Here is a 57,671-nt window from a genome sequence, read left to right as displayed (position 1 = left end):
GGCTGGGTGGAAAGATACCGCACATTTCGGACAACAGGACTGTTTGTGCAGGAAAACCGGGGTTCCGGTCTGTGAAATCGGACCAATCACACTCCCTGGGTCGAGACGAGTGGGTTTCGTTTGGCACACTTGCCAGTTGTGAACGATCCGACGCTCCACGCGCCCGAAGAAACATGGTGGAAGGACGCGATCTTCTACCAGATCTACCCACGATCGTTCGCCGACTCCAACGGTGATGGAGTGGGTGACCTCGGTGGCATCAGGGAAAAACTCGGGTACCTGGAACTATTGGGTGTCGACGCGTTGTGGCTCAGCCCGGTCATGCGTTCCCCGATGGCCGACCACGGATACGACGTCTCCGATCCACGAGATATCGATCCCCTGTTCGGCAACTTGGCCGTCATGGACGCGCTTATCGAAGAAGCACACATTCGTGACATCAAGATCACGATGGATTTGGTGCCGAACCACACCAGCGATCAGCATGCCTGGTTTCTCGAGGCCCTCGAGTCCACGCCGGGAAGCCCCGAGCGTGCTCGCTACATCTTTCGCGACGGTAAAGGGGATGGTTCCGAGCCACCGAACAACTGGCCCAGCATCTTCGGCGGGCCGGCATGGACTCGCGTCACCGATTCTGACGGGCATCCAGAGCAGTGGTACCTCCATATCTTCGCGCCGGAGCAACCGGACCTGGACTGGACGAATCCTGAGGTGGCCGAGGATCTGGCGAAGACGCTGCGCTTCTGGCTCGATAGAGGTGTCGACGGCTTCCGCATCGATGTCGCGCACGGTATGGCCAAGCCCGCCGAGTTGCACGACATGAACCTCGAGTTGAACACCCTGATGAAGAACGACGACGACGATCCGCGATTCAACAACGAGGGCGTCCACGAGATTCACCGCGGCATCCGCAAGGTGATGGACGAATACCCGAACAAGGTCACCATCGGGGAGATCTGGGTCCAGGACAACGAACGGTTCGGCGACTACCTCCGACCGGACGAACTGCATCTAGGGTTCAATTTCCGCTTGGCCGAGGCCGATTTCGATGCCGCCACGATTCGGGATGCCGTCACCAACTCGCTCGCTGCGGTCGCGCGGGTCGACGGAACACCTACGTGGACGCTCTCCAACCACGACATCGAGCGCGAAGTGACCCGATACGGCGGCGGAATCCGAGGAACCAGGCGGGCACGGGCGATGCTGCTCCTGGAGTTGGCACTTCCCGGAACGGTGTTCGTCTACAACGGATCCGAACTCGGATTACCGAACGCCGTCCTACCGGACGAGGTCCTTCAAGATCCTGTCTGGGAACGCTCCGGGCACGCCGAACGAGGCCGCGACGGTTGCCGCGTGCCGCTGCCCTGGGAGTCCCCGGCGCCCCCGTTCGGCTTCAGCACCTCACCGAAGACATGGCTACCCATTCCACCCGAATGGGCACCGCTGACCGTCGAGGAACAGTTGGAAGACGTCGATTCGATGCTCAACTTCTATCGGGCAGCCTTAGAGCTTCGTGAGCTGCGACCCGAATTCGCTGGAAGCGGAGTCGATTGGTACGGGAGCCCCCCCGGCTGCCTCGCGTTCCGTCGGCAAGGCGGACTCATCTGCGCCCTCAATGCCACCGATGCCGCCATTGCACTTCCACCCGGTGAGCTGCTGATGTCGAGCGCACCGCTCGTCGACGGACAGCTCCCCGCCGATGCCGCTGCGTGGCTCGTCTAACGGAACATTTAGCGGGCTGATTCGGCAGAGGCTAACGTTCGACGCTGAGCGACAACGGATCCCCGCGCCTACAGAAGACCGATCCGTAGCGTGCATCGAGACGCAACCACACCTTGGTGGCCCGCACCCGCACCAGCTCGTCGACGTCGATTCGGGTCAGGTCGACGTCGGCGGTCAACGGGTCCACACCCGCATGAGGAACGAATCCCATTGCGGTAAGAGCGAACACCGTACGCATAGCGATCGACACATCACCGCCTGAGCCTTCGACGTGCAGAACCTCCTGGTCCAGGAGCGATACCGGTGGACCGTGACTACTCCCGTGCTCCTTGGCCAGCGCTGCACCCCGCTGAGCAAGATCGATCAGGACGCGTGCCGGAACGTCGTCCACATGGTGAAAACCGCTGTCCGGGGGCAGCGCACCGCGCCAGGCCGAGTCCATCGAGAATCCCGGATCCACCACGCCGTCGAATGCCGATTGCAAGGCATTCACCAGTTGATCGGCAGCGGCCGAAGTGTCGTCGGGCACGATCTTTCCCGTGATGACCCGCACCGCGAGTGCATCGAAACCGGTTGCAGCCCAGACCGATACGCGGCCGTCGGCACGCGTTCTCATACGAACGACAGCAGCCTCGTCGAGCCGAACTGCCTTCTCCAGGAAGGCCACGAGGTTCTTGCGTTCGACGGGATCAGGGATGGTGAGAACACGCTCAAACACGTTGCCAGCTCTCCAGATACGTCCGCTCTTCGGCAGTGAATCTCCGCAGCCCCTGAGTATTCATGTCGAATGCCGCTATTTGCGTCGACGCAACGATTGCGGCGGGTGTATCGAGAGACTTACCCTTCGCCCGAACCTCGTAACCTGCAACGAAATCCACCGCCCGGACCTTGTCCACCCACATCAATACGTCCAGCGGACCGTCCTCGTGGCGTAATTGACCCCGGTATCGAACATGCAAGTCCGCAATGACGGCACCGTGACGCAGGTTCGCTGTCGGTTTACCGTCTACCAGCAGCCACGGAATGCGTGCCTCCTCGAGGAGCGTCACCATGCGGGCATGGTTGATGTGTTGGTAGGCATCCATATCCGACCATCGAACCTCGACGCTGGTGTGGAATCCGATTCGCTGTTCGGGTTCCCGCTCGTTCGACAGATGGTTTCTGGGCACAGTCAAGTCAGTTCCTCTATCTTGTATCGGTATCTGTTGTTCGTGGTTGATCGGTAACGCTCAAGGAACCATGCTGCGGACCTGACGGGCTGCCACCGACAGCGAGGCGATATCCAGCGTGCCCGAGTCCGCGATCTCGGCAAGCGCTGTTCGTGCCCGGGTCAGCCTGGATGAATTCATAGCTTCCCATTCGGCGATCTTCTCGGCGGCGCTCTCGTGCGGCTCTCCGCCCAGTACAACCTCTTTGGTGATCGCGCGGAGTGAGGAGTAGAGGTCGTCGCGCAAGGCCAGCCGGGCCAACGAATGCCAACGGTCGCCACGCGGCAGTCTCGACACCGATGTCAGCAACCAATCGATGCCGATGTGCGCATCCAACGCGAAATACAACTCCGCAACTTCGGAAAGGTCGTGTTCGGTGATGTCGGCGACATCGATGATGTCGAGCAAACAGAACACGTCCAGCAGTTCATAGACCGAACTTGCCAATTCTCTCGGTGTGCCTCGCTCGACCGACGCTGTCACCCGTTTGTTCAGATCTCGCACCTGGTGCCCGTCGATCCAACCCGCTACCCGGATCCTCAGGGAACGGACCTTGGATGCATATCTGCTGATCTCGGCACCTACGGCAAGTGGCTGGGGCCGGTTGATGAGCAGCCACCTGGCCACTCGGTCCAGCACGCGTCTGGATTCGAGCAGGAGTTCATCGGACGATGCAGTCGACATGTCGGCCGAACGAATCTCCTGCCAGAGCTCCTCCAGGTCGAAGATCTCGGTCGCGGCAGCGAATGCGCGAACTGCATCGGTACCGCTCGCCCCGGTGTCCTCGGCAAGTCGATAGACGAAGCTGATCCCGCCCCGGTCGACGGTCTCGTTGGTCAACGTCGTCGCCACCAGTTGGCGCCGCAGCGGATGAGATGTAATTGCGTTGGAGTACTTCTCACGTAGCGGCTCCGGAAAATACTTGGGCAGTCTCGGAGCGAACACGTCGCTGTCCGGCAATTCACTGGCAAGCAGGTCGCTCTCGAGAACCAGCTTGACGTGGGCCATCAACGTAGCGAGCTCGGGTGAGGTCAGACCTCGCTCGTCCTGCGCACGCTTGCGAATGTCGATATCCGACGGCAACACCTCGAGTTCGCGATCCAATCCGCTGCGCACCTCGAGGTCCTCGATGACACGTCGGTGGACGGTGAGCAGCGCAGGCGCATCCGAGCGGGACGTTCCGAGTAGCTCGTTCTGCATGATGTTGTCCCAGAGCACCAACCTGCTCACCTCCTCGGTCATGGACGCGAGCAGATCATCGCGGCCGGCGGGGTCGAGGGTGCCGTCGGCGATGGCAGAATCGAGAAGAATCTTGATGTTGACCTCGTGATCGGAACAATCGACACCTGCAGAGTTGTCCACAGCGTCGGTGTTGATCCGGCCCCCGGCGATGTCGTACTCGATACGTCCGAGCGAGGTGGCACCGAGATTGCCACCCTCACCGACGATGGTGGCCCTGAGCTCACTTCCGTCCACCCGGATTGCGTCGTTGGACTTGTCACCGACATCGGAGTTCGACTGGGTGGATGCCTTGATATAGGTGCCGATTCCACCGTTCCATAGCAGATCAGCGGGTGTCTTCAGGATTGCGCGGATCAGGTCCGGTGGCGCCAATTCGGTTGTCGACTCGTCGAGACCCAGAGCCACGCGGGCCGCAGGACTGACCGGCACCGACTTGACCGTCCGTTCCCACACGCCACCGCCGTCGCTGATCAGTGCCGAATCGTAATCGGCCCAGGACGATCGAGGAAGCTCGAACAGTCGGGCACGTTCGGCGAATGCCGCCGCGCGATCCGGGTTCGGGTCGAGAAAAATGTGTCGATGATCGAATGCGGCGAGCAAGCCGATGTGTGTGCTGAGCAGCATGCCGTTTCCGAACACGTCACCGCTCATATCTCCGATGCCGACGACCGTGAAATCCTCTGACTGCGTATCGATGCCGATTTCACGGAAATGGCGTTTGACGCTTTCCCATGCGCCCCTTGCGGTGATGCCCATAGCCTTGTGGTCGTAGCCTGCCGACCCGCCCGACGCGAAGGCGTCCCCGAGCCAGAAGTCGTATTCACCGGCAACCGCATTCGCAAGATCGGAGAACGAGGCCGTCCCTTTGTCCGCTGCCACCACGAGGTACGTGTCGTCCCCGTCGCGACGTACGACGCGGTCCGGCGGAAGAACTGCGCTCGTCGCACGATCGAGATTGTCGGTCACATCGAGTAGACCGGCGATGAACAGTCGATAGCACGCCCGCCCCTCCTCGGCCGTCGCCGTCCGATCCGTCGCCGCGTCTCCAGTCGGTACCGGTGGGCGCTTGACGACGAATCCGCCTTTGGCGCCGACCGGCACGATGACAGCGTTCTTCACCATTTGTGCCTTGGCCAGCCCAAGGACTTCGGTGCGATAGTCTTCACGTCGATCGGACCAGCGAAGCCCGCCACGCGCCACCGCGCCGAATCGCAGATGTACACCCTCGACTCGCGGGGAGTACACGAAGATTTCGAATCTCGGTTTCGGTTTCGGCAGCTCGGCAATGAACCGAGGGTCGAACTTGAGGGACAGAAAATCGCGTGGTGCGCCGACAGCATCGACTACATAGAAGTTGGTTCGCACTGTCGCACGGATCAATTCGAAGATTGCACGGAGGATGCGGTCGGCGTCGAGACTCACCACCTGATCGATGAGTATCCGCAATTCCTTGTCGAGTTCAGCCGACTGTTCCTCGGCAGCACCTTCGGGGTCGAATTGAGACTCGAACAAGGTCACCAGCAATTGCGCGGTTCTCGGATGAGAGAGTAGAACACCCTCGATATTGAACTGACTGTAAGGAAAGTTGGCCTGTCGCAGGTACTTCGCATACGCACGCAGGATGTGCGCCTGCCGCCAGTTCAGTCCAGCGCGCATGACGAGTTCGTTGAATCGGTCTGCCTCGGCATGTCCGTTCCACACGGCAGTGAATGCGTCGGTGAATCTCAGCTGCACGCGGCTTTCGTCATCGAGAGCCCCTGCGCTGGGAAGGTCGGAGTCCAGATCACTGTCGATCGCTGTACGAAGCATCTCTCGTGAGGCGGAGACTCCGAAATCGTATATCCAGCATTGCATTCCATCCGGACGACCGATCGGGTACGGACGCTCGTCGTCTACCTCGACTCCGAGACTCTGCAGGATCGGCAAGACCTGACTCAACGACACACCACCCCCGCCGATGTACAAACTGAACCGCCAATTCCCGACCGCGGAGCCGGAGTTGCGATAGAGCTGCATGTCGACCGTTCCGTCGGCAAGAGCTTCTAGCCGCGCGATATCGAACACAGCACGTTCGGGCCCGAAATCCTGCTTGTAGGCCTCAGGGAACGAATCGGTGTACCGACTTGCCGAGATCGCTTCGACACTGGCGTCATCCACGATTGCCTGCGCAAGCCCGTCCTCCCACGTCTTGATCGTCTCGGTGAGAAGTGACTCGATACGAGCAACATTGTCTCGAGAGAGATCGGCACCGACCTGGTTCCGATCGTCGCGTCGAATGGTGACGTGCAACAAGGCCATATCGGACTCGGTGACCCGCGCGGTGTAGTCGATGCCCGAACCTCCGAGTTCACGCAACAAGCAATCCTGAACGGCGAGGCGGACTCTCGTCGTATAGCGATCACGCGGAAGGTAGACCAACGCCGAAACGAAGGCGCAGTTGGAGTCCTCACGTAGAAACACCTTGACCTTGCGGCGACGTCCGATAGCGAGCACCGCAGTCGCATTCTCGAACAGCGCTTCCGTGCCGGAGGCGAACAGTTCCGATCGCGGCATCGATTGCAATACTTCGAGCATCGCTTGGCCTGAGTACGAGTCGAGATCATAGCCGGCTCGGTCGATGATCGAACGTACGCGCCGCTCGATGACCGGGATGTCGAGCACGCTCTCGTGCAGCGCAGTCACGGTGAAGACACCCATGAAGCGATGCTCGCCGAGCTCTGGAGCCGAACGATCCATCACGGTGACGAAGTACGGGTACACCGCGCGATGCACAGTCGCCGGGCTCGAACCCTGTGTGAGAGTCAACAGGTCGGTACGTTCACTGATATCGAGCGACTCTCGATCCAATGCATGATCCTGGCGCAACACCCCGAGTCCACTCCCGGATACGGACCGGGTCAGCAGCGATCCGTCCTGCGTCGGTTGCACGTCGTAACGGCGATAGCCGAGCAGTGTGTAGTGACCTTCGGCCAACCAACCGAGCAGGTCTGCCGCGTCTCGAAGCTCCGTTGCGCGTTCATCGTCACACCCGTCGGCCGAGTCTGCGAGAGTACGGGCCACCGAAGCTTGGAGCCCGCGCATCGCTTCGGTGTCGGCAATGACCACGCGGACGTCGTTGAGAACGACGGCGATCTCGTCCTCCAGCACGTCCAGAAGAGAGCCGGGCGTCGAGCGATGCAGCGCAATGTACATCCACGACTCACGCCGGGCCCCGCCGAGACTGCCGTTGCCTGGTCCCACACGGGTCAGATTGCCATCGCTGTCTCGAACGACACCCACGATGGGGTGGACCATGTCGGTGACGTCGACATCGAGTCGAGACAGTCGCGACATAACGGATTCGACCAGCAGAGGCATGTCGTCGGTCACGATCTGCAACGAAGGCCCAACTACTCTGCCCTCGGCGTCCTCGACGACGCGATGCAGGCGAATCTTGGCATCCCCCGGAGTTCTGCGCGCCGCCAGCTGCAGGTGCATACGGACGATCGTGCGCTCGGCCTCGTCAGCGGGGCTGTTGCGCTCATCGGTGTCGACGTGCACGAAATAGACTGCCTTCACTTCGGGCAAGGGAGTCACCAACTCTGCGGGCAGTCCGCTCGACCAGTCGATGTCCGTTGTTCCCGCCGCGTCAGGCATGTGTTGAACCACTCCCTTGTGAGGATCGCCGGCGCGGCCGTGCAGCCGCCCCGCAACACGAGCCTATCGGGGAACAAGTCGGGCGGTGCCCTTGTGGGCTAATCGGATTCGGAGTGGATTACTCGGATTCGGGCCGATCTTCGGACGCGTCGAGGTAGTCGCTGAATACAGCCCTCTCCTGATCCGTCACCGGACGCGGAGCCTGCGCTGTCAGGTCGAACATGACCATGACGGCTTCCGCATCGGCACACAGGATGCCTTCGACGTCACGAACGAGATGCCGAACAGCGAAGGACGTTCGGCCGATACGGGAGATCGACACCTCGATCTGCAACGGCCCGGACGCGTCGAAGATCGGGCGCAGGAAGTCGACCGTAAGTTTCCCTACGACCGACCCTCCCCGCGCCTCCCCCGCAGCCTGCATGCACTCGGTGATGAAGTGCGCGCGGGCTTCTTGCAGATATTCGACGAACCGCGTGTTGTTTACGTGCCCGAGTCGATCCGAGTCACTCCAGCGAACCTGGAGGCTGTACTCGAACGTTTTCCCGGACAAGCGTCAGTCCCTTGTCAGTTTGCGGTGCGTGACGCGGTGCGGACGTGCGGCGTCGGCGCCGAGTCGCTCGATCTTGTTGGCCTCGTAGCCTTCGAAGTTGCCTTCGTACCAGTACCAAGCAGCTTCGTTGTCGCCGAAGCCGCCTTCCCAGGCCAGGATGTGCGTGCACGTCCGGTCCAGGAACCAGCGATCGTGCGAGATCACGACGGCGCAACCGGGGAACTCTTCGAGAGCGTTCTCCAGCGAACCGAGAGTTTCGACGTCGAGGTCGTTGGTCGGCTCATCGAGCAGGATCAGGTTGCCGCCCTGCTTGAGCGTCATTGCCAGGTTCAGCCGGTTGCGCTCGCCACCGGAGAGAACGCCGGCCGCCTTCTGCTGATCGTGACCCTTGAATCCGAACGAACTGATGTAGGCGCGCGAAGGGAATTCGGTCTGGCCGACGACGATGAAGTCGAGTCCGTCGGACACGGTCTCCCAGACCGTCTTCTTCGGGTCGATGCCGCTGCGGTTCTGGTCGACGTAGCTCAGCTTGACCGTCTGACCGATCTTCACCTCGCCGCCGTCGGGCTCTTCGAGACCGACGATGGTCTTGAACAGCGTCGTCTTACCGACACCGTTGGGGCCGATGACGCCGACGATTCCGTTACGCGGAAGCGTGAACGAGAGGTCCTTGATCAGTACGCGACCGTCGAAGCCCTTGTCGAGGTTCTTGACCTCGACGACGACGTCGCCCAGACGCGGAGGGGCCGGAATCTGGATCTCGTCGAAGTCGAGCTTGCGAGTCTTCTCCGCCTCGATGGCCATCTCTTCGTAGCGATCCAGACGAGCCTTGCTCTTCGCCTGACGAGCCTTGGCGCCGGAGCGGACCCAGGCGAGTTCATCCTTGAGTCGCTTCTGCAGCTTCTGGTCCTTCTTGCCGGACACCTCGAGGCGAGCGGCCTTCTGCTCCAGGTACGTGGAGTAGTTGCCCTCGTACGGGTAGAGGCGGCCGCGGTCGACCTCGCAGATCCACTGCGCCACGTGATCGAGAAAGTAACGATCGTGAGTGACGGCAAGGATAGCACCGGGATATGCAGCGAGATGCTGCTCCAGCCACAGAACCGACTCGGCGTCGAGGTGGTTGGTCGGTTCGTCGAGGAGGAGCAGATCGGGCTTGCTGAGCAGTAGCTTGCACAGCGCAACGCGACGCTTCTCACCACCGGAGAGGTTGGTGACGGGTGACTCGGGTGGCGGGCAACGGAGGGCATCCATCGCCTGCTCGAGCTGAGAGTCGATTTCCCAGGCGTCGGCGTGGTCGAGCTTCTCCTGCAGCTCGCCCATCTCCTCCATGAGTTCGTCGGAGTAGTCGGTCGCCATGAGCTCGGCGATCTCGTTGTAGCGCTTGAGCTGCACCATCGTCTCGCCGAGACCGTCCTCGACGTTTTCACGGACAGTCTTGGTGTCGTCGAGTACCGGCTCCTGCATGAGGATGCCGACCGAAGCTCCGGGAGCCAGGAAAGCCTCACCGTTGCCGGGCTGGTCGATCCCGGCCATGATCTTCAGAATGCTGGACTTGCCGGCACCGTTGGGGCCGACGACGCCGATCTTCGCTCCTGGGTAGAAGCTCATCGTTACGTCGTCGAGGATGACCTTGTCGCCGTGCGCCTTGCGCACCTTCTTCATGGTGTAAATGAATTCCGCCATGTGCGCAAGCCTATCGGTGCGAACGGGTCTAGGCATCATCGCCCGATCCGAGAGGAAGCTAGCCCATTTGCACAGGGTCGAGCAGACGGTGCACGAAAGGCGTCGAGTCGGCCATGGAGGCGATCATCGACCCTTCGTGACCGACGAATTCACCCCCCGAATACAGGTACGGAACGTACGTGACGTCCTGACCGTGCCCGACGAGTCCGGCGGCCAGCGGGACCGACAACGGCGAAGGCACCATCGTGTCGATGATTCCCTGACCTAGGAAGATCGGCCTGTCGTAACCGTCGACCGGTACCGAGAGGTACTCCGACAGAGCGTCGAACATCTCGGTTCCCGCCACCGGACGCGAGAGTATCGCGCCCACTGACCCGTGCTGCGTTCGTAGGTCCCCCGGACAGGTCGCCTCGACGTTGTCTACCTCGGAACGCCCGAAGTCCGTCAGGTAACTGTCGACATCGAGATCGGGCCTCGATTCACGTAGCCCCGCGAGCACGTACGCCGCGAAGACGTTCAGACCGTCCAAACCAAGGTCTGGAATCCACGGCCCACCGACCTGAAACGCGTATTCGAGGTTCGACGGCGCTCCCGTGGCCACGACTCCGCGATAGTCGAGTTCCGGCGCGTAGGTGGTCGCGATATGAGCGGCTTGCAATGCTGCGTGGCCGCCCTGGGACTGCCCGATCGCCAACCACCGATCCGCCAGAACCGATTCCACGGACCGTGCCGCACGAACCATGTCGACGACGCTGCGTGCGGCCGAGTCCTTCTCGAGGTAGGCGTGTGGCCCGGGTGTGCCCAGGCCCGCGTAATCGGTCGCAACGACGGCATATCCCTCGGAGATCCAGTGACTCAGATACTCGAGGTGACGTCCCTGATACGGATTACGCGACGGCGCACACTGATCTCCGACACCGACTGTTCCGTGTGCCCACGAGATTATCGGCCATCCGTCGGCGGGGGCTCGACCGTTCGGTACGAAGACGGTTCCGGAACTGAGCGCGGGCCCACCCGTCGGACCCACAGTCCAGTAGGTGAGGAGGTGGGCTCTGGCTGTGCCGGGCAGCCCGGCTTCCGTCGCGAGGGGCTGCACGGACTGCACCGTTCCGGGCGCAGAGTCGACGGGATTCTGTGTTCTCCCTGGGTGTGCTGTCGCGACTCCCCCGGCACCGATGCCCAGCATGATCGAGAGCAGCACAGGTAGTAACAGTCGCGTCCACGCGCGTGTGTCGGCCCGCATGCGGTAACGATAGCGATCGAACGAACTGCCGGGCCCGAATGGGTTCCGCTCGGGCCCGGCGCGGGCGATGTTCGGCTACACCGCCGCGGCGTGTTCGATCGTCTCGGGGATGGAGTCTTCGTCGACGTCGACGTCCTCGCGTTCGTCGAAGGTGTCGACTCCTTCGTCGTGCGTCTCGTCCGGTTCCTCCTGCGGTACCGCCACGGGCCGTGCGCGCTCGACCTTGACGATGCATCGGGCGAGATCGGGGCCGACGGCGCTGGCCGTCATCTCTAGATCGGACCGTTCGGCACCGTCTCTGGTGGTGTATTCGTTCGTTCTGAGCTGCCCGTAGGCCACCACCGGGTCGCCCTTCATCAGCGATCCTCCGACGCCCTTTACCAGCCGCCGCCAGCAGGTGACACCGAGGTACAGCGTGCCGCCGTCGCTCCATTCGCCGGTAGCTCGGTCCTGACGTCGCACATTGCTGGCCATCCGGAAGTTCAGTACCTCGTCACCGGACGCGGTCTGTCTCTTGATCGGATTGGTGATGACTGTCCCCACAACCGCACATTGCGCCTCGTACATCGTCTGTCCCCTTGTCAGTTCGGTGATCCGTCTGTTCGACGATCCGGTTCGGCAGCGCCGATCCGAGGACACCGACTTTGCCGTGAGCTCCGAGTGAAATGTGTTGGGAATCGGCATCTGTGGATAGATGTCCCGGTTGTGGACAAGGCGGTTTCCGACGGGGTTTCGGGCATCAGTGTGTCGGTCGAGCGTGTTAGAGGAGCGCGGACTCCACATAGGTGTGCCCCACGACCTCGGGACGGGCCGTTCCCCCGGTCAGGCCAGCCAGCATGCCGATCACCGCGTCGACGTCCTCGACCTGAACCGTCATCACCGCACGAGAGCGATAGCCGATGGACACGATGCCGATGCCCCGCGCCCGAAGTTCCGATTCGACTCGGCCGACCTCTGTGTAGTCCAGTTGGACCTGCAACAGTTCACGACGCTCGCGCCGCAGGAGTCGGGCGTTCTCGAGTGCGTGCGTGACTGCATCTCCGTAGGCCCGTGCCAGCCCACCGGTGCCGAGCTTGACACCACCGAACCAACGAGTCACGACGGCAACGACATTGGTCATCTCACGCCCGAGAAGGACATCGAGCATCGGGCCACCCGCAGTACCGCTCGGTTCTCCATCGTCGTTCGTCCGAAGGATCAGATTGCCTGGCACATCACCGACAACGAATGCCGAACAATAATGTCGGGCAACGGGATTGGCCGAACGGGCTGTCGCGATCACAGCTCGCGCTGCTTCTTCCGACGGTGCGCGTTCGACCACCGCGAGGAATTTTGATCGCTTGATCTCGATCAGCGCCTCTGCGCCACGTTCCACTGTGAAAAACAATGCATTCCTCGCCTTCGCAATCGGGGGTCGCGACGGGTTACGCCGCAACCTGCTCCGAGTTCGCGGCTTCCGATGCGTGGACGAGCTCGGCATAGTGACTGTCCGACGCCATGAGCTCGTCGTGGGTACCGGATTCGAGGATTCGACCGCTGCCGAGAACTGCGATGCGGTCCGCGGATCGGACGGTCGAGAGTCGGTGCGCGATGAGGATCGTGGTGCGTCCCGCCATGAGTTCGTCGAGGGCGTCCTGCAGCGCACGCTCGGTCCGAGTGTCGAGTGCGCTGGTCGCCTCGTCCAGTACGAGAATCGGTGGGTTGCGCAGGACGGTCCTGGCGATGGCGAGTCGTTGTTTCTCTCCACCGGAGAACCGGTATCCGCGCTCCCCCACCAGCGTGTCGTATCCCTCGTCCAGCGCGGTGATGAAGTCGTGGATCTGGGCTACACGGGCTGCGTGTTCGATCTCGGCATCGGTTGCCTCAGGTTTGGCGAACCGGAGATTTTCGCGGATCGATGCATGGAAGAGGTACGTCTCCTGCGATACGACGCCGACGAGTTCGGCTACGGCCGTGGTCTGCAGATCCCGAAGATCGACGCCGTCGATGGTGATGCGTCCGGACGTCGGGTCATGAAGCCTCGCAGCGAGATACCCGAGCGTGGTTTTACCAGAACCTGTCGATCCGACCAGGGCCAACGTGCTCCCTGCCGGGACCTCGAGGTCGATGTCGGTCAGTGTCGGTTGCGAGGCGCCGGTGTACGAGAAGCAAACATGGTCGAATGCGACGTCGCCGCGTACGTCTTGCCTTGACAGAACCTTCGGGTTCTTCGGTTCGGCGATGTCGATCGGGAGGTCGAGATACTCGAATACCCGGCCGAACAATGCCAGCGAGCTCTGCACTTCGACGCCTGTGCCGAGCAGCTGCATGGTGGGGCGGAAGAGTTGGGTTTGCAATGTGGTGAACGCGACGAGTGTGCCCACGGTGAGCGCGCTTCCGTTTCCGATGGTCACGCCGGCGAACCAATACACGAGGGCGGGCATGATCGCGAAGCTGATCTGCATGCTGGCCATTCGCCATTTGCCGGCCATCATCGCTTTGAGTTCGACATCGGCGACTTCGTCGGACCGACTGGCGAACCGATCGGTCAGAACGTGCGCGGATCCGGTGGTCTTGCCGAGCAGGATGCCACTGACGGACAGTGATTCCTCGATCTGGACGGAGAGTTCGCCGAGCAGTCTCTGTCTGGTGATGGAGATCTTTCGGCGCTCGTTGCCGATACGACGCGCTATCCGGACGAAGACCGGCAGGATCGCCAGGGAAAACAGGGCCAGACGCCAATCGAGCAGAAACAGAGCGACGACTGTTGCTGCCACGGTGGTGGCATTCTGGGCTATCGACGTCGCAGTGTTGGTGACGACGGATTGCATTCCACCGATGTCGTTGGCGATCCGAGACTGTACTTCGCCGGTGCGGGTGCGGGCGAAGAAGCCGAGTGACTGCTTCTGTAGATGTGCGTAGACGGAGACTCGCAGATCGTGCATGAGCTTCTGGCCGACGCCGTTGGACATCCAGGTCTGCACGACGCCGAGTGTGTTGGTGATGATGGCGACTGCGATCATGCCGACTGCGATCAGCGTGACGAGTGTGACGTCGCGATCAGGGATGGCATGGTCGAGCAGTTCGCGGAGAAGTAGAGGTGAGGCCAGTGCGATGACTGCACTGAAGACGATGATCGCGGTGACGGCAGCGATTCGTGCTCGGTAGGGATGGAAGAGTGCAAGCACTCGGCCGACGGGAGCTGGATCGGGCGCAGGCCCCAGATCAGGTGATGAGGCGGCAGTTGAATTCGATTTCGTGAGTGGGCGTACCAAGAAGACCTCCAAGTTCGATGAACGACATAATGCAGAGGCTACCTCATTATGAGGTTGTCAGCAATGAAGCTATGCTTCGGTCATGCTTACGGGAGACAGCCCGACCATCGCCGATTCGTTCATGGCAGTCGCACGGCGAATACGCCACACCCACATGAATGCGCTCGAGCCGTTCGGTCTCAATCCATCCCAATCTCGGGCCCTTCATGTCCTCGCCCGCGAAGGGCAACCGATGCGTTTACGCGCTCTCGCCGACCGGTTACGCATCGTGGCACGCTCGGCGACGGACATCGTCGACTCGCTCGAAGCCGCGGCCCTGGTGATCCGTGAACCGGACCCGCAGGACCGACGTGCCGTACTGGTCTCGTTGACAGACTCCGGGCGCACCCAGCTCGACGCCATCGACTCCGCACGTCGGGCTGTCGCCACCGAACTGTTCGACACGCTCGATGCCGAAGATCGCGAGCAGTTGGCTCGGATCCTCGACAAGATCACCGCGGCCTGGTGAGCTCGAGAAAAGTCAGAGTCCGCTTTCGCGATCACGCTTCGCCAGCTCGGCGAACATGGCGTTGTGGGCGGCCAGATCGGCGTCGTGATCGCGTTCGGCGGCACGATCGGAACGCGTCGCGTTGCGAGTGTCACTACGGGACCACTGGATGAGCAGCGAAAGCATGACCAGGACGAGCGGTATTTCGCCCGTCGCCCAGGCGATGCCGCCGCCCAACTGCTGGTCACCGAGCAGATCTGAGTTCCAGTCGAGGCCGAGGGAGCGGTAGAACCAGCCGCCCATCACCGTGGCCTCGCTCATCAGCGCCACGCCGAAGAACGCGTGGAACGGCAGAGACCCGAACACCATCGCGAGCTTGGTGATGGGCTGAATCGGTCTCGGCGAGGGGTCGACTCCGATGACCACCCAGTAGAAAAGATAGCCGCTGAGGATGAAGTGTGCGTTCATCAACAAGTGAGCTGTGTGGTTGTCGAGGACGGCGCCGAAGATCCCGCCGAGATACAGCACGTAGAAGCCGCCCACGAACAGCACTGCGGCAACTATCGGTTGGGTGAGGAATCGGGACACTTTGCTGTGCAGACCGATCAGCAGCCATTCCCGCAACCCAGGAATTCCGTTCTTTCCTGCTGCTGGCAGTGCGCGTAACGCCAGCGTCAGTGCGCCGCCGAGCGCCAGCAGAACCGGAGCAAGCATCGACAGCGCCATGTGCCCACCCATGTGCACGCTGAACACCGCAGACGAGTACTTGCCAACCCCCGACGATGTGGCGATCAACAGGGTCAGGCAGCCGAGCATGAACGCAACCGTGCGGCCCATCGGCCACGCGTCTCCTCGTTTCCGCAGTCGACGGACACCGAGCAGATACATCACGGCGAGCAGTATCGACGCAGTACCGAAGATCAGATCGAATCGCCAGTCGAACGCCAGACGGGCGAAGGTCGGTGGTCCGTCCAGGTTGTAACCCAGTGCCGCCTCGGTAAGCGAAAGATTCGGATCGATATCCGAAGGCGGAGGTGTGCGGCCGAGTCCGACGGCAAGTCCGATCGTCGCAGCGAAGACGAGCACCTCACCACCCGCGAATCGGATGAGTGCTCCACGAGACTCGGGATCGGCAGCCAGGGCGGGAAGCGACCTACGCCGCTGGATCCACCCGAAGAAGCCGAGCACGGTCAACGCCGTGATCTTCCCGAGGATCAGCAGACCGTAGGTGGAGTCGAACAGGTTCGAGACCGATACTCGGACCAGCGCGTTGATGACACCGCTGACGGCCATCACCACGAAACACACGGTGGCGATCGTGGAGAACCTTCGAGTCGCGACATCGGTGTGCGCGCCCTTACGCCTTGCGTGACTCAACACTGCGAAGAGCCCGCCCGCCCACAGCGTCGCCGCAACGAGATGCAGGATCAGGCTGTTGGTTGCGTAGTCGTGCGATCCACCCGAAGACGAATGGCCGGTGGCAGCGATCGGCATCAACGTGCCGATCGCAAACACGAGAAGTAGAGGCGTCCACGACCACTTCAGCACGGCCCGCGACGCGATTGCCAGGAGCACCGCCAGGATCGCCGTCCAGCGCCACGCACTGGCGATCTCGACTTGTTCTAGTGCGACCCACAAGTTGCTCGGTTGGATCGCCGTGGTGAACGGTTGACCCGAGGTATCGGACAGGGTCAGCGGGACCAGTACCAGGGCGCACGCGGCCCAGACGATTGCTGCCACAGATCCCGTACGGACCGCCCGATAGCCACCGACGTCGAGCACCCCGTTCTTCTGCGGCGGAACCAAGAAGGCCGCGAGCAAGAACGACCCGATAGCAATGGATACGGCGACCTCACCGATCGCTCGCACCGCAGGAAGTCCGTAGACCGTGGCCGGTCCTGGATCCGGAATGCCGAGCAGAACCAACGCGTCCGACGCAGACAGGGTTACTACCAGCGCCGCGACAACGCCGGCTATCGCGCCCGCGGCAACGAAGACGGACGTCGTCGCCGACCCCGGGATATCTTTGGACCCGGCCACTGCCTCGGCTCCAGACGTGCTCGAGGTTTCGGTCCGATCCACTTCCGGTGCTGCCATGCCCTCCAGAGTAGGAGGTCCGCGCCGCGGCGGGAACGCCAGCGCCCGCAACTGCTACGAGCCGTCGTAGATCATGTGGCCTGCACCACGCGATCGAACCCCTCCGTGCGGATCACGTTGCTACACGGAATGTAGACTCATGCACCGTGCTCGGACGGATGCCTTTCGGCTGTCCGCACCACGCCTCCGTAGCTCAGGGGATAGAGCAATGGCCTTCTAATCCATTGGTCGCAGGTTCGAATCCTGCCGGGGGCACTTTGTTTATGCAGGTCAGAGGGCTTATATCGACGGCGCGTTACCGGTGCGTTCCCTTAGCGACCTGAGACCTCACCGTAACGATGTATGCCTGCGTCGGTCGAAGGAATGAACATCTCGTCGGCCGGAGTGGTCAAACCCTAGGATGCGGTCGGCCGCTGATACCGTCGCCTGGTCAACTGGTCAGGCGCAAGCTAGGGAGCATCACACATGCGGAATCTATGGATCGTCGGTAGCGCCGTGCTCGTGCTCGGGTTGACCGGCTGCTCGGACTCGAACGACACCGCCACGCCGACCACCACGACGACGACGACGCCTGCAGCAACGACCGTCCGAGCTGCGCCTGTGACGACCACTCTCGCACCACCTGCGGTTCCCGTGACGACCGCACCACCGACACGCAACGCGCCTGCAGGACTGGTCTCGGAGGCAACGTGGACCGGAGACTGGCCGTTCACGGTCACCGAGGGAACCCTGATGTGCGCTGCGCCGGATCGGGTCTCGTTCACCGCCAACCGCAATATGTACGCCTTGAACGGCGCGGCCAAGTCTGCGGGTGGGCTCGATGATGTGACCGTGATTTGGAAAGACTCGGCCTATGCCGGCGTGAAGGTCAATCTGGGCCCGATGATCGAGAAGGGGCTTACGCTTTGCTGAGTCGCCCTCGGCTAGTCCGAACATAGAAAAGCCCCACACCTCGGGACAGAAGACCTGAGAGTGTGGGGCTTTTCGTTGTGGAGACCAATCCACGTGTACACAACCACCAGAGATCTAGTACGTCTGTGAGTCTACGTGCGCCCGTGCGATCGAGCCAGTGTGTCGCCTGCAAGCGGAGTGTTACGCGCCCTAGTTCTGGGGAGGGTAACGAGCCCGAGATCCTGCGCTCATGTGCCCGTGCATCCGATGCCCCGACCATCCAAAATGTAGCCGTACGACTGTACTGTTTGGGCTGATATCGGTACACTTTTTAGCAAAAATCTGAGAAAATGTTTCAGAACTGTTTTTGGGGGACAAAACGCCTGGTCAGAGGGGGTATTTTTCACTAGGGAGGGAGACGCGGCTGAGAGCGGGGTCAGCCGTCCTCCTGTGAGCCTGCCCTAACTAGCCCCCCCTACCTCCGGACCCTCTGGGGCGCACCATCTTTGGCCCGTCCTAGCCTCTGCGACACCATCACTGGCGTACGTCTCACATGTGTGTCATTCTGAAGTTCGGTAGCCAGACCAGCTACCGACTCGAACCACCAACGGAGACAACATGTATACCGAAACTCTTCCCAGGCGCACTGCGCCACTACCGATCCCAGCGCCTGCACCTCTGCCTGTACCACTACCAGCGCCAGTGCCTGCACCTGACGACACGTCAAGCGACACAACGAGATTCAAAGACAAGACAACAAAAGTAATCAAAGTTGTTGCAACTAAGACACTTTCAGTACTGAAGCACAAGGCAACTAGGCAAGCACTACGTGTCGGTGTGGCAGGAGGCATAGGGATGCTTGGGCTCATGGCTGCTGCTGTGGTACATGGTGCAGCACTGGCACTTACGCTCACGGTCAACGGGGCCAAGCTGGCTTACTACATCTGGACCATCATGTCGTTGATCGTGATGCAGTGCTTGAATGCGAAGTACAGGTGCAAGCGCTCACCAAGGTTCATCAGTGTCATAGGCAACACACCATGGTTGACGACAGCGAACGCTCAGCGTGTGTGGGATGAGACAGCGTGGATCACAACGTAAGGCAGGCAGCACGTAGGCAAGGGCTCTCAGGACCACACACGCGCACGATCGGCAGGCTTGGCACACAAAGACACCCGGCACCTGGAGCAGAGGGCCGTAGGGGAAGATCAGGCCGCTCAGCTTCGACAGGTGCCGGGTGCTTGTGCTCCTACCCTGGGGACCGCGACAGTCGCGGGTAGGAAGTGTTGCGCCGCTCAAGATTCCCGTACCCAGTCGGTTGTCTTCGAGCAGGCGCTATCGAGACACTTCCACGCGGTGAAAGACTCGACCCCTCTGTGGTGTGCCGCAAATGCACCTGAGGGAAGATTAGGTTGTCTCACACGGTTTCTCGGTCGTGATGCCGCGACCCCGACGGCAGAAGGTAAAGGCCCGCCAGACTCGAGAAACCGTGTGAGACATGTCTTGTCAGTCGAACTTGTCGAACTCGTCCAGGTAGAGACCCGAGGTTCTTTCGACCAATGCACCTGCTGGTACCTTCGTGCCATCCGATGCGACGAAATCAGACAGGGCTCTTGCCACACTATCTCGGTCTACCTCGTCGCCTGGAGGGACTGCCGCCAGCGCCCGCCAGGTCGAGATCGGAACATCTTCTCGCAGTTCGGCTTCCTCGGCTACAGGAGGGTCTTGAGGACCCCAGGAAGCGGCCAGCGAGTCGACGCCGAACACTATGCGGACCGGATGCCGGTATCGACCTGGAATGCCAGCGGCTGGGCCACAGCGACGTCCCAACGCGAGGAAGCCAGGAAGGCGATCTGGCCTGTGTCGGCGTAGCGCTCGTCGAGGACCTTGATGCTGAATTGCGAACGCACACCGATAAAGAGCTGGCTGAAGTCGCCGGTGATCAAGTAGCTCGAATCGGTCGAGGTACCTGCAAGCACGTTGTTCGGCACCACGCTCGAAACGAGTGACTGCGTAATCGAGACCGGAGGGGTGAGGTAATCCCCCTGGCTGTTCTTCAGGAGCGAGAGGCTGGTAGCCGTTCTCGGGCTGGCGATCTGAGCGGTAGGCAGGAAGTTCTGTCCTAGGACATTTCCTTGGGCCTGGATGAGCCAGTCGTAGTTGGTGAGGGCTGTTCCGTTGGCGCCGTGTGCAACCTTCGGCACTGCTGGTGTGTTGACGAGTCCGAGCGGATTGGGTGCCACACCGTCCCCGAATAGTGCATATTGGTCGATTCCCAGCGCGTACTGGGAAGCGAACGACTGCGAGATGACATCCCCGATCGAAGGATTCGAGTCCTCGAATAATTCCTTGGAAATGAGGATGAGTCTGTCAAACGTGCGAGCCGTCAAGGTCACCGAGTCGAACGAAAGGTCCTGAGCGTTGCGCTGAGCGCCCTCATTGTAAAAGGCTGGTGCACCTTCACCGGTCAGACGTGGAACTCGGAGAGTTGAGCTGGTCATGGGAACGACTGTGGCCCCGGCGAGCAAGACGACCGACTTTGCACGTGCCTTGTCGATGAGCTGAGAGCCCAAGGGGGTAGGCACGATAGCCGTCGAGTTCGTTGTGACAAGAGCCCGCTCGGCATCGGCGCCATTCCAGCTACCCGTGGCCATACCCCGAAGCAAGCGATCCAGAGACAACGGCTCGGACTGCTCGCCCTGGGGTCCGTTCTGAGCTTCCCAAGCTCGAAGGCTCTCACCCTTCGACAGAGTGAGCTTCCCGCGTAGTTCGGTCGAGGGCTTGGCTGTACGTGCCTCGGCTGGCGCATCGACTGCCACACTGCCGGAAGCTACGCCCGACTTGATCGCTGCGGCACGAGATTCGATCGCCTGGAGTCGAGTCCGAGCTTCGGTGACTGTGGCTTCGAGGGCATCGAAGCGATCCACATCGGAGCCGTTCAAGTCTGCCCCGCGTGTTGCGAGTTCGGTTAGTTCGGTGCGCGACTCGGCGATCAGGTGTTCGAGTTCTGCCTTGGACATTTTCGAGAGTTCCATGATGGTATTTCCTTTGGGTTAGTTGAGCTCTAGGAGACGTAGGCGCATCTGCGCTTGCTCCGCTGTAAGTGTGTGTCCGTCCGCGCTTCGTGACCCTGAGATCGCTGCTGCCCCGCCATAGGCACCTTCCAGGACCAGGGAAACCTCGGATAGGGCAACCTCGGTGAGAGTGCGCCGCGTCCTAGTCCGGTCCCAGACCTCGGAGATCGCTCGGAAGCCGATGGAGAGCTGGTCGAGGGTGCCGTCCCTTACGAGCTCAAGCGCTTCAGAACCTGCCTGAGTCTGAGAGATCCGGAACTCGGCATACAGGCCTTCGGACCTCTCTTCGAGCAAGACAGCGCGGCCTAGGGGCATCGTTTGACGATTGTGCAGTCCGAGTAGCTTGACGCGGTCCCCGCGCTCGCGAATCGTTTTGGCGAATGCGCCCCTGCGAATCGTCTCGGTGAAACGGCCTTCGTACGAGTCGATTTCAGCCGGACCATCAAAAGGCGCGGCGATACCCGCGATGATGCGCTCGTCTACAGCGTCTGAGCGTAGCTCTAGCCTGAGAGGTGTGGTGCGGTGAACTAGGTTGGAGTGCATGATATTCCGTTCGGAAACGTGGGTTGAACACACGACATCGAATCGGCCATAGAGTCAAATCCACTCTGGGACTTGATATAACGCGCGACCAGTGGAGTTCCTTGTCCGGCTGGTGCATCTCGCTTGGTTGGCGACTGCGGCGCTGGCGATCCCGTTCGTGGAGAAGATCGGGCGACCTGCTACCTATTAGCGTTGCTAACGAATCCCCGATTGTCCAGCATTCGGCCTGCAAGACAATCGGGGACCCTTCGTTCGGACTTCCTAATCGGTCGGCGGCGCTGGCCACTCTCCAGGCTTGGGCTCGGTCGGCTTGAGCTTGTCGAGTTCGGCCCGTCGCCAGTACAGCTCGTTGGACTCGTCCTGGCTGGCTTTACCTTGCGCGGCTCGCTTCTCCAGCGTCTGGATTCGGCGGCGCAACTTCAGGATCTCGGTTCGGGCCTTGAGTGTGATGACTGGTTTTTCGTGCAGTGAGTTTTTCTGTTCACTGCACGATTTCCGGTCGGTCACAATGGTGGTCTGGCTCACCTGAGTCGTTGCTCTCCTTCAGATCTCGATTCAGCGCGCTCAGATCGTTGTATGACTTGATCGACCAGAAGCCCATTACAGACCCCGCTCGGTTCGGTGCGTCTCGGTGAACTCATCCCACTCGACATCCGGCCCGAACCACGATCGATCCAAGATCAGGTAGACAATCCCCGCCGCCTCGAATTCGACTCGATCACCGACGGCCCGTGCCGATGTCCCAGGACTCGCCTGGATGGCTTTTTGCTGTTCCGGCGGTAGATCGTCCAGCGCGTCGGCCAACGCTTCGTAGAGACGGTTTGAGGGCTTGCTCATGATGTGCCTTTCTGTTTGCGCCCTTTCGAGGCGGCGATACGAGCTGCGACTGTTTTTGCTTCCCAGTTCCCGTTGTTCCAGCGCCGGGCCTTGGCTGTGGCAGTCGAGGTTTCGGAGATGGTGTAGGCGCACTCGACCCGGCACACGTACCCCTGGGCCCGATCTGGAGACCTTCGGAGTTGGTGGCCGATCTCGTACGGCTTCCCGCACCGCTTGCAGGTGCCCGCCCATTTCGCTGCGAAGCTCACTCGCCCACCTCACCGGTCCAAATATAACGAACGCGCCCATCTGTATTGAGCGCCAGACGATTGAGCTTCAATTGCCGATCGATCTCCCAATCATGGAAACCGGCTCGAAGTAACGACTCTCGAGTCTCGCCCGCGATGTGGCATTGGACCCGAAGTAGTAGCTGGTCGGTCCTGTTCATGTCAGATCCGGCAGATCATCCGTCTTGCCCTTCCAGTCTTGCGAGAGATCCGAACTGGACCTTCTCCGACTGGCCAAGTCTGAACGACGACCGGACTGCAATAAACGGGACTCGTATCTTCGGCTGGCGTGCTCTTGGTTTCTTCGTTCATGTCCTGCTCCTTCGATTCTGCTGTGTGGTTCATGACTGCAAGGCCGTTCGGCCGGCGTCGGTTGCGGTGTGGAGCTTGTCGGTCGAGTGCGCGGTCTCCAGGTTCTTCTGTAGGACGTTGGAGATATCTCGACAGACTCGGACGGAATATCCGGTAACTGCCGAGATCTCGCCCAGAGTCAATCCGGTCGGCGTCGAAGCGATAACGCGTAGGAGGTTGGTTTCTCGGGTGGTGCGGAAGCGGTCGGTCATGAGGACTCCGTTTCTTGGATGTGTTCGATCTCGGGATGGTTGCGGATAAACGCCTCGGCTCGGGCGATGTTCTTCAGTCGACTACTGCCGAGAGATACGCCGCCCTGGATCGAGAGGACAGCATCGAGCGCCTTGACGAGACCGCTTATAATCTCGGGGCTTGCCCAATTCTTTGCCGAGATGTGCGCGATCCAGCTCAGGATCTCTTGGGATGTGGTCGTGCGGGCTAGATCGACTTCGTAGGTGTAGTTCACGTTCCTGACCAACACCAGAGCTGCGAACGTTTTGCCGTCTCCGTATTCGGGACCGACGAACAATCGCCAGGGTCCGAAGTCTTGTCTGAGATCGCGGTTGTCGGTGCGGTCTCTCAGCTCTTGAAGCGAGAGGAAGTGAGCCATGGTTGCGCCTTTCTTGAGCCACACTGAGGTGGCTTGGTGGTGGTGGTTCGAAGCGAGATAGCGAGACAAAAAACGAGTAACGAGACAACGAGACAGCGAGACGAGGGGGGGTAGGTGAAAATCGAGAGCGGAGCGGAACCTTCCAAGAATGCGCCTGGATGACTCCGAGATGCGCTCTGAGCTGGCCTTTAAGAAAGAAAGTAAGTTTTCTATATTAGAGCTTCGTCACGCGGCCTCGTTAAATAGGTCGACCCCCCCCTGTCTCGTTGTCTCGTTGTCTCGTTGTATTTTCGGGATCAGATCAGGGCGCATCCTTTGACGAGATCCATTCGACGATTCGACCATTCGAGGACTTACCTTCGGTGCGAAGGATCACGCCGTCATCGTCCATACGCTCAAGCACTTCGGGGGCGGAAGGGCGCAGGTTTGCGGTTAGGGATCGAATCAATACCGAAGTGAGAACCGGGCCCGTTGCCTCTGCCAGCTTGAGGAGCATCTGCTGGTACGTCTTCGTGGCTATGCCTGTGTCATAGTTCGACTGGTAGCCCTGCGCTCGTATGTCGACCAGCACTCGCTCTTTGGCCTTCTCCGACAGCGCATCGAGCTTTCTTCTCTTTACGTGATCCTCGATAAACGTCCGTGTCTCGTCGGACCTGGCGAATATCTTTTCGGCTATTCTCCAGTCTTCGTGCGTTACGTCGATCCGTCCGTCGAGTACGGCCAGCGCTATTGCAACCCGTTCGATTCCCTGGATCTTATGTCCGTCGAGTCCGGAGCCTAGGATGGTCTCGTTGCCTTTTCCTACTTCGTTCCATATCCGATCTTCTATGTCTTCGGGTAGTCGGAACTCGACATATTCGCCAGGTTTCGGCGCGGGCCACTCTATTCCTTTCCATAAGATCGGGGCTGGCATCTCGGGACAATCCTTGCGGTGCTTCGGTGAGTACAGATTGTGAGCGGGTAGCCATATCAAGCGCTGAGGAAAGCCATCCCCTGCGCCCTGGAGCAACCAATTCGATTCTGTGGGTTGTGCGCCGATGATGAGCGCGAACCGGTACGACATAGCGTCGAGGACTATCCTTTTCTCAGGGTCCGCATACCCGTATCCAAGTTCCGATCCGGTCCACGCTTGCTTGATCTGGTCGCGTAATGTCGCCGACATATCCCCGTGTGCTTCTGCAGTATTGACCTCGGTTACGGTGAAGATTGCTCGGTCCGTGAGTATCTGGAAGTGAGCCGGCTCGGCTGGCGCATCCTTGGTAGCGCGCTTTGCTGGGACGAACCTCTTGTAGCTCTTGCTGATTCCCTGCGCGCTACCGAGTGGGATTACCGGCACGTTATCGAGTTCGGGAAAGATCACGGCCGAGTTCGCTACCGCGCGTGCTGAATCCTTTCCTACTCCACTGCCACCGACAGCAATGCCGATCAGATTCAGCGGCTGATATCCACCTACGATCGGTGGTAGCACGAAGCCTGGTGGAACATGCGCGGTCACGTTGATCAGTACGTTGAGCAGTACGGCCCACGGTCCCCGTCGACGAGAGACAGCGCTCTGGTGGATGTGAGACAGGATCGGCCTGGACTCCCAGAAATCGCGGTCGGGGTCTGGGTAACTTTCGCTGCCGTAGTAGTCGTCGCTCATGATTCACGACCCTTGCAATCAGGGCAGAGTAGTTCGCCTGAGCGATAGCGCCATTCGGTCATCTTGCCGCTTCGAGGCTTGCGGTCACAGCCAGCGCAACGGGAAGTACCGCGCTTGCCTGCCTCTCGTTCACTGGAGCTGGTCATCGCTTGTTCCAGGGGAAATGGTTCGGGTACTTCACACCATGGACCTGTCCTGCGGTGTAGGCCCTCACAAGGCACCCGCTTCGACGAACGTTTCGAGATCGGTCCGTTTGACCCGAATAGGTGATGTCTTACCGCCGGTGCCGAGCTTGAACGCCTTCAGCTGCCGATCGGTGATGTACTGGCGAATTGTCGCGGCAGAGAGACCCAGCTCGTCGGCGACTTCGGGGATCGAAAGATAGTTGGACATGAATTGCCTTCCACACGAATGAAACTCGGTGTGGTTGGCATCCGGCCTTAGCGACAGTCAAGCCCTGTCGAGACCGCGCCCACGATATGCCTAGCAGAGTGTGGATTGTCGTTCACCGGATCGGTGCAGGCTTGACTCTGCTTATCCGGTATTTAGAACGATACATACGGCTTTCAGGGTCGTCTAGCAACGAGCTTGCAGGTTTTTTCGGGGTGCAGGCGTGTCCGATCCACGGATGATGCAAATGACTCAGGGCTCGTAGTGCTCGAACCCCTCGGCGGTTACGTCACTGTGACGCTACCGGCCTTTCGACAGCCGGTCGGCCAGCTCTGCATCTCGGGCATCCGACGCGTGCTGGTACCGAATGGCCATCGAGGGTGTGGAGTGACCGATCCTGCGCATAAGCTCTGCAGTTGTGGCGCCTTTCTGTGCAGCGAGTGTGGCACCGGTATGTCGGAGGTCGTGGATACGAAAGCCCTTGTGCCCCAACTTCTCCACAGCTACAGCGAACGGCCTACGTAGCTGCCAGTCGGTCATGTACTCGGCACCCTGCGCAGACGGGAATACCAGCGCACCAGCATCTTTCGGGAGTATCGCTACCAGTGCCTTTCGAATATGCGGAGGCACTGCCACACTGCGGATACCTGCCTTCGTCTTCGGTGGGCCACAATGCCACTCACCGGACCTGTAGGACGCGGCCTTGGTCACTCGGATAGTCGATCCGTCGTCGGCCACGTCATTACGGAGCAGGGCGCGCATCTCACCGACCCGTAGGCCACACCATCCCATCACCAACATGGGCACTCTCAGCGGTTCGGGCATCTCGGCGGCAAGTGCATCGAGCTGGTCAGCGGTCAACGGTTCGATCTGGCGGGCAGAGCTGGTGGCCATCGCACCGCGCACCTTGCATGGGTTGGAGTCGATCACGTCCTCGGCGGCTGCGGTGGCCAGGATCGCGTGCAGCAACGAGTATGCGTGTGCGCGACGTGTGGCACCGGTGTCGAGGCTCTGATGCCACAGACGCACCCGAGCAGACGTGATGGCCGATACCTCCAGCTCACCCAACGTCGGGCTGATGTGCAGGCGCAGGAGATCCTGATAGAGCGATTTGGTGCGCGGCCTGAGTGGTTGTCCGCTGCGGTTCGTCCGCTCATCGACCCAGCGGTCGGCGTAGTCGCGGAACTTCTCGGCTGCCTCTGCCACAGTGCCGGGCGGCTTCCACTTCGGCCCCTCGGTCTCGACTCGCACGCGCTCACGAGCCAGCCAGGCCAGCGCATCGGCCTTCAAGGTGTAGGTGGTGGCTGCCGAGTACCGGATGCCGTCGGGGCCGACGTACGAAGCCCGCCACCTCTTCGACGGTAGTTGCTTCGCTGTGCCCCAGGAGTTGCGTCTGCGTGTTGCCATGTCGTGCCTTTCGGTCTGCCCGCGTTCCCTAAGAAGAGTATAAAGCTCGACATAAGAGTAGCGAATCGACCGATGTAGCGGGTGGGTGTAGGGCATCTGACGTGGCACAACGAGCCTCTGACCTGCATACGAACACTCAGAGGGAAAGAGGTTCGAATCCTGCCGGGGGCACTTTTACACGAGGAATGAGCACGTCGGATTGTGGTTGACTGAGCCCAACCGAAGGGGCCATAGTGCACCAGCTCACCCTCGGCGTCACGTCACGGTCTAGTAAGCCGAACGAACGCCGACTTCCGATCCACCCACTCCACCTCGATCGCATCGCCGCCGACCTCAGAGCTCGAATGTATTTCGAAGCTGGGTACGGTGAGCCTTTCGGAATCTCCGACGCCCATCTCGACACTCTCGTTGCAGGTATTCGTACTCGCGAAGAACTCGTCGCCGAGTGTGACGTGATTCTGCTCCCCAAGCCACTTGCCGAGGACCTCGAGACGCTGCGACACGGTCAAGTTCTATGGGGATGGCCGCACTGCGTGCAGGACGAGAAGTTGACGCAGATCGCTATCGATCGCAAGCTCACCCTCATCGCGTTCGAGGCGATGAATCATTGGACCTCGGATGGTTGGTTCAATCTTCACGTCTTCCACAAGAACAATGAACTCGCCGGATACTGCAGCGTCCTTCATGCGATGCAACTCGTCGGGGTGACCGGGGACTACGGCCGCCGACTTCGCGCCGCAGTCATAGGTTTCGGAGCGACTGCGCGCGGCGCTGTCACGGCACTCAACGCGCATGGCATTCATGATGTAGACGTCCTCACCCAGCGCGGAGTAACCGCTGTCAGCTCACCCATTCATTCCGCACGCATCGTCAATTTCGACTTGGACGGCGACAATCCGCGCCGCAGCCGCGCCTTGACCGAAACAGGCAGGGTGCCGCTGTCCGGGTTTCTGGGCGATCACGACATCATCGTCAACTGCGTATTGCAGGACACCAACGCACCGTTGACATTCCTGATGAACGACGATTTACCGTCGATCAATCCGGGAACGCTCGTTGTGGACGTGTCGTGCGACGAGGGAATGGGGTTCGAATGGGCCCGGCCGACCTCGTTCACCGATCCCATGTTCACCGTCGGCGACAACGTTCGGTACTACGCAGTCGACCACAGTCCGTCTTACCTTTGGGACTCCGCTACCTGGGAAGTCAGCGAGTCACTTCTCCCCTATCTTCGGATCGTTTTGGACGGGCCTGCGTCGTGGGACAGTGACGAAACGATAAGGAAGGCAATCGAGATTCGCGAGGGCGTAATTGCAAACCCCAACATCCTGGCCTTCCAACATCGCAGCCCGGAGTACCCACACCCCACCGTGTAGGCCATTGCCACGATCTTCGAGTACCGCCGCGCGTGCGGTGTGGTCGTGCGGCCTGGTCGCCTCCCTACGTGTACTGCAGGTCTCACGTAGGGAGCGACCTTCAGCGGCTCTCGAACTCTCCGTTGATGACCGTGCCGCCGGGTGAATCATCTCGGGCCTTGCGTGCAGCCTCACGCATTTCGACGCCGTCGGAGACCCAGTCGCCGATCTCGCGAGTCACATCGCGCACTGCTCCGGCGATGATGACGGCGATCTTGCCGACGTGCGTGGCTGCGGACTCCGTCAACTCTTGAACTGTGTCCTTGTTTCGCTCGAACTTCCCTACCACCTCTGGCCACCCCTGATTCGGTCGAGATTCGACTCCGGTCACTATGCAGCGACCTTCTTGCGCTCGACGATAACACCGACTGTCGGCTCCGAACCGGTGAGTGAATTGGGCAGTGCGAGTTTGAAGATCTTCCCCCAGACGGACCCGATCTGGTTGAAGAACCCATCGGAGTTGTACGGAAGTCCGTACTTTTCGCAGAGCGCTTCGACTTCCGGGGCCAACTCAGGATATCGGTGCGCAGGTAGATCGGGGAACAGGTGGTGCTCGATCTGGTGCGACAGATTGCCGGACATGATGTGAAACAGCGGGCTGCCCTCGATGTTCGCGGACCCGAGCATCTGGCGGACATACCACTCACCCTGCGACTCGTCGGAGGTCTCGTCCTCGGTGAAGGTCTGCACTCCGGTGGGAAAGTGTCCGCAGAAGATGATCGAGTAGGTCCACAGGTTCCGAATCAGGTTTGCGCCGACGTTGCCCACGGCCGTGGAGACAAAAAATGGTCCGGTCAGCGCTGGGAATATGAGGTAGTCCTTGAGAACCTGCTTGCCCGCTTTACGCCACATGCCCCCAAGTAATGGCTTGACGTCGTGCCACTTGCGCTTGCCCTGGACGACGTTTTCGATCTCCAGGTCGTGCAGCATCACTCCCCATTCGAAGAGCAGCATCAGGAAGAACGCATACACCGGGTTACCGAGGTAGTACGGATTCCACTTCTGCCCCTCGTCCATGCGAAGCAGGCTGTATCCGATATCGCGGTCCTTGCCGACGATATTGGTGAAGGTGTGGTGCATGTAGTTGTGCGAGTGCTTCCACTGATCGGCCGGGCATACCGTGTCCCATTCGAAGACCTGGGAGTTGAACTCCGGCTCACGCATCCAGTCGTACTGACCGTGCATGACGTTGTGCCCGATCTCCATGTTGTCGAGAATCTTCGACAGCACCAACGCACCGACTCCGGCCAGCCAAGCGGGCGGCAGGAACGGAAGATACATGAGGGCGCGGCCGGTTATTTCGAGCCCGCGCTGCGCCTTGATGACTTTGTAGATGTACTCCCGGTCCTCGCTGCCGAGCTTTGCAACGGTGCGAGCTCGCATCTCGTCCAGCTCGCGGCCGAGCTCTTGGACTTGTTCGTAGGAGAGCGTTGTGGGCACGGGTTGCTCTCGGGGTGAGTCCGAAGTACTCATGAATGGCAACAGGGACAACGATGGTGATGGAATTCCGAACATTGAACACTCTCCGTTTCGGATCGATGTGTCGCGGCGTGGGGTGAACTGCTCAGATCTCGATGGCGATATCACCGACCGGCACCGAGACGCACAGCTGGATCTTCTTGTCCGGCTCACTGTCTGTCTCACCGGTTTTGATGTTCTTGGTACATCCGGATGTCTTGACCGAGGTGCAGGTGAAGCAAATCCCCATCCGACATCCGTATGCGGGGGTCAGACCCGCCTCTTCGGCCTGCTCGAGAAGTGTCAGACCGGAGTTGTCACCGACCTTGCCGCTCTCGGTGAAGGACACCTCACCTCCGACGTCGCCGGTGACCACTGCAAGGGGCGGCGCAAATTCTTCGAGGTGAAGACGGTTTTCGAGACCCAGGTCGGCATACACGTTTTCGACGCCACGCATCAGTCCGGGCGGGCCGCACAGATACGTCTCGGCGCCGACGTACCAGGGTGCGGCGGATCGAAGGTGCTCGACGCCGAAGAAGCCGTGCAGATCGCCGCCTTGCTCCTGATCGGTGTAAGCGAACACGATGCGGATGTTGTCGTGTGCTGCTGCAATGGCGTCGAGCTCGCTCCGATGAGAGACGTCGCTTTCGGTGTACGCGTAGTGCAAGAAGGTGAGGTCGCCGCTGTACCCCTCGTCCAGCAGCGTCCTCAACATCGACAGCACGGGGGTGATTCCGCTACCGCCGCTGATGAGAAGTACGCCGGCCGGCCGAGGCCGTGGGAGGTGGAATGTCCCGTCGGCCTGGCAAAGACTGACAACCAGCCCCTCACGTGCGTTCCGGTGCAGATACTGGGAAACCAGTCCCTCCGGATGCGCCTTCACCGTCAGTTCGATTCGACCGTCATCGCGGTACTGGGAGCAGCTCGGCGAGTAACAGCGAGTGTGGCGGACACCGTCGATGACGACCCCGACCTGCACGAATTGACCTGCCTCGAAACCACGCCACTGCTGCGTCGGGCGCATCGTCAAGGTCACCGTGTCACGGGTGGAGCGATGTACCGCGGTGACCTCGGCGCGAAGGTCGCGGACCGTGGTCATCGGGTCGACCAGTTCGAGATAGCGATCGAGGGCATGCGGTGTCGCCATAGCCTCGAATAAGGACAACAGAGAGAAGGTGCTCGGCAGTCGCGATCTTCGCGACTTCTGGTGAAGTGTCATCTCGCCTCCCGGTAGCGGTCGAAACGGCGGAACCATTTCGGTGTACGGCTGTGCACTAGAATCAGTGTGGCAGATCGGCACCCCGAGCTGTCAACGCCAATGTGACGGCACGAACACAACTAGCCATAATGTGACGTGGATCATAGAGGTCGTAATAGTCGAGCTCAGGACCTGGAGTACTCGCTCAGTGGACAGCCATAAACTCGAACCCGTGACAGAACCGGGCACCCGAGCCGAACGCAAAGAACGCACCAGGCAGGCGCTCATGGACGGCACTCTCGAACTGCTGAGAGATCGCTCCTTCGCAAGCGTGAGTCTGCGCGAGGTTGCTCGATCGGCGGGGATCGTTCCTACTGCGTTCTATCGCCACTTCGCATCGATGGACGATCTGGGTGTCGCCCTGGTCGAGGATTCGATGCGAATGCTGCGACAGATGTTGCGCGACGCGCGGAAGGATCCGAGCGTCAAGAATGTGGCCGAATCGTTTGCGATCCTGGTTCGGCAGATGCGTAGCCACGAGGAGCAGTTCCGATTCCTCTCACGCGAACGGTACGGCGGTGTCACCGCAGTACGACAAGCATTCGCAACCGAACTGCGGATGTTCGTCAGCGAGTTGACCGTCGATCTCGCCCGCATGCCAGATCTTACGACCTGGGATGTAGCCGACTTGGAGATGGCCGCGGACCTTATCGTCTCCACGATGTTGACCGCGACGGTAGGCCTGTTGGAGATCGACCGCCCCGGCAGCCCGAAGGAACAAGATCTGGTGCGCCGCACCGAGCAGCAAGTCCGGCTGATCGTGCTCGGCATGGGATCGTGGAATCCGCTACACCGAGTGGAAGGAAACCGATGACCATGGACACCATTACGATCGAAGACCTCGTGTTCGACGTGCGGGCCGAAGGTCCCGACGATGGAACACCGGTCGTCCTGCTGCATGGGTTTCCGCAGACATCGCTCTCCTGGAGAGAGGTAGCGCCTCGCCTGCACACCGCCGGTATGCGCACACTCGCCCCCGACCAGCGTGGGTACTCCCCCGGAGCGAGGCCTTCGGGTGTCGCGGAATACACCTCGGCCAAGCTTGTCGCCGATGTTCTCGGGTTGCTCGATGCGTTCGATCTCGAATCGGCTCACATCGTCGGCCACGACTGGGGCGCTGCCGTGGCATGGCAGCTGGCCGCGCGACATCCTGAGCGCGTCCGTTCTCTCACTGCAGTTTCGGTGCCGCACACAGCCGCGTTCGGTCGGGCTCTACGCGAGGACGAGGATCAGAAGGCGCGCTCGAGCTATATGCAATTGCTTCGCATCGAAGGAAAAGCCGAACAAGTACTCCTGGAGCATGACGCCGCTCGATTGCGTGCCATGTTCGGCAGCAGCTGTGCTGTCGACAGCTATGTCGAGCACCTCAGCAGACCCGGCGCTCTGACTGCAGCCCTCAATTGGTATCGCGCGATGACGAGCGACTTCGGTCGTCTCGAATCCGTCCAGGTCCCCACCACATATGTGTGGAGCAATCACGATTCTGCGATCGGCCGCGCCGCAGCGGAACGTTGCGCAGAGTTCGTCGACGCCGATTACACCTTCGTCGAACTGGACGGCATCTCACACTGGGTACCCGAGGAAGCTCCCGAGCGGCTCGCGGACGAGATCTGTACACGCATCGCCACGAGTTAGACCCTGTCCGGCGCCTTCACTACCAGTAGCGCACCGAGGCCCAGCACGAGAACCACGAGCAGACCACCGATCCCGGCGCGGTCCGAGTCGAAGAGCCATACGAATAGACCGAACAAGGTCGGCGCGAGGAACGACACTGCTCGGCCCGTCGTAGCGTAGAGGCCGAAGAATTGACCTTCCCGCCCTGGCGGGGCCAATCGCGCCAAGTATGTGCGGGAGGAGGACTGAGCGGGTCCGACGAACAGGCACAGGACGAGACCGAAAACCCAGAACATCAGCGGTCCGGACACGAAGAGCAGCACGACGCCCGCGAAGATCATCGACACGAGCGAGAGGACGATGACCGTTTTCGGGCCGACCCTGTCGTCGAACCGTCCAGCACTGATCGCCCCGAGTCCGGCGACCACGTTGGCCGCGACGCCGAACAACAACACATCTGCCGTCCCGATGCCGTACACGCTCACTGCGAGCACCGCGCCGAAGGTGAAGACCCCGGCCAGACCGTCACGAAACAACGCACTCGCGGCAAGAAAATAGACACTGCGCCGATCCACCGACCACAGTTCACGGAGATCCCGAAACAGCACCTTGTAGGACTCGGCAATTCCGGCTTTGGCGGCATCCGGATCTGCACCCGTCGGCGGTAGTTCCGGCACCGCGAGAAAAACCGGAATGGCCGATACGGCGAACCACACGGCTGCAAGAAGGGCAACGAAACGGATGTTCAGCCCGCCGTCGGTCGTCAGACCGAACAGGCCGCGAGTATCGCCATCGCCGGTGATGAAACCGAAGTAGCAGATCAGCAGCAGCACGATGCCACCGAAATAACCCATGGACCAACCGAATCCGGAGACCCGGCCGATGTTCTGCGGCGTCGAGACCTGGCGAAGCATCGAGTTGTACGGAACGCTGGCCAGTTCGAAGAGAATCGAACCGAAAGCCAGCAGTACCAAACCGAGCCACAGATAGTGGTAGTCGTCCTTGACGAAGAACAGGCCCACCATGCTGAGAACGGTCAGACCGGTGAGAATTCCGAGGGACCGCTTTCTTCGTCCTTGGGCGTCGAACCGCTGCCCGGAGATCGGGGCCAGGACCGCAATGAAGACCCCAGCCAGACCGATCGACCAACTGAACCACGAGGTCGCCGAAATGGAACCCGGCAAGTCATCGCCGACTGCGTCGGTGAGATAGACCGAGAACACGAAGGTCAGGATCACAGCATTGAACGCGGCCGATCCCCAATCCCATATCCCCCAGGCGAATACCTGCTTTCGGGTCGTCGCGACGCCGACGACGGCGGCATTCGCCTGTGCACTCATAGCGGAAGCCTAGGCGAGGGTGCCGCGTCGGGCGTCCCACTCGGGTATCGAGTCCGCGTGCGGCTTCCGGCCGAGAGTGCCCTTTATGCACCTAGTTGCATAAGCACTTCGATGCATACATACTGTGCTGCGTGGCACTCGAACACGCACTCCTCGTTTCCCTCACCGAGCTGTCGGGGTCGGGGTACGAACTCGCGCGCCGATTCGACAAATCGATCGGCTTCTTCTGGAGTGCCACCCATCAGCAGATCTACCGAGTACTGACGCGAATGGACGGCGCAGGTTGGGTGGTCGGCACCGCGGTGACCCAGGAAGGACGACCGGACAAAAAGGTCTATTCCGTCAGCGCCGAAGGTAAGGCAGAACTCGACAGGTGGATCGCCGAGCCGACCGACCCCGCAGTTCTCCGAGACGAGCTGGCCGTGAAGATCCGCGGCGCCGCCCTCGGTGACGTCGCGACACTGAAGGTGGAAGTACGACGCCATCTCGACGTGCACGTCGAGCGCCTGCAGTTGTATCGATTGATCGAAAAACGGGATTTTCCCGCTCCTGCAGATCTTGTCGGAGCGGCTTTGCACCAGTATCTGGTGCTCCGCGGTGGAATTCGAGTCGAGGAAGGCTTTGCCGAATGGTGCGAAGAAGTGTTGGAGAAGCTGTGAGTACAACCGGTCGATACCCAATCCTGTTGTCTCCGTTGAAGGTCGGTACGACAACGTTGAAGAACCGCGTCATCATGGGATCGATGCATACCGGGCTCGAGGACCGCCGCCGCGATACCGTCCGGCTCGCCGAGTATTTTGCCGAGCGCGCCAGAGGTGGCGTCGCGCTGATCATCACCGGTGGATATGCGCCGAACCGAACCGGCTGGTTGTTGCCGTTCGGGGCCAAACTCACCAACCGGATCGAAGCCCGACGGCACCGACGCATCACCGACGCAGTGCATGGTGAAGGCGGGAAAATCGCCCTGCAAATCCTGCACGCCGGCCGCTATTCTTACCAGCCCTTCTCCGTATCGGCGTCGTCGATCAAGGCTCCCATCAACCCGTTTCGACCGAGAAGACTATCCTCGCGAGGGGTTCGGTGGCATATCCGCAACTACGTACGCTGCGCGAGACTGGCACAGTCGGCGGGGTACGACGGTGTCGAAATCATGGGCGGCGAAGGCTACTTCATCAATCAGTTCCTCTCCGAGCGAACCAATCGTCGCCGCGACGAATGGGGTGGTAGCCCGGAGAATCGCCGACGGATAGCTGTGGAGATAGCAAAGAAGATACGCGCCGCAGTGGGTGCTGACTTCATGGTCGTGTTCCGCCTGTCGATGGCCGATCTGGTCGAGCGCGGGCAGAGCTGGGACGACATCGTCGCACTCGCACAGGAGCTGGAGCGGGTCGGAGTCGACATGATCAATACCGATATCGGATGGCACGAATCGCGGGTGCCGACCATTGTCACCTCGGTACCGCGTGCCGCATTCGTGGACATCACGGGAAAACTCGACAAACACGTCGGGATCCCGGTGGCCGCATCCAATCGCATCAACATGCCGGAGACAGCCGAAGCGATTCTCGCGCGCGGGGACGCCGAGCTGATCTCGATGGCCAGGCCGATGCTCGCCGACCCGTTCTGGGTGCGCAAGGCCGAAGCCGACGCTCCCGGCAGCATCAACACGTGTATCGCGTGCAACCAAGCGTGCCTCGACCACGCGTTCGCCCGCAAAACAGTCTCGTGCCTGGTCAATCCCCGAGCCGGGCGCGAGGTCGAATTGCAGTTGCTCCCCGCACGGAAGGCGAAGAAGATCGCCGTCGTCGGTGCCGGGCCTGCAGGGTTGTCCGCGGCTCTCGAATCGGCCCGACGTGGCCACGACGTCAGTCTCTTCGAGTCACGCCCGCAACTCGGCGGGCAATTCGGCATCGCCGCGCTCATCCCCGGGAAAGAAGAGTTCGCCGAGACCATCAGGTACTTCACCAACTCCCTCCGCGAGCAGAACGTTGCGATATACCTCGGCCGCAAGGTCACCGCAGCCGAAATCCTCGCCGGCGACTACGACGAGGTTGTCATAGCCACCGGGGTAGTACCGCGCATCCCGTCCATCCCGGGCATCGATCATCCGTCGGTCCTGTCCTACGCCGAGGTTGTCGAAGGGGGCATGCACGTCGGTAAGAGGGTGGCCGTAATCGGTGCGGGCGGTATCGGCGTCGACGTATCGGAGTTCCTCACCACCGACGCCTCACCGACGCTCGATGTGAAGGAGTGGAAGCAGGAGTGGGGCGTAACCGAACCCGAGGCCGCGCCCGGTGCGCTGACGACCCCGATTCCGGCCGCGTCTCCCCGCGAGGTGTATCTGCTGCAACGTAAGAGCGGAAAGATCGGGGCCGGACTGGGCAAGACGACCGGCTGGGTCCACCGCGCAGCATTGAAGGCCAAGGGCGTGCACGAACTCTCGGGCGTCAACTACGAACGTATCGACGACGACGGTCTACATATTTCCTTCGGCGAGAAGCACGAACGGCCTCGCACTCTCGAGGTGGACACCATCGTTGTCTGCGCAGGCCAGGAGTCCGTCCGCGACCTCGTCGACGAATTGGCCGCATCGGCTACGACGACCCACGTCATCGGGGGCGCGGACCTCGCCACCGAACTCGACGCCAAACGCGCGATCGAGCAGGCCACCCGGCTTGCGATGAGTATCTGACGGGGCGAGGACGTCGCTGCGCTAGCCTGTCTCACCGTGAGCCTGCCCAGTCCTTTCCCTGATGCCCGTGCCGTCGTCACCGGCGCCTCCTCCGGAATCGGAGAGGCCCTTGCCACCGAGTTGGCGAGGCGAGGGTACTCGCTCGTCGTCGTTGCTCGTCGGGGTGAGTTGCTCGAAGCGCTCGCGACGAAGCTTCGTGCCGATCACGGCGTCACGGTCGAGGTTCGCGTCGTCGATCTCGCGGATCGTGTTGCTCGTGCTGCACTGTCGACCGAGCTGTCCGAACGGCCGATCAGCATCCTGTGCAACAACGCAGGAATAGCGACATTTGGCCCCCTTGCGCAGCTGGACCCCCAGTACGAGCGCGATCAGGTCGAACTCAACACCGTTGCGGTGCATGATCTTACGCTCGCCGTCCTGCCCGGAATGATCGCGCGCGGCAGCGGCGGGATTCTCATGACCGGTTCGGCCGCGGGCAACATGGCAATACCGAACAACGCCACCTATGCGGCCTCGAAGGCCTTCGTCAACACGTTCTCCGAATCCCTACGCCTCGAACTCAAAGACAGCGGAGTGCACGTCACGCTCCTGGCCCCCGGGCCCGTCCGCACCGAAACACCCGATCCCGCCGAGGCCTCCATCGTCGACAAGCTCGTTCCGGATTTCCTGTGGATCGACAGCACCTACACCGCGAAGTTGTCGCTCGATTCGCTCGCCACGAACAAAATGCGCGTAGTGCCGGGAGTCCTCAGCAAGGCCATGTCCGTTGCAGGCCAATACAGCCCACGTGCAATTTCCGCTCCGATCATCGGAGGCTTCTACAAGAAGCTCGGCGGGTAGAATTCCGCAGCGCCGACAACGATGCCGGACGTCAGCGCTTACGCCGCCGCCCGGTACCGAAGATGCTCCGCGATATCTCGCGACCTGCCGCGGACGCCGCCGATCGCAGGAAGCTCTTCACTGCCGGATTGTCCATGATGCGCTCGGCGGCCGACGGCCCTTGCGGTTCCACACGCGGCAAGTCCGGTAGGTCCACCGGGAGCGGTGGTATGTCCAGGACCGGGTCCGTGTTCGGGGCATCGGACACCCGCGCTTGCAGTCGCTCGTAGGCGGAGTCGCGGTCGATCGTCGCACCGTATTTCGACGAAAGCGTGCTGGCGGAGGCCGACGCCGAGATCGCGTCGTTGCCGACAGTGTCCATCAGTGAGCGCGGTGGACGAATCTTTGTCCACGCCACCGGCGTCGGGGCACCTTTCTCGGAAAGCACAGTCACAATCGCTTCGCCGGTGCCGAGTGAAGTGAGTGCCTTCTCGAGATCGTAGACATCGGTGGTGGGATAGGTCCGGACAGTCTTGTTCAAAGCCTTCTGATCGTCAGGTGTGAACGCGCGCAACGCATGTTGAATTCGTGCGCCGAGCTGAGAGAGGACCTCGTTGGGAATGTCCGTCGGGAGTTGGGTGCAGAAGATCACGCCGACACCCTTCGATCTGATGAGCTTGACTGTCTGTTCGACCTGATCGAGAAACGCCTTGGACGCATCGGCGAACAGCAGGTGTGCCTCGTCGAAGATGAAGACCAGCTTGGGCTTGTCGATGTCCCCCACTTCGGGCAACGTCTGGAACAAGTCGGCGAGAACCCACATCAAAAATGTGGAGAACATGACCGGTCGCGACGCCTGAGCACCCAGTTCGAACAGTGTCACAATCCCTTTGCCGTCGCCGTCCACACGCAGCAGGTCCTCGGTCTCGAGTTCGGGTTCACCGAAGAAGGTGTCGCCGCCGGCGGCCTCGAGATTGACGAGCTCGCGAAGGATGACTCCGGCAGTCGCCGCCGAGACTCCCCCGATCCCCTTGAGGTCGGCCTTGCCTTTGTCCGAAGTCAGGTGTGTGATGACCGATCGCAGATCCTTGAGATCAAGCAGCACCAACCCTTGTTTGTCGGCCCAGTGAAAAATTAGCCCTAGGGTGGACTCCTGAGTCTTGTTCAGCTCCAGCACTTTACTGAGCAAGATCGGCCCGAAAGCGGTGATCGTCGCACGGACCGGGACACCGATACCACCGGTTCCGAGAGAGAGGAACTCCACGGGGTAGCCCGTGGGCACCCAGTCCGATTCTCCGCAGTCGACGGCGCGGCTGCGTATCTTCTCGTTGTCTGCGCCCGGCACCGACAAACCGGAGAGATCACCTTTCACGTCGGCCATCACCACCGGAACTCCCGCGGCGGAGAGCTGCTCGGCGATGCCCTGAAGGGTCTTCGTCTTCCCGGTGCCTGTAGCGCCGGCCACCAAACCATGACGATTGAGTGTCGCCAGAGGAATTGCGATACGAGCCGACGGGTCGCTGACGCCGTCGAGCATTACCGATCCCAGCTCGAGCACTGCGCCGTGAGATGCGTAGCCCGCCGCGATCGAAGAGGTCACGCCCCCGTCGGGGATGTCCCGGCCGCGCCTGCTGCTGCCTCCGCGTCGATCGCTTCCTTCTCGGCGGCGTCCGCTGCTGCGGCAGCCTCTCGCGCGATTCGGGCTGCTTCGAGTGCAACGGCTTTGGCTGCCTTCGCCTTCTCTGCGGGCGTCGAGGGCACCGCACCGCCCGCCGAATTCGGATCGACCGTCATCTTCCATCCTCCTTGACACAGCTCAGCTGGCAGTAGATCACCACCGCAAACCTTAGCGGTGAGGATGCCCGCACTAGGGTGTGTCTGGTGCAGGACAAACTTGTGTGGATCGATTGTGAAATGACCGGGCTGGACTTGTCGAAAGACAAGCTCATCGAGATTGCGGCGCTCGTCACCGACAGCAAATTGAACGTATTGGGCGACGGTGTGGACATCGTCATTCATGCCGACGACGACGCGCTGGCCGGGATGCCGGACGTGGTGAAGAAGATGCATGCCAAATCCGGATTGACCGAAGAGGTGCGTGCATCTTCGGTCACGCTGGAGGAGGCGCAGCGTCAGGTGCTCGCGTATATCCGCGAGCACGTCCCCGTTGCCGGGACAGTTCCGTTGGCCGGAAATTCGATCGGCACCGATCGCGGCTTCATCGCGCGCGATATGGGTGACCTCGATACTTACCTCCACTACCGAATGATCGATGTCAGTTCCATCAAGGAACTCGCCCGTCGGTGGTACCCGCGCATCTATTTCGGTCAGCCGACGAAAGGTCTGGCCCACCGCGCGTTGGCAGACATCGAAGAGTCCATCAAGGAACTGAAGTACTACCGCCAGACTGTGTTCGTGACGCCTCCGGGGCCCTCTACCAGCGATATCGCTGCAATTGTAGAGGGACTCGACACGCAGTCCTGATACCGATTGGCAACCAACGATTCGAACCGCTAGTATTGCCATCGCTGCTGAAACAGAACTCGCGAGGGTTCGGTCCGGTAGCTATGGTGGGTGTAGTTCAGCTGGTAGAGCACCAGGTTGTGATCCTGGGTGTCGCGGGTTCGAGTCCCGTCACTCACCCCATAGAAGCAAGAAAGTCGGTCTCCACACGGAGGCCGGCTTTTTTGTGCGTTCTGCACCCATGATCTAGGCGTACGTCACGAAGTCGCGGCGGAAGCGCATCGATCGAGTTGCGAATTACGTTGTTGTAATTCAACTTTCGAGTGTTGCATGGGGTTCATGTGACGTACGGTTGCAAATGGCACTTTTGGGGAAGAAAAGTACCAACGTGAAAGCTGTGACTTGCACCGTTGATTCGACGCGCCCCCGAAACGCGCCACCCGTCGTTCGAAGCCCATCAGGGATATCAGTCGGGCAGAGACTAGGAGGCAGTTGCAGTGGGTCGAAAAGTTCACAGAGCGATCGCGGGTTCGGTGTTGTCGGCGGCGTTGTGCATCGGTTCCGCGGGTCTGATCGATCCGGCCGTAGCCACGGCGCAGCCGACCATCGACCTGCCCGTACTCCCTATCCCGCAACCCGACGCACAGCAGCGAGCAGCAATCCTCTCGGCCGTACTCGACGCCACCGGCGTCCTGATCAACGAGGTCGCTGCGGTGATTCTCGATTCCGACTTCGGGCCGGCACCCGACACGAGCACGCCGTCAGCTCCCGACGTCGAGGTCGCTCCCCCCTCGGTCGGTTTGGGCGGAGCGATACTGCCCTTGCCCGCGCGCAGCTACGAACTCTCTTCGAACTACGGCAGCAGGAACAACCCGACCGGAAACGGTGGCCAATTCCACCAGGGTGTGGACTTCGCTGCCCCCTCGGGCACCCCGATCTACGCCGTGAACGGCGGAACCGTCGAACAAGCAGGTGACGCAGGAGACGGTTACGGCAATCTCGTGCGGGTCAAGAGCGGAAACACGGTGACGTATTACGGACATCAATCCGCGATGAACGTCAGCGTCGGCGACACCGTTGCGCCCGGCGATCAGATCGGTGAGGTCGGCAGCACCGGCAACTCGACTGGACCCCACCTTCATTACGAGGTCAGAAACAACGGCTCAAGTGTCGAACCGGTTGCCTACCTGAAGACGCTCGGAGTAGATCCAGCGAGGTACCAGAGCCTGGATGCACGCTGAGTCCATCGGGTGAGTGGGGTGAAGCCTGATTCAGGGCGCCCCTGTCACATGGAGTTGGCGTTGCCGGCTTTCCAGTCACCCCAGGGGATGTTCCAGTCGCCGAGCCCATCGGTACCGGACAGTGTGCCGCCGAGTGTGTTCTGCACGACGACGATGTCGCCACGCTTTGTGTTGTCGTAGACCCACTTCGCGTTCGCGGGACTCAGGTTGAGGCAACCATGACTGGTGTTGGAGCTCCCCTGCTGGCCCACCGACCAGGGCGCCGAGTGGAAGAAGATACCGCTGTAGGACATCCGGGTCGCCCAGTCGACCGGCGTGCGGTAGCCCGAAGACGAATTTACCGGCACTCCATAGGTCGATGAGTCCATGACCAGGTGATCGAAGCGGTCACCGATGATGTAGACGCCGTTGTCGGTGGGGGTACTGTCCTTCCCCATCGAGGTGGGCATCGTCATGACGTTCTGTCCGTTGACCGAGAAAGTGACCTGCTTGATGTTGTCGTCTGCGGTTGCGACGACGGCGTCGCCGATCGTGAACGACGTCGACGAGTTCTCCTGGCCGTAGATGCCATCACCGAGATCACGGCCGAAGACGTTGACGGCGACATCGATGCGGGTGCCGGACGCCCAGTAGTTCTGCGGACGCCACCGAACCTCTTTGCTGTTGACCCAATAGAACGCGCCTTCGACGGGAGGCGTCGTCGTGACCTGGATGGCGTTCTGCGCAGCGAGCTTGTCGGCGATTGGCTCGTCGAACTGCACCGCGACGGGCTGACCGATACCGACGACCGCACCCTCGTTCGGCAATACGTAGGCCTTGGTGAAGTTGCCGGGCTGATTGGTCGTGAAGTTGTTGACCGTGCGGGTCGCTCCACCGATTCCGTACGCATCTGCTTGCACGCGATAGCGGCTGCTGTACTGGAGTTGCTCGGTGTTGGACCAGGTCAGGCCATCGGGAGAGAGGATGCCTTCGATCGGCACACCGTCCGAATCCATCACGGTGACGCTTGCGAGCTTGCCGTCGGCGACAGAGACGGTTACCGGATCTGCGGGAGAGAATCCGACTGCCCCATCGGCCACGCTGGAGCTCACCTTGGGCTTCATGAGTTCGGCAATGGGGTTGGAGTCGATCGGAGCCAGTGCGTCCGTCGAACCCGTATTCGACGTCGTGCAACCGGACAGGACGATAGTTGCAGTCAACATCGCGACCGCGGTAGTCCCGATTCCGCGAGAGAACCTCATCAACGCTCCACTTCCACACACCGATTCGGGGCACGTACTCGGCCCGAAAGTCACGATTGAATGCTCCCAGGTCACAGCCCGGCTATCCACTCGAAATGCCGCACCTCGAGTAACGTTCGAATAACCAATCGCGTGGTGTCGGCTCCGTGTTACCTCACCGATCGCCGCGGTGAGATCGGTGAGGAATCACCAGTCAGCGCATTCGCATGTTGTCGTCGACGAGTGTGCCGTAACGCAACGCGGGAAGGTCTCTGAAATAGTTCATCCGCAGGCGCCACGGTGCAACCGAACCTTGCTTGGGAAAGGTGTCGACCGAACGCAAAACGTAGCCGGCAGCGAAATCCAGAAACGGTTCCTCCCCGACGGTTGCGTCCCGTTCGAGGCGGACTTCCCGGTAGCCCTTGCTGTCCATGTGTTTGAGAAGCCGCGCGATGTAGTCGCACACCAGATCGGCCTTGAGCGTCCACGAGGCATTGGTGTACCCGATGACGAATGCGAAATTGGGCACATCTGTGAGCATCATGCCCTTGTAGGCCATCGTTTCGGTGATGTCGATCTTCTTGCCGTCGACCCGCAGGGCGACGTTGCCGAGGGCGACGAGATTGAGACCCGTCGCAGTGATGACGATGTCGGCGTCGAGATTCTCCCCGGACGTCAGCGCGATCCCCTTCTCGGTGAAGCGCTCGATGTGGTCGGTGACGATATCGACCTTTCCCTCTCCGATGGCCGTGAACAGATCACTGTCGGGAACGAGGCAGAGCCGTTGATCCCAAGGATCGTATTTCGGTGTGAAGTGGGTGTCGAGATCGTAACCGTCGGGCAGCCACCCCTCCTGAAGTTTGCGAATCCGTTCCCTCATGAAGTTCGGGTAGCGCTGACACAGCACGTACATCCCGATCGAGGTGACGGCATTCTTCATTCGAGTGAGCCCGTAGGCCACCCGTGACGGCAAGAACTTGCGCAACGCCAGTGCAATCGGATCCTTCGACGGCAACGACATGATGTAGCTGGGTGAGCGCTGGAGAAGCGTCACGTGGTCGGCGTCACGGGCGAGGGTCGGCGCCAACGTCATCGCGGTGGCACCGCTGCCGATCACGACGATCTTCTTGTTGGCGTAGTCCAAATCCTCCGGCCACAACTGCGGATGCACGACGGTTCCGCCGAAGTCGTCGAGGCCCTCGAAGTCCGGCGTGAATCCCTTGTCGTAGTCGTAGTATCCGCTGCAACACATCAAGAACGAGGCAGTGAACACCGCAACTTCGCCTGATTCACCCACCTTCGCCTCGACCGTCCATGTCGAGGTCGCAGTGGACCATTCGGCCGACACCACTGTGTGATGAAACCGAATATGTCGGTCGATCCCGGCTTCGCGCGCAGTGTCCTCGATGTACTCGCGGATGGACGCGCCGTCGGCGATGGATTTGTCGCCCACCCAGGGGCGAAAGTTGTAGCCGAGGGTGTACATGTCCGAATCGGATCGAATCCCCGGATACCTGAACAGATCCCACGTTCCGCCGATCGCCCCACGGCTCTCGAGGATGGCGTAGCTCTTTCGCGGCAGGGTGGACCGAAGATGATGCGCGGCACCGATTCCGGATAGGCCTGCACCGATGATGAGGACGTCGACTGTCGTGGTCATCAGGAAATGTTCGCGAGATCAGTCATGGCAAGAACTCCATCGTGTGGTTCGGGCTCCCCCGGATCCGGGAATTTCGACGTGTCGCTTTTCATTCTGTCAGCGTCGCGGCGATACCGGGGCCTGCCAGATGCCTACCGTGGCGTCGATAAGATCGGTTCCGCAGTCGGCCCAGTTCGGTGGACGCTCGGGATGCTGTGCAAATTCGAGTTCTTTCTCGGCGCAGATATGCATCATCATATTTCGGGCCATGTCGCTACGTGCTCGACGTACCGCTGCCGGTAGATCCGGTAGGCATCGATGGAGCCCGAGGAGGGTCTTACTCAGCGAAGACGACACCCCTGCCTTTTCGTACATCACCGGCCGCAGCGTTGGATCGGTAATGATCTGGACTGCACATCGCGCATACCAACTGGGTTGTCCCAACGTCGCCAAGTGATCGGTGTACGGCGCGATGAGGCACGAGACCCAGTCGCGAAGCCTTTCCGAATCCCCGTTTCGAAGCACGAGCGTGGTCCGATTCTCCTCGATCACGACCGAATGACGTTCGACGATCGCGCGTACGAGGTCCCCCTTCGTGCCGAAGTGGTACCCGACCGCCGCGTTGTTGCCTTGCCCCGCAGCCTCGCTCACCTGCCGGTTGGACACCGAATGAAGTCCATGCTCGGCATACAGTCGTTCCGCCATCAGCAAGATCGACTCGCGCGTCCCCGCGGTACGCGCTGAACGCACGCCGCTACTCGTCATCTCGGGGTCGCTCCTCCGCTACCATCGCTTTTCGAACCGGACATACAGTCGAGTGAACTATCCCATCGCTCAATACTCAAGCACGTGCCTTAACCGGGGTAGGCCACTCGCGCGACTGTAGTCTCGATTGCTTGCGATCTCACTTTCGTCAGGGCGCCGCAAATCCAGCGTCCCCTAAAATCTTCTGCCCCTCGCCGCTCACGACCAGTGCTTCGAACGCTTTTGCCGCCGCGCTGTTCTGCGAATCCGACAGCACCGCAATCGGGTACGTATTGACTGCACCGGCTGACTCCTCGAAGGCGACCGAGGTGACCTTCTCGCCCGCGCCCGACGCGTCGGTCACGTAGACCAGACCTGCGTCTGCCTGACCGGAGGTGACCTTGCCGAGGACGTCGGTGACGGACGACTCTTCGCTCACCGGGGCGACATCGACTCCGGTCGCCTTCTCCACCTTCGTAGTTGCGGCACCGCATGGCACCTGCGGTGCACAGACGACGACCTTGTTGTCCGTATCGGCGAGGTCGGCGAAGGAAGCGATGCCCTTCGGATTCCCGGGAGGGGTGACGATGATCAGCGTGTTCGTAGCGAAGTTCTCGGGCTCGCCGGAGATCAGATTCGCGTCGAGTGCCTTGGTCATGTTTGCAGTATCCGCGGAAGCGAAAACGTCTCCCGGTGCGCCCTGGGTCAATTGCGCGACCAGATCCGAAGAACCGGCAAAGTTGAACGCGACGTCGGTCCCGGGATGGGCTGCTTCGAACATGGTGCCGAGCTGAGTGAAGGTCGCCTTCAGCGACGCTGCTGCGAATACGGTGATGTTCCCGCTGACCTCACTTGGAGCAGCGGAAACGGACTCCGGCGCCGCGGAATCACTTCCGTCCTCACCACTCGAACAGCCTGTAACCAGCAATGCAGACATGGCGAGGACTGCTCCGAGCCGCCCGTACATGTTCTTCACTTTTGCTCCCTCGTCAGACCGATTCGGTGGCCCCTTACATCCGTAGAAGCGGACCGAGACCAACCATAGAGCAGTATCCACGGATAAAAGATAGAGGTTGTCCCGCGGCCATAGAATCTTCACACTTCACGTCATAGCTTTTTTCATGAGGCGAGGCAGGCAGCAGCAGAAACCGATTCACCGCCGTTCATTACAAATTCCCGACCATCGATGCTGATCCGAATTGCCGGTGCACTGCATGGGCTCGTCTTTACAGTGGTCGCTGCATCGTCGCATCTGATGTGAACCCAATGATCGCGGTATCGGAGATCGAGCTCGAGCGATCGAAGCTCGGTCGGCAACTGCGGATGAAGTCTCAACGTGTCGCCTCGCACTTCGATCCCGGTATAGCAGCGCTGCAGGATGTCGACACTTCCCGCCATCGCGCCCAGATGAATTCCCTCCCGCGTCGTTCCTTGTTGACTGTCGGCAAGATCGGCCGTGCACGACTCACGCAGCATGTCCCAGGAGTCTCGACGATTACCTCGTGCAAGAACCCACGAGTGCGCGACTTTGCTCAGAGTAGAGCCATGGGTCGTTCGAGCGAGGTAGTAGTCGACGGTTGCCGGAATTGTGCGCGGCTCGAAGTCGTACCCCATCGCCGCGAGCAGTTCGGTGAGTTCCTCCGCGGTGAACAGGTACAGCAGCATCAGAACATCGGCCTGTTTGGACACCTTGTAGTGTGCGCAGGAGTCATTCTCGGCTTCGAGGATCAGATCGAGCCGGCCGATGTTTCCGTACCTTTTTCGGTAGTCATCGAGGTCGAGTTCTCGGAGTTCCCCGTACCCATGAAATTGTGCGAGCAATCCGTTGTCGAGAAACTCCACGCGCAGCCTGCATGCCAGGTTGTGCCATGTGTGAAGTTCCGAAGAGCTGACATCGAGCAGAGCCCACAGGCCGACACCGTCGTCACGACCAACGATTGCATAAGCGTCCAGCGCGCGTCGGATACTCCACGAGGCCATCACGTTCACGTAGGTCGAATTATCGATTCCCTCACCGGGATGGCCCGGGTATCCGTCATGGAATTCGTCGGGTCCCATGACGCCCCGAATATCGAATCGATTGTCGGCGGCGTCCCCCACCGCAAGGCTGGTCCAAAATCGTGCATTTTCGACCAACATCTCGGCTCCGTAGGAGGCCAGGAAGCCGAAATCCGCTGTCACTTCCCAGTAGTGCCACACGTTGTAGGCAACCGACAAGCCGACATGGAATTGCCGATTGGAGTGATCGGGCATCCATCGTCCTGATCGTGGATTGAACAGCACGTGCGGTGTCTCCTCTCGACCGTCGCTGCCGCTCTGCCACGGGAACAAGGCGCCGCTACAGCCGATTTCACGTGCCCGGCGCTTCGCCTCGGACAGTCGTCGATAGCGATAGAGCAACAGAGATCTCGACAACTCCGGAATGCGCAGATTCAGTAGCGGAAGCACAAACAACTCGTCCCAGAAAATGTGCCCGCGATAGGCCTCCCCATGAAGGCCACGCGCCGGAATCCCGACGTCGAGATCCACGGTGTGCGGAGACAGACATTGGACGACATGAAAGAGCTGAAGCCGAACCGCTCGGGCGGTCTCGCCGTCGGAGCATTCGACCTCGAGATCGTATCGATGCCACAACCGTTTCCATTGCCGTCGGTGGGCGTCGAGAAGCGTGGAGAAAGATCCCGATTCGTCGAGGCACGACAGTGCAGCGCTGAGCGGATCGGCGATAGCCCGATCGCGAGAGCAATACAAAGCGACGATCGTCGCTACTTGCACGCCGACGACCTGCGAGACGTCAGCCGAGGTCTCCTGGAAGATGCTCGTCGGGGTGCTGTTTGTGCCTAGGACGGGAGCAGCCGAATCCATTCGGGCCGCGAGCGTGAGTGCAATCCGCGATTGCCGAGTATGCGCCCGGAGCCATACCTGATTCTTTGCCGCAGAACCTGTTTCACATTCGGTGAGATGAGAGTTGTTCAAAGCCCGAAACTCGGCGACGTTGCCATTGGTGACATCGCCGTCCAGGGTCCCGCGCACGGTGATCGTTCCGATGTAATTCTCAGGCTCGAGTCTGGTGTCGAGCGCCGCCAGGTGCGGCGATGCCATGGATACGAACCGAATCTGTCGAAGCCAGGTGCGCCGCCCCTGTGAATCTTCAAGAAGGCTTTCGCGTCGAAGAACACCCTCCCTCATATCCAGGACGATGTGATGGTGTTGCACAAGGTGATTGTCGGTAGTAAGCCATTCACCGCCGTCGATATTGAATGTGGTGCCCAGCCAGTTCGGCCAGTTGGCGATGGATTCGTCCTCGTAATCGACGCCGCTGATCGTCGAGGTGAGCCTGTTGTAGCACCCGGCGAGATACGTACCCGGGTAGTGCACCCCGTCTGCGCTCGCCTCGGGTAGGGCACCACGGGTGGCGAAGTATCCATTTCCCAGGGTGCAGAGGCTCTCGCGGATTCCCTCATCCGAGGCTATCGCGCCGCGATAATGCAGCACCCACGTCGATTCCGCGTCGGTGGAGCACAACTCACAAGCACCGCTGTATTCAGCGGGACTGTCCGAACCGATGTCGATATCTAGTTCGGTGAGATCGCCGACAACCACCTCCGCATCCAACTCGACCGCCGCAGATGCTTGTTGAAGCCCGATGACAAGTCCGAACTTTCCGGCTTGCGCGCCCTGAATACCGGCCACCGCATCCTCCACTACAGCAGAAAACTTGGGTGCAATTCCGAGCCTGCGGGCAGCTTCGAGAAACAGGTCCGGTGCGGGCTTACCGGCCAGGCTTCGACGCAGTGCATCGGTGCCGTCGACTCGCACATCGAACAGTCCCCCGACGCCGGCAAGGGCCATCACCTCCCCCGCGTTCCTGCTGGCCGACACCACTGCTGTCGGAATGCCTGCGAGCCGCAGTTGGCGGAGCACATCCAACGTTCCCGGAATCGTCCTGACACCTTCAGCGGTCAGCGTGCGAAGATAGTCCTCATTCTTTCGATCGGCCCATTGCCGCACGCTCCCCAATGCCGTGTCGCCGTGCGAAGTCTCGGGAAGAGTCAGTCCACGTGCATGCGCGAATCCGCGCACCGCATCGAGTCGCTCCCGTCCATCGATGTAGACCCGGTAGTCCTCGTGAGTGAACGGCCGATCCCCTTGTCCGGCAGCTTCGAGTAACGCATCGAACGCGGTTTTCCATGCCCTCTCGTGAATCACGGCCGTGTCGGTGACGACCCCGTCCAGATCGAACAACACAGCATCGATCCGGCGTCCCTGGATTCTCACGGCGACTCGATGTCCGAATCGACGACCGCCACGCGGAAGCCTATGGGGTGCCTGCTCTTTCCGCGCAATGTACCGACGGAGATGCGCCACGAGTACTCACGAGCGCACGCGGCAGATCATGACCGGGCAGCGCGCGTGGTGTGTGAGATTGCTACTGGTTGATCCCAGTAGGGCGCTTCTCACCGGACCCCGTCCTCTGCTTCCCACCACGACGAGTTGGGCGTGTTCGGACAGGTCGACGAGAGTGTGCGCGGGGTTGCTCTGTCGGAGAACACGTTCTACTACTACGTCTGGGTACTTCTCGACCCACCCCGCCAGGCTTTCGGCGAGGAGGACCGACTCCTCCTTTTCGATGGCCGCCCAGTCGATGAGGAGCGGCAATGTGACGCCTTCAGCCTGCGATGCGGCACTCCACACATGCGCAGCAATGAGTGGTACCTCCAGCCGCGAGGCTATCTCGAAGGCCATCGCTATCGCAGCGGCGCTCGTGGCGCTGCCGTCGATTCCGACCACGATCGGGGAGTTCGAGTCTCCAACGCCTTCGCGCCACACGACGACAGGGCAGGCTGCGGTGTCCGCCACCACCTTGGCGGTGCTACCGAGCAAAGTCGACAGCACAAGGCCCGTCCCGGAGCTACCGACCACCATCAGCCGTGCCGAAGTCGACAGATCGACCAGCATTTCAGCGGGTGGCACAGCGTCGACGTGGGTGGCCACACTGAGGTACGGATGGCGCTCGAGGATGGCTTTCGCTGCCTCGTCGACGATCCCCTCGGCGGTACGACGCTGCTGCTCCCACACTTCCTCGGGGATCACCATGACGGACTCGGCCATGTAGAACGTCGGTTCCTGAACCGCGCACGCGATGTGCAGCGGAGAATCCAAACGATCCGCCATGGCTGCAGCCCATAAAGCCGCAGCCGTACTGGTGGGCGAACCATCGACTCCGACAACGATTTCCTGATGATTCGCCAAGACCATGTCAGCCTCCCGACAGAGATAAGGGTGCGGCGACTCACCGCCGATGATCACCACGATTGCACGGCTGAGTTACGCACACGAGAGCACAAAGTCCTCTGATGTAGATGTCGGGCGCGCCAACGCGATTCATTGCGCTCTAGCCGAGCAGACCGTGCCGACGCGCCTCGACCACGGCCTCCGCTCTGGTGGCTACATCCAACTTGCCCATCAGGTTTCGCATGTACGTTTTGACGGTATCGACGAGTTTCACGATTCCTCTCGAACACCGTCCAATACCCACTTTTGGGGGTAGCGGCGTTCTCCCTGCTGTCGATAGCGTCAACGGTAATGTGTAGTGCGCGTCACAAAGACTACCGCTTTTCGAAAGGTCTCACCCGATGCTCGATTCGACACTGTCGTCCGCCGAACTGTCGTCCGCCAACAACACACCGTTGAGCCCGTTGCGTTTCTTGGCGCGTTCAGCGAGTGTGTTCCCGAATCGGGTGGCCGTGATCCACGGCGACCGCTGCTATACCTACAAGCAATTCGGTGACGAGGTCGACCGTCTCGCCCGCGTCCTGTCGAGCCGTATCGAGCCCGGCGACCGCATCGCATACCTCAGTCCCAACACCCCGGAAATGCTGTTTGCGCACTTCGCCGTTCCCCTGGCAGGGGGCGTCCTCGTTGCCCTCAACTCACGTTTGACCGGCAGCGAGCTCGACTACATCCTCGACCACTCCGGCACCAAGATCTTGTTCGTCGATTCTGAGCTCGTCGGATCCGCCTCCGGTGCCCGCTCGGCAGTGCCGTCGCTGCAGGAAATAATCGAGATCCCCGACTCCACGATCGCTCCCCCCACCGTTCCGGAAGGCGTTGTCACCGGACAGTATTCAGACCTTCTCGCCGAGGCCGGCGACCTCGTCGATGCACCTTCGTTGGTATGGGGCGTAGAGGACGAACAGCAGGTCATAGCAATCAATTACACCTCCGGAACCACCGGCAAGCCCAAGGGCGTGATGTACACCCATCGTGGCGCCTACCTCAATTCGCTCGGCGAGACGTTCCACAACGGTTTCACCGGCTCGACCAAGTATCTATGGACCCTCCCGATGTTTCATTGCAACGGCTGGTGCACACCCTGGGCCGTCACTCAGGCAGCCGCCACCCACGTCTGTCTGCGCGCGGTTCGCGCCGACGCAGTGTGGGATGCAATCGACAATGTGGGCATCACGCACCTGTGCGGCGCACCGGTTGTCTGTTCGACCATCGCCGAAGCACCCCAGGCGCATCACGTGGACGCCCTGCACATCACCACCGCCGGAGCGCCACCAGCACCGAGCATCATCGCCAAGCTCGAAGGACTCGGAATCACCGTCGTCCACGTGTACGGGCTGACCGAGGTATACGGGCCGTACACGATCTGCGAAGTTCAGGACGACTGGCACGAACTGAAATCCGACGAGCGCGCCGAGTTGATGTCCAGACAGGGCGTCGGGATGATTCAAGCCGAGGACGCACGCGTCGTCGATCCCGAAATGAACGACGTCGCAGCCGACGGACAAACGATGGGCGAAATCGTCCTTCGCGGCAACAACGTGATGCTCGGCTACTACCGGGATCCGAAAGCCACAGCGGAAGCGTTCGCCGGCGGCTGGTTCCACAGCGGCGACCTCGGGGTAATGCACCCGGACGGCTACATCCAGGTCAAAGATCGCGCCAAGGATATCGTCATTTCGGGCGGCGAGAACATTTCGACCGTGGAGATCGAGCAAGCACTCATGTCGCACCCAGCGGTTCTGGAAGCCGCCGTCATCGGCGTCCCGCACCCGAAGTGGGGGGAACGCCCCAAAGCATTCGTGATCAAGAAGAAGGACGCCGAGGTGAGCGCCCAAGAATTGATCGAGTACACCAGCGGCCGTCTCGCGAAGTTCAAAGTCCCCGACGAGATCGTCTTTCCACTGGACCTCCCCCGCACGCCGACGGGCAAGATACTGAAATTCGAGCTGAGGAAGTCGACGGACTGAGCGCCGGAAAGAACCGCGGGTTCGACGCGTCGATGCCGTGGGTAAATGTTCGACATGAGGACGAGAACGTTCCGCGACCGAGTCGACGCCGGGCAGGCGTTGTCGGTCCTTCTCGATCCCGAAGACTTCTCCGAAGACGTGCTGGTGCTCGCCTTGCCGCGTGGCGGAGCGCCGGTCACCGCGGCAGTCGCTACGGCATTGCACGCGCAGTGAGGCGTTTTCGTCGTCCGCACACTCGGAGTCCCAGATGTCAGGCTTTCGCCACCAGAGGGGCAACCTCGGTGCCGAGCAACTCGATCCCGCGGAGTAGGTCACCGTGGGCGAGCCTCGGATTCGTCATCTGCAGCGACAACCGGTCGACGCCGCCCAACTGTTCCCCGACCCGCAGGATCTTCTCGGCCACGGTCTGCGGGTCTCCCATGAAAAAGGCACCGTCGGGCCCGGATGTGGCGTCGAACTGCTGGCGGGTCGGTCTGGAGAAACCGCGCTCCCGGGAGATTTTGGTGAACATTTCATTCCAGCCCGGGTAGACAGTGTCCGCTGCCACTTTCGTGGTCTCGGCGACGAAGCCAAATACGTGCAGCCCTACCTGCAGCTTCTCTGGGGCGTGACCGGCCTGGGCTCCTGCGCGCCGGTACAGGTCTACGAGCGGGGCGAACTGGCGCGGCTCACCACCGATGATCGCAATCATCAGTGGCAGCCCCAGCATGCCCGCGCGGGCGAAGGACTCCGGGGTTCCACCGACGCCGACCCAGATCGGCAACGGATCCTGCACGGGCCGCGGGTAGATGCTCTGCTGGACCAGTGGTGGGCGATGTCGACCGGACCAGGTGACCTCGATGTTGTCGCGGATCTGCAGCAACAGTTCCAGCTTCTCGGTGAAAAGAGAGTCGTAGTCGGCGAAATCGAGGCCGAACAGCGGAAACGATTCGGTGAAGGACCCGCGGCCTACCACCAGGTCGATCCGGCCCTTCGAGATCAGATCCAGGGTGGCGAACTCTTGAAACACCCGCACCGGATCATCCGCGCTGAGCACCTTGACCGCGCTGCCGAGGCGGATCCGTTCCGTCCGAGCGGCAGCGGCAGCCAGAATGATCGACGGCGCCGAATCGTAGTACTCGCTGCGATGATGCTCGCCGATGCCGAACGAGTAGAGCCCAACCTGGTCAGCAAGGGCGATTTCCTCGAGCAGGTGCCCCATCCGCTCGGCCGGCCCGATCACGCGGCCGTCCGTCGGGTCTGTCACGGAGGAGACGAAGCTGTCTACGCCAACATGCATGATGCGACCTCTCGATTCAGGGCGGACGGATCCATCCAGCATTGGTGTCGATTCAACCACTCCGGATGAGAGAGTTCCGGGTCGCAGGCCAGATCGGTTGTCGCACGGTTCGCCCCGATGACGGCGGAGTCTTCGGCTACTTCGCCTCGTAACGCAGCAAAACCGCGCCTCCGGGGAAGGTGCGGTTCTCCACCAGTCGCAGCGAGATCCACGACGGCAGGGTCGGCAAGAACGGTATGCCGCCGCCGACTGCGATCGGCGAAATCACGATCTGGTATTCGTCCACCAGTCCCGCCTGCACGATAGGTGCGGCCAAAGTCGCCCCGGCCACCGCCAACCTGCCGTCGGTTTCGGCTTTCAGCTTCCTCACCACCTCGACCGGGTCGCCGCATTCGAGGCGGGAGTTCCAGTCGACGGACTCCAGAGTGCGAGAGAACACGACCTTGGGCATGTTGCGCCAGATGTGCGCGAAGTCGACGATCGTCGGGTTGGCGTCCGGGGACTTGTCGACGGTCGGCCAAAAGGCGGACATCAGTTCGTAGAGCCGCCGCCCATAGAACGACAAGGCAGTCTCCCGCTCGAGATCGTTCCAGTACTGGTGCAGTTCTTCGCTCGGTTCAGACCAGTCGATGCTGCCTTGGGCGTCGGCGATGTACCCATCCACCGATACGTTGAAGCCATAGCTGAGTTTTCCCATGCAGCTGAAGACTGCGCCGGCGGACGAAACTCGTCGCTATTGACACTCGGCCATTTCTCAACCGATCGTTGACGAACCCCAATCCGACCGACAAGGCGACGATGATGCCGATAATTAGCGCTGAACTGCGCTCACCGACGAAATAGGACGCGGTCGCAGCGATGAGCAGCAACGCGAGCAGCGGTGACCGGAGTTGATGCCAGAGCACCGGCCAGAATCTGGCGCGGTGCGAAGACACGGCATTGGGCCCCCACTGCGCGCGTCGCCGAGCAGCCTCGACGCCGGACAGGCCCACCTCGGCGCTGCCCGCCAACTGTTCCATTAGGTCAGCTGTGGACATCGCCGCTGCAGACACGATTCCCATCGGGGTGGTGGTCGCCTGCCGCGTAGCCGTTAGTGTCATCGCCCGCGCAAGACAGGTCTGGAGTGCAAAATATTCGTCAATTCTTGTCCGCGGGGTCACGTACGACCACGACCGAGCATTCGGCATGCTCGGCAACGCTTTTACTGACCGACCCGAGCAGCAAACCGACGAATCCGCCGCGACCGCGACTACCGACGACGAGCATTTCCGCATTCTTGGCAGCGTCGATCAGCACCTTCGCTGCATTGCCCGCGTGCACCAGGGCTCGCAGTCCGTCAGGCTTCGACTCGCCGTATGCGACCGTCAATGTTTCGGCGAGTACCTTCTCGGCGTCCTTGTCCGGCTGATACCCGGCCGGACCGCCGGCCATCCCATAGGCCGATGCAGACTCACCCACAGTTCGGCACCGGCCGGGAACGGTGCGATTTCGGCGAACACCGGCGCGGCGGGGTCGGCCCAGGTATCAGGTGTCCATGAACCAGATCGACGAGCGTGGCGGCCGGCTTCACTTCCGTCACGACGTGCAGCGTGGTGATGGTGAGTTTGCCGGTCGCTGAGGCTTGGGCGAGGTAAGTTTTGTCGAGGGACTTCTTGCCGGCGTTGTTTCCGTAGATGACTTCCGATGCCAGTGCCGATTTGGTCACCTGCCCGGCGGCTTCCTGTTTCATGTATTCGAAGTCGTACACATTGGGCACGAATGTTGTTGTGTAGCCGGATCTCTGCGCGGTTTTGCGTCCTGTTCTGGCAAATTTGTAGTACGGGGTCGACTCGAACCACGCTGGGTCGACGTTGTTCACCCCCAGCGCGGCGTTCGCCTTGGGGAAGTAGGTCGAGTACATCGCATTGGAGTCGACGTTCGGCAGGATTTCCTCGAAGTAGTTGCGTTTCGGCGTCACAGCCATTCCGCCGTTGACGAGCGATCCACCACCCACTCCGCGACTCCGGTAGACCTTGATTCCACCGACGTATTTACTGATGTTCTTATCGACCGAACCACCGGAGAAGTGTGAAACCGGTTGCACTGTGCGAGTTCGGAGCCAGGTCGACCGACCGTCCGGCGAGAGCATCGGGCAGAAGATCTTCCCGTCCGATCCCGGCGTGGTCCAGGCCTTGCCCATCTCGACCATGTGCGTGTCGATCCCGGCTTGCGTCAATCGGAGTGCGGCTACCGCCCCGCCGTAACCGCTACCGATGACGAGCGCGGCGCCAATCCTGTTGCGGCGAGAAAGTTTCTGCGCGAGAAACCCGAAGTGGTGCGTGGAGATCGATCCTTGACATTGGCACGAATATTCAAGCGATTCCTTCCCTTTCGGTAATTTCCCCCTGCGCAGAGATACACCTTCCGAGAGCTGACGACGCGTGCAGTACCAGCCGGTAATGTCGCGTGTGCGTGGATACTCCACAAAAATCACCCGTGAACAGAAGGTTCACCGGCCACTTTTGTGGAAGCACATCACCGATCCGGCGTCCGACACCGTCAAACCACATGCATGCCGAAGTGACAGGTAAGTGATAGTCGTCGAACGGTCGTGCTGCAGTGAATCGAAATAGACACACGTCGCATACATACCCCCTGGGGTACTTGACATACCCTACGGGGTATCTCTAAAGTCTAAGTATCCTCGAACGTCGCAAGGAAGGTTGTCCGATGATCCTCGAGCAGTACTACATCGAGTGCTTATCTCATGCGTCATACCTGATTGGCGATGAGACCACCGGCAGAGCCATCGTGGTGGATCCGCGTCGCGACATCACCGAATATCTTCACGATGCAGCCAATTACGGACTGAAGATCGAGGGGGTAATCAACACCCACCTTCATGCAGACTTCGTTTCCGGTCACCTCGAGCTTGTCGACGCTGTGGGAGCATGGGTCGGGTTCGGCGAATCCGCCGATACCGAGTATCCGATCCGCAGGTTGCGGCACGGCGAACATGTGTCCCTCGGGACCGTCGACATCGAGATCCTCTCCACCCCCGGCCACACGTGGGAGTCGATCAGCCTGCTGGTCCGAGAGAATCCGCTTGCTGCGCCGTCAGCTGTGCTCACCGGAGATTCGATGTTCATCGGCGATGTCGGCCGCCCCGACCTGGCCAACCTCGGAGATGGCACCAACACCGATCTTGCACGGGCGATGTACCGCACCGTTCACGAGACGCTCCTGATGTTGCCCGACTCGGTGACCGTCATGCCCGCTCACGGCGCAGGATCGTCCTGCGGCAAAAACCTCTCGTCCGAGCTGACCTCCACGATCGGTGAGCAACGACGCACCAATCCGTCGGTGCAGCCCATGACTGAGGACGCCTTCGTCGCGCTCGTCACGGACGGTCAGCCTGCGGTGCCGGCATACTTCTCGACTGATGTCGCTTTGAACAAGTCGAATCGGGCGCTGCTCGATCAAGGTCGGCACATCCCCGCGCTGTCGCCGACTGAACTGCGCACTGGATTGGCTGAGGGGATTCGAGTCCTCGACGCTCGCACGCCCGACGATTTCGCTGCCGGACATGTGCGTGGCTCGATCAATGTCGGATTCGACGGCAGGTTTGCCGAGACCGGCGGCATGGTGGCAGACATCGGCGGCCGAATCGCTCTCATCACCTATCCGGGTCAGCAACAAGATGCAGCAATGCGGCTCGCGCGCATTGGGTCCGACAATGTCATCGGGTATCTCACCGTTGACACAGACGGCACCTTCCCCGACGCGCTCACCGACCTGGTGCGTACTGCACCGCGCACCGAAGTGGTCGCGCTGGACTCGCTCCTGAGTGCGGACGCGATCACATTGATCGATATTCGTAATCCCGGTGAGCGCGAAGACGGCGTCATCGCAGGCGCTCAGCCGATTCCGCTCGCTCAACTCCGCTCCCATCTCGACGATCTGCCACAAGACAAGCCGATAGTCGTTTATTGCGCCGGCGGCTGGCGCTCGTCCGTCGCCGCGTCGCTCCTGCGCGCCGACGGTATCGAGAACGTCGGCGACCTGGTCGGTGGCTACAACGCCTGGATCGAATTGTCTTCCACATCGGTTGA

At 60.9% G+C, this 57,671-nt stretch carries 49 protein-coding genes, 2 tRNA genes and 2 pseudogenes (1 of these 53 only partly in view); 16 read left to right on the top strand and 37 right to left on the bottom strand.

Annotation, left to right across the window (positions count from 1 at the left end):
• Positions 1-138 precede the first annotated feature (138 nt).
• Positions 139-1,722: a glycoside hydrolase family 13 protein gene (locus tag QMK32_RS10705; protein ID WP_283474867.1), complete on the top strand. Its 1,584-nt coding sequence runs from the start codon at positions 139-141 to the stop codon at positions 1,720-1,722.
• Positions 1,723-1,753: 31 nt separating this feature from the next.
• On the opposite strand, the gene QMK32_RS10700 is transcribed toward QMK32_RS10705, so the two are convergent.
• The 9 genes from QMK32_RS10700 to QMK32_RS10660 all read right to left on the bottom strand — a co-directional run bounded on the left by QMK32_RS10700 (position 1,754) and on the right by QMK32_RS10660 (position 14,454).
• Entirely contained in the window at positions 1,754-2,440 is a 687-nt protein-coding gene (locus QMK32_RS10700) for a DUF8185 domain-containing protein (RefSeq protein ID WP_283474865.1), read from the bottom strand.
• The gene (locus QMK32_RS10695) at positions 2,433-2,897 is read right to left on the bottom strand and encodes an acyl-CoA thioesterase (protein WP_283474864.1); all 465 of its coding nucleotides are present in this window, start codon (positions 2,895-2,897) and stop codon (positions 2,433-2,435) included. The genes QMK32_RS10700 and QMK32_RS10695 overlap by 8 nt, the downstream gene beginning before the upstream one ends.
• A gap of 54 nt (positions 2,898-2,951) precedes the next feature.
• A complete protein-coding gene (locus QMK32_RS10690) occupies positions 2,952-7,808 on the bottom strand; it encodes an NAD-glutamate dehydrogenase (protein WP_283474863.1) in 4,857 nt (1,618 codons plus the stop codon).
• Positions 7,809-7,926: 118 nt separating this feature from the next.
• Positions 7,927-8,361 (bottom strand): acyl-CoA thioesterase, encoded by a 435-nt coding sequence (locus QMK32_RS10685; RefSeq protein ID WP_283474862.1) that lies wholly within the window; start codon positions 8,359-8,361, stop codon positions 7,927-7,929.
• 3 nt (positions 8,362-8,364) lie between these two features.
• The gene (gene ettA, locus QMK32_RS10680; protein ID WP_084344622.1) at positions 8,365-10,044 is read right to left on the bottom strand and encodes an energy-dependent translational throttle protein EttA; all 1,680 of its coding nucleotides are present in this window, start codon (positions 10,042-10,044) and stop codon (positions 8,365-8,367) included.
• Positions 10,045-10,102: 58 nt separating this feature from the next.
• A complete protein-coding gene (locus tag QMK32_RS10675; protein ID WP_283474855.1) occupies positions 10,103-11,287 on the bottom strand; it encodes a lipase family protein in 1,185 nt (394 codons plus the stop codon).
• A 75-nt stretch (positions 11,288-11,362) separates the two neighbouring features.
• Entirely contained in the window at positions 11,363-11,854 is a 492-nt protein-coding gene (locus QMK32_RS10670) for a single-stranded DNA-binding protein (RefSeq protein WP_283475329.1), read from the bottom strand.
• A gap of 193 nt (positions 11,855-12,047) precedes the next feature.
• Positions 12,048-12,662, bottom strand: a complete 615-nt coding sequence (locus QMK32_RS10665) for an IMPACT family protein (protein WP_283474853.1) — start codon at positions 12,660-12,662, stop codon at positions 12,048-12,050.
• 49 nt (positions 12,663-12,711) lie between these two features.
• A complete protein-coding gene (locus QMK32_RS10660) occupies positions 12,712-14,454 on the bottom strand; it encodes an ABC transporter ATP-binding protein (protein WP_283474851.1) in 1,743 nt (580 codons plus the stop codon).
• Positions 14,455-14,623: 169 nt separating this feature from the next.
• On the opposite strand from QMK32_RS10660, the gene QMK32_RS10655 reads away from it, so the two are divergent.
• The gene (locus QMK32_RS10655) at positions 14,624-15,049 is read left to right on the top strand and encodes a MarR family winged helix-turn-helix transcriptional regulator (protein ID WP_283474850.1); all 426 of its coding nucleotides are present in this window, start codon (positions 14,624-14,626) and stop codon (positions 15,047-15,049) included.
• 12 nt (positions 15,050-15,061) lie between these two features.
• On the opposite strand, the gene QMK32_RS10650 is transcribed toward QMK32_RS10655, so the two are convergent.
• Positions 15,062-17,125, bottom strand: coding sequence for a bifunctional copper resistance protein CopD/cytochrome c oxidase assembly protein (locus tag QMK32_RS10650; RefSeq protein ID WP_283474848.1), 2,064 nt, complete (start codon positions 17,123-17,125; stop codon positions 15,062-15,064).
• A 182-nt stretch (positions 17,126-17,307) separates the two neighbouring features.
• Here QMK32_RS10650 and QMK32_RS10645 point away from each other — a divergent pair.
• Positions 17,308-17,380 (top strand) — tRNA-Arg (locus QMK32_RS10645).
• 210 nt (positions 17,381-17,590) lie between these two features.
• Entirely contained in the window at positions 17,591-18,037 is a 447-nt protein-coding gene (locus tag QMK32_RS10640) for a DUF2511 domain-containing protein (protein WP_283474846.1), read from the top strand.
• 1,485 nt (positions 18,038-19,522) lie between these two features.
• Here the strand turns inward: QMK32_RS10640 and QMK32_RS10635 are convergent.
• The 10 genes from QMK32_RS10635 to QMK32_RS10590 all read right to left on the bottom strand — a co-directional run bounded on the left by QMK32_RS10635 (position 19,523) and on the right by QMK32_RS10590 (position 27,136).
• Positions 19,523-19,783 carry a hypothetical protein gene (locus tag QMK32_RS10635; RefSeq protein WP_283474844.1) on the bottom strand — a complete coding sequence of 87 codons (261 nt, stop codon included), beginning with the start codon at positions 19,781-19,783 and terminating at the stop codon, positions 19,523-19,525.
• Positions 19,783-21,051 (bottom strand): phage major capsid protein, encoded by a 1,269-nt coding sequence (locus QMK32_RS10630; RefSeq protein WP_283474843.1) that lies wholly within the window; start codon positions 21,049-21,051, stop codon positions 19,783-19,785. Before QMK32_RS10630 ends, QMK32_RS10635 begins: the two co-directional genes overlap by 1 nt.
• A gap of 18 nt (positions 21,052-21,069) precedes the next feature.
• The gene (locus QMK32_RS10625; protein WP_283474842.1) at positions 21,070-21,633 is read right to left on the bottom strand and encodes an HK97 family phage prohead protease; all 564 of its coding nucleotides are present in this window, start codon (positions 21,631-21,633) and stop codon (positions 21,070-21,072) included.
• 261 nt (positions 21,634-21,894) lie between these two features.
• Positions 21,895-22,158: a hypothetical protein gene (locus QMK32_RS10620; RefSeq protein ID WP_283474840.1), complete on the bottom strand. Its 264-nt coding sequence runs from the start codon at positions 22,156-22,158 to the stop codon at positions 21,895-21,897.
• 75 nt (positions 22,159-22,233) lie between these two features.
• The gene (locus QMK32_RS10615; RefSeq protein WP_283474839.1) at positions 22,234-22,470 is read right to left on the bottom strand and encodes a hypothetical protein; all 237 of its coding nucleotides are present in this window, start codon (positions 22,468-22,470) and stop codon (positions 22,234-22,236) included.
• A 607-nt stretch (positions 22,471-23,077) separates the two neighbouring features.
• The gene (locus QMK32_RS10610) at positions 23,078-23,299 is read right to left on the bottom strand and encodes a hypothetical protein (protein ID WP_283474838.1); all 222 of its coding nucleotides are present in this window, start codon (positions 23,297-23,299) and stop codon (positions 23,078-23,080) included.
• Complete coding sequence (locus QMK32_RS10605) at positions 23,296-23,697, bottom strand: hypothetical protein (protein ID WP_283474836.1); 402 nt, start codon at positions 23,695-23,697, stop codon at positions 23,296-23,298. Before QMK32_RS10605 ends, QMK32_RS10610 begins: the two co-directional genes overlap by 4 nt.
• Before the next feature lie 301 nt (positions 23,698-23,998).
• Complete coding sequence (locus QMK32_RS10600; RefSeq protein ID WP_283474834.1) at positions 23,999-25,339, bottom strand: hypothetical protein; 1,341 nt, start codon at positions 25,337-25,339, stop codon at positions 23,999-24,001.
• A gap of 210 nt (positions 25,340-25,549) precedes the next feature.
• On the bottom strand, positions 25,550-25,732 hold the full coding sequence (locus QMK32_RS10595) for a helix-turn-helix domain-containing protein (RefSeq protein WP_283474832.1): 183 nt from the start codon (positions 25,730-25,732) through the stop codon (positions 25,550-25,552).
• Between the two features lie 297 nt (positions 25,733-26,029).
• The gene (locus QMK32_RS10590; RefSeq protein WP_283474829.1) at positions 26,030-27,136 is read right to left on the bottom strand and encodes a tyrosine-type recombinase/integrase; all 1,107 of its coding nucleotides are present in this window, start codon (positions 27,134-27,136) and stop codon (positions 26,030-26,032) included.
• A gap of 233 nt (positions 27,137-27,369) precedes the next feature.
• Between QMK32_RS10590 and QMK32_RS10585 the strand changes: the two genes are divergently transcribed.
• Complete coding sequence (locus tag QMK32_RS10585; protein WP_502943568.1) at positions 27,370-28,512, top strand: N(5)-(carboxyethyl)ornithine synthase; 1,143 nt, start codon at positions 27,370-27,372, stop codon at positions 28,510-28,512.
• Positions 28,513-28,612: 100 nt separating this feature from the next.
• Here QMK32_RS10585 and QMK32_RS10580 read toward each other — a convergent pair whose 3' ends face one another.
• From QMK32_RS10580 to QMK32_RS10570, 3 genes are read right to left on the bottom strand one after another with little or no spacing between them, the layout of a single operon-like run.
• Positions 28,613-28,840, bottom strand: a complete 228-nt coding sequence (locus tag QMK32_RS10580; RefSeq protein WP_084344822.1) for a hypothetical protein — start codon at positions 28,838-28,840, stop codon at positions 28,613-28,615.
• A gap of 41 nt (positions 28,841-28,881) precedes the next feature.
• On the bottom strand, positions 28,882-30,066 hold the full coding sequence (locus QMK32_RS10575) for a fatty acid desaturase family protein (RefSeq protein WP_283474827.1): 1,185 nt from the start codon (positions 30,064-30,066) through the stop codon (positions 28,882-28,884).
• 49 nt (positions 30,067-30,115) lie between these two features.
• A complete protein-coding gene (locus tag QMK32_RS10570) occupies positions 30,116-31,228 on the bottom strand; it encodes a ferredoxin reductase (protein WP_283474826.1) in 1,113 nt (370 codons plus the stop codon).
• A gap of 211 nt (positions 31,229-31,439) precedes the next feature.
• Here QMK32_RS10570 and QMK32_RS10565 point away from each other — a divergent pair, with 211 nt between their 5' ends.
• Both QMK32_RS10565 and QMK32_RS10560 read left to right on the top strand, forming a co-directional pair.
• Positions 31,440-32,081: a TetR family transcriptional regulator gene (locus QMK32_RS10565; RefSeq protein ID WP_283474824.1), complete on the top strand. Its 642-nt coding sequence runs from the start codon at positions 31,440-31,442 to the stop codon at positions 32,079-32,081.
• A complete protein-coding gene (locus tag QMK32_RS10560) occupies positions 32,078-32,902 on the top strand; it encodes an alpha/beta fold hydrolase (RefSeq protein ID WP_283474822.1) in 825 nt (274 codons plus the stop codon). Before QMK32_RS10565 ends, QMK32_RS10560 begins: the two co-directional genes overlap by 4 nt.
• On the opposite strand, the gene QMK32_RS10555 is transcribed toward QMK32_RS10560, so the two are convergent.
• Positions 32,899-34,221 carry an MFS transporter gene (locus QMK32_RS10555; protein WP_283474819.1) on the bottom strand — a complete coding sequence of 441 codons (1,323 nt, stop codon included), beginning with the start codon at positions 34,219-34,221 and terminating at the stop codon, positions 32,899-32,901. The genes QMK32_RS10560 and QMK32_RS10555 overlap by 4 nt on opposite strands.
• Positions 34,222-34,352: 131 nt before the next feature.
• Between QMK32_RS10555 and QMK32_RS10550 the strand changes: the two genes are divergently transcribed.
• Genes QMK32_RS10550 through cmrA form a run of 3 tightly spaced genes read left to right on the top strand, consistent with a single transcriptional unit; the run spans position 34,353 to position 37,753 of the window.
• Entirely contained in the window at positions 34,353-34,880 is a 528-nt protein-coding gene (locus tag QMK32_RS10550) for a PadR family transcriptional regulator (protein ID WP_283474817.1), read from the top strand.
• Positions 34,877-36,913, top strand: a complete 2,037-nt coding sequence (locus QMK32_RS10545) for an NADPH-dependent 2,4-dienoyl-CoA reductase (RefSeq protein ID WP_283474814.1) — start codon at positions 34,877-34,879, stop codon at positions 36,911-36,913. The genes QMK32_RS10550 and QMK32_RS10545 overlap by 4 nt, the downstream gene beginning before the upstream one ends.
• Before the next feature lie 36 nt (positions 36,914-36,949).
• The gene (gene cmrA / locus QMK32_RS10540; protein ID WP_283474812.1) at positions 36,950-37,753 is read left to right on the top strand and encodes a mycolate reductase; all 804 of its coding nucleotides are present in this window, start codon (positions 36,950-36,952) and stop codon (positions 37,751-37,753) included.
• Positions 37,754-37,784: 31 nt separating this feature from the next.
• On the opposite strand, the pseudogene QMK32_RS10535 reads toward cmrA, so the two are convergent.
• Positions 37,785-39,526: pseudogene (locus QMK32_RS10535) on the bottom strand (helicase HerA-like domain-containing protein).
• Between the two features lie 87 nt (positions 39,527-39,613).
• On the opposite strand from QMK32_RS10535, the gene orn reads away from it, so the two are divergent.
• From orn to QMK32_RS10520, 3 genes are all read left to right on the top strand, one after another.
• Positions 39,614-40,216, top strand: coding sequence for an oligoribonuclease (orn, locus tag QMK32_RS10530; protein WP_283474809.1), 603 nt, complete (start codon positions 39,614-39,616; stop codon positions 40,214-40,216).
• 86 nt (positions 40,217-40,302) lie between these two features.
• Positions 40,303-40,378 (top strand) — tRNA-His (locus tag QMK32_RS10525).
• 314 nt (positions 40,379-40,692) lie between these two features.
• On the top strand, positions 40,693-41,436 hold the full coding sequence (locus QMK32_RS10520) for a M23 family metallopeptidase (protein ID WP_283474807.1): 744 nt from the start codon (positions 40,693-40,695) through the stop codon (positions 41,434-41,436).
• Positions 41,437-41,480: 44 nt separating this feature from the next.
• Here the strand turns inward: QMK32_RS10520 and QMK32_RS10515 are convergent, their stop codons facing one another.
• The 7 genes and pseudogenes from QMK32_RS10515 to QMK32_RS10485 all read right to left on the bottom strand — a co-directional run.
• A complete protein-coding gene (locus tag QMK32_RS10515; RefSeq protein WP_283474806.1) occupies positions 41,481-42,677 on the bottom strand; it encodes a L,D-transpeptidase in 1,197 nt (398 codons plus the stop codon).
• Between the two features lie 193 nt (positions 42,678-42,870).
• Positions 42,871-44,316 (bottom strand): flavin-containing monooxygenase, encoded by a 1,446-nt coding sequence (locus tag QMK32_RS10510; RefSeq protein WP_283474804.1) that lies wholly within the window; start codon positions 44,314-44,316, stop codon positions 42,871-42,873.
• Between the two features lie 96 nt (positions 44,317-44,412).
• Positions 44,413-45,060 carry a TetR/AcrR family transcriptional regulator gene (locus QMK32_RS10505; protein WP_283474803.1) on the bottom strand — a complete coding sequence of 216 codons (648 nt, stop codon included), beginning with the start codon at positions 45,058-45,060 and terminating at the stop codon, positions 44,413-44,415.
• Positions 45,061-45,208: 148 nt separating this feature from the next.
• Positions 45,209-46,006, bottom strand: a complete 798-nt coding sequence (modA, locus tag QMK32_RS10500; protein ID WP_283475327.1) for a molybdate ABC transporter substrate-binding protein — start codon at positions 46,004-46,006, stop codon at positions 45,209-45,211.
• Between the two features lie 152 nt (positions 46,007-46,158).
• Positions 46,159-49,317, bottom strand: a complete 3,159-nt coding sequence (locus QMK32_RS10495; protein ID WP_283474802.1) for an HAD-IA family hydrolase — start codon at positions 49,315-49,317, stop codon at positions 46,159-46,161.
• A 96-nt stretch (positions 49,318-49,413) separates the two neighbouring features.
• Entirely contained in the window at positions 49,414-50,298 is an 885-nt protein-coding gene (locus tag QMK32_RS10490) for a universal stress protein (protein ID WP_283474801.1), read from the bottom strand.
• A gap of 136 nt (positions 50,299-50,434) precedes the next feature.
• Positions 50,435-50,539 (bottom strand): annotated as a pseudogene (locus QMK32_RS10485) (LuxR C-terminal-related transcriptional regulator); the annotation flags it as partial.
• Between the two features lie 136 nt (positions 50,540-50,675).
• Between QMK32_RS10485 and QMK32_RS10480 the strand changes: the two are divergent.
• Together QMK32_RS10480 and QMK32_RS10475 are read left to right on the top strand one after the other, a co-directional pair.
• Positions 50,676-52,301, top strand: a complete 1,626-nt coding sequence (locus QMK32_RS10480) for an AMP-binding protein (protein WP_283474800.1) — start codon at positions 50,676-50,678, stop codon at positions 52,299-52,301.
• Positions 52,302-52,355: 54 nt separating this feature from the next.
• Complete coding sequence (locus QMK32_RS10475) at positions 52,356-52,514, top strand: hypothetical protein (RefSeq protein WP_283474797.1); 159 nt, start codon at positions 52,356-52,358, stop codon at positions 52,512-52,514.
• Between the two features lie 37 nt (positions 52,515-52,551).
• Here QMK32_RS10475 and QMK32_RS10470 read toward each other — a convergent pair whose 3' ends face one another.
• From QMK32_RS10470 to QMK32_RS25355, 5 genes are all read right to left on the bottom strand, one after another.
• Positions 52,552-53,580 carry an LLM class flavin-dependent oxidoreductase gene (locus QMK32_RS10470; protein ID WP_283474796.1) on the bottom strand — a complete coding sequence of 343 codons (1,029 nt, stop codon included), beginning with the start codon at positions 53,578-53,580 and terminating at the stop codon, positions 52,552-52,554.
• Between the two features lie 136 nt (positions 53,581-53,716).
• A complete protein-coding gene (locus QMK32_RS10465) occupies positions 53,717-54,277 on the bottom strand; it encodes a dihydrofolate reductase family protein (protein ID WP_283474795.1) in 561 nt (186 codons plus the stop codon).
• Positions 54,198-54,680, bottom strand: a complete 483-nt coding sequence (locus tag QMK32_RS10460; protein WP_283474794.1) for a cation-transporting P-type ATPase — start codon at positions 54,678-54,680, stop codon at positions 54,198-54,200. The genes QMK32_RS10465 and QMK32_RS10460 overlap by 80 nt, the downstream gene beginning before the upstream one ends.
• 37 nt (positions 54,681-54,717) lie before the next feature.
• The gene (locus tag QMK32_RS10455; RefSeq protein WP_283474793.1) at positions 54,718-55,038 is read right to left on the bottom strand and encodes a universal stress protein; all 321 of its coding nucleotides are present in this window, start codon (positions 55,036-55,038) and stop codon (positions 54,718-54,720) included.
• Positions 54,945-55,418, bottom strand: coding sequence for a hypothetical protein (locus tag QMK32_RS25355; RefSeq protein WP_502943567.1), 474 nt, complete (start codon positions 55,416-55,418; stop codon positions 54,945-54,947). The genes QMK32_RS10455 and QMK32_RS25355 overlap by 94 nt, the downstream gene beginning before the upstream one ends.
• 871 nt (positions 55,419-56,289) lie before the next feature.
• Here QMK32_RS25355 and QMK32_RS10445 point away from each other — a divergent pair.
• Positions 56,290-57,671, top strand: the 5' portion of a protein-coding gene (locus tag QMK32_RS10445) for an MBL fold metallo-hydrolase (RefSeq protein WP_283474790.1). The gene runs 31 nt beyond the window's last position; 1,382 of the gene's 1,413 nt are visible here — the first part of the coding sequence; the start codon lies at positions 56,290-56,292; its stop codon lies off the right edge, out of view.

The sequence above is a fragment of the Rhodococcus sp. H29-C3 genome, from assembly GCF_030063405.1.
In the GTDB taxonomy this organism is placed as follows: Bacteria; Actinomycetota; Actinomycetes; order Mycobacteriales; family Mycobacteriaceae; genus Rhodococcoides.
This window is presented reverse-complemented; position numbering and strand designations above follow the sequence as displayed.

Excerpts from the sequence above, each read along its gene's own strand:
- QMK32_RS10590 (WP_283474829.1), bottom strand. The coding sequence starts at position 27,136 with ATGGCAACACGCAGACGCAACTCCTGGGGCACAGCGAAGCAACTACCG.
- QMK32_RS10640 (WP_283474846.1), top strand. The coding sequence starts at position 17,591 with ATGCGGAATCTATGGATCGTCGGTAGCGCCGTGCTCGTGCTCGGGTTG.
- QMK32_RS10490 (WP_283474801.1), bottom strand. The coding sequence starts at position 50,298 with ATGGTCTTGGCGAATCATCAGGAAATCGTTGTCGGAGTCGATGGTTCG.
- QMK32_RS10515 (WP_283474806.1), bottom strand. The coding sequence starts at position 42,677 with ATGAGGTTCTCTCGCGGAATCGGGACTACCGCGGTCGCGATGTTGACT.
- QMK32_RS10510 (WP_283474804.1), bottom strand. The coding sequence starts at position 44,316 with ATGACCACGACAGTCGACGTCCTCATCATCGGTGCAGGCCTATCCGGA.
- QMK32_RS10555 (WP_283474819.1), bottom strand. The coding sequence starts at position 34,221 with ATGAGTGCACAGGCGAATGCCGCCGTCGTCGGCGTCGCGACGACCCGA.
- QMK32_RS10570 (WP_283474826.1), bottom strand. The coding sequence starts at position 31,228 with ATGACACTTCACCAGAAGTCGCGAAGATCGCGACTGCCGAGCACCTTC.
- QMK32_RS10655 (WP_283474850.1), top strand. The coding sequence starts at position 14,624 with ATGCTTACGGGAGACAGCCCGACCATCGCCGATTCGTTCATGGCAGTC.
- QMK32_RS10470 (WP_283474796.1), bottom strand. The coding sequence starts at position 53,580 with ATGCATGTTGGCGTAGACAGCTTCGTCTCCTCCGTGACAGACCCGACG.
- QMK32_RS10690 (WP_283474863.1), bottom strand. The coding sequence starts at position 7,808 with ATGCCTGACGCGGCGGGAACAACGGACATCGACTGGTCGAGCGGACTG.
- QMK32_RS10480 (WP_283474800.1), top strand. The coding sequence starts at position 50,676 with ATGCTCGATTCGACACTGTCGTCCGCCGAACTGTCGTCCGCCAACAAC.
- QMK32_RS10560 (WP_283474822.1), top strand. The coding sequence starts at position 32,078 with ATGACCATGGACACCATTACGATCGAAGACCTCGTGTTCGACGTGCGG.
- QMK32_RS10605 (WP_283474836.1), bottom strand. The coding sequence starts at position 23,697 with ATGGCTCACTTCCTCTCGCTTCAAGAGCTGAGAGACCGCACCGACAAC.
- QMK32_RS10625 (WP_283474842.1), bottom strand. The coding sequence starts at position 21,633 with ATGCACTCCAACCTAGTTCACCGCACCACACCTCTCAGGCTAGAGCTA.
- QMK32_RS10630 (WP_283474843.1), bottom strand. The coding sequence starts at position 21,051 with ATGGAACTCTCGAAAATGTCCAAGGCAGAACTCGAACACCTGATCGCC.
- QMK32_RS10670 (WP_283475329.1), bottom strand. The coding sequence starts at position 11,854 with ATGTACGAGGCGCAATGTGCGGTTGTGGGGACAGTCATCACCAATCCG.
- QMK32_RS10505 (WP_283474803.1), bottom strand. The coding sequence starts at position 45,060 with ATGACGAGTAGCGGCGTGCGTTCAGCGCGTACCGCGGGGACGCGCGAG.
- QMK32_RS10575 (WP_283474827.1), bottom strand. The coding sequence starts at position 30,066 with ATGTTCGGAATTCCATCACCATCGTTGTCCCTGTTGCCATTCATGAGT.
- QMK32_RS10595 (WP_283474832.1), bottom strand. The coding sequence starts at position 25,732 with ATGTCCAACTATCTTTCGATCCCCGAAGTCGCCGACGAGCTGGGTCTC.
- QMK32_RS10650 (WP_283474848.1), bottom strand. The coding sequence starts at position 17,125 with ATGGCAGCACCGGAAGTGGATCGGACCGAAACCTCGAGCACGTCTGGA.
- QMK32_RS10615 (WP_283474839.1), bottom strand. The coding sequence starts at position 22,470 with ATGAGCAAGCCCTCAAACCGTCTCTACGAAGCGTTGGCCGACGCGCTG.
- QMK32_RS10610 (WP_283474838.1), bottom strand. The coding sequence starts at position 23,299 with ATGACCGACCGCTTCCGCACCACCCGAGAAACCAACCTCCTACGCGTT.
- QMK32_RS10465 (WP_283474795.1), bottom strand. The coding sequence starts at position 54,277 with ATGGGAAAACTCAGCTATGGCTTCAACGTATCGGTGGATGGGTACATC.
- modA (WP_283475327.1), bottom strand. The coding sequence starts at position 46,006 with ATGTACGGGCGGCTCGGAGCAGTCCTCGCCATGTCTGCATTGCTGGTT.
- QMK32_RS10475 (WP_283474797.1), top strand. The coding sequence starts at position 52,356 with ATGAGGACGAGAACGTTCCGCGACCGAGTCGACGCCGGGCAGGCGTTG.
- QMK32_RS10675 (WP_283474855.1), bottom strand. The coding sequence starts at position 11,287 with ATGCGGGCCGACACACGCGCGTGGACGCGACTGTTACTACCTGTGCTG.
- QMK32_RS10600 (WP_283474834.1), bottom strand. The coding sequence starts at position 25,339 with ATGAGCGACGACTACTACGGCAGCGAAAGTTACCCAGACCCCGACCGC.
- ettA (WP_084344622.1), bottom strand. The coding sequence starts at position 10,044 with ATGGCGGAATTCATTTACACCATGAAGAAGGTGCGCAAGGCGCACGGC.
- QMK32_RS10460 (WP_283474794.1), bottom strand. The coding sequence starts at position 54,680 with ATGACACTAACGGCTACGCGGCAGGCGACCACCACCCCGATGGGAATC.